Origin of the sequence: Streptomyces sp. NPDC058000 (genome assembly GCF_042886435.1) — a bacterium.
Lineage (GTDB): Bacteria > Actinomycetota > Actinomycetes > Streptomycetales > Streptomycetaceae > Streptomyces.
The window spans coordinates 1-53,556 of record NZ_JBHVQS010000062.1 but is presented as its reverse complement, the minus strand read 5'-3'; the positions used below and the strand labels follow the sequence as shown (position 1 = coordinate 53,556).

The 53,556-nt window shown below is 67.9% G+C and carries 46 protein-coding genes and 8 pseudogenes; 29 read left to right on the top strand and 25 right to left on the bottom strand.

Going from position 1 to position 53,556, the window contains the following annotated elements; genetic code table 11:
• Positions 1-109: 109 nt before the first annotated feature.
• A complete protein-coding gene (locus ACFVT2_RS36390; RefSeq protein WP_390025123.1) occupies positions 110-1,438 on the bottom strand; it encodes an IS701 family transposase in 1,329 nt (442 codons plus the stop codon).
• Positions 1,439-1,613: 175 nt separating this feature from the next.
• Between ACFVT2_RS36390 and ACFVT2_RS36385 the strand changes: the two are divergent.
• Both ACFVT2_RS36385 and ACFVT2_RS36380 read left to right on the top strand, forming a co-directional pair.
• Positions 1,614-2,213: pseudogene (locus ACFVT2_RS36385) on the top strand (transposase); the annotation flags it as partial.
• Positions 2,214-2,287: 74 nt separating this feature from the next.
• A complete protein-coding gene (locus ACFVT2_RS36380) occupies positions 2,288-3,814 on the top strand; it encodes a hypothetical protein (protein WP_390025121.1) in 1,527 nt (508 codons plus the stop codon).
• Between the two features lie 70 nt (positions 3,815-3,884).
• Here ACFVT2_RS36380 and ACFVT2_RS36375 read toward each other — a convergent pair.
• Positions 3,885-4,018, bottom strand: a pseudogene (locus ACFVT2_RS36375) (RNA-directed DNA polymerase); the annotation flags it as partial.
• Positions 4,019-4,020: 2 nt separating this feature from the next.
• On the opposite strand from ACFVT2_RS36375, the pseudogene ACFVT2_RS36370 reads away from it, so the two are divergent.
• Positions 4,021-4,161, top strand: a pseudogene (locus ACFVT2_RS36370) (IS5/IS1182 family transposase); the annotation flags it as partial.
• Between the two features lie 398 nt (positions 4,162-4,559).
• On the opposite strand, the gene ACFVT2_RS36365 reads toward ACFVT2_RS36370, so the two are convergent.
• Positions 4,560-5,918, bottom strand: coding sequence for a serine/threonine-protein kinase (locus tag ACFVT2_RS36365; protein WP_390025119.1), 1,359 nt, complete (start codon positions 5,916-5,918; stop codon positions 4,560-4,562).
• Positions 5,919-7,899: 1,981 nt separating this feature from the next.
• Between ACFVT2_RS36365 and ACFVT2_RS36360 the strand changes: the two genes are divergently transcribed.
• From ACFVT2_RS36360 to ACFVT2_RS36340, 5 genes are all read left to right on the top strand, one after another.
• Positions 7,900-8,556 carry a YeeE/YedE thiosulfate transporter family protein gene (locus ACFVT2_RS36360; protein ID WP_390025133.1) on the top strand — a complete coding sequence of 219 codons (657 nt, stop codon included), beginning with the start codon at positions 7,900-7,902 and terminating at the stop codon, positions 8,554-8,556.
• Positions 8,556-8,972, top strand: coding sequence for a YeeE/YedE thiosulfate transporter family protein (locus ACFVT2_RS36355; RefSeq protein ID WP_390025117.1), 417 nt, complete (start codon positions 8,556-8,558; stop codon positions 8,970-8,972). The genes ACFVT2_RS36360 and ACFVT2_RS36355 overlap by 1 nt, the downstream gene beginning before the upstream one ends.
• 757 nt (positions 8,973-9,729) lie before the next feature.
• The gene (locus tag ACFVT2_RS36350) at positions 9,730-11,571 is read left to right on the top strand and encodes a tyrosine-type recombinase/integrase (RefSeq protein WP_390025115.1); all 1,842 of its coding nucleotides are present in this window, start codon (positions 9,730-9,732) and stop codon (positions 11,569-11,571) included.
• The gene (locus ACFVT2_RS36345; RefSeq protein ID WP_390025113.1) at positions 11,568-12,200 is read left to right on the top strand and encodes a hypothetical protein; all 633 of its coding nucleotides are present in this window, start codon (positions 11,568-11,570) and stop codon (positions 12,198-12,200) included. Before ACFVT2_RS36350 ends, ACFVT2_RS36345 begins: the two co-directional genes overlap by 4 nt.
• Positions 12,201-12,222: 22 nt before the next feature.
• Positions 12,223-12,738 carry a Tn3 family transposase gene (locus ACFVT2_RS36340; RefSeq protein WP_390025131.1) on the top strand — a complete coding sequence of 172 codons (516 nt, stop codon included), beginning with the start codon at positions 12,223-12,225 and terminating at the stop codon, positions 12,736-12,738.
• 24 nt (positions 12,739-12,762) lie between these two features.
• On the opposite strand, the gene ACFVT2_RS36335 is transcribed toward ACFVT2_RS36340, so the two are convergent.
• The 3 genes from ACFVT2_RS36335 to ACFVT2_RS36325 are packed head-to-tail and all read right to left on the bottom strand — an operon-like array spanning position 12,763 to position 15,937.
• Entirely contained in the window at positions 12,763-14,538 is a 1,776-nt protein-coding gene (locus ACFVT2_RS36335) for an FtsX-like permease family protein (RefSeq protein WP_390025111.1), read from the bottom strand.
• A 2-nt stretch (positions 14,539-14,540) separates the two neighbouring features.
• Complete coding sequence (locus ACFVT2_RS36330) at positions 14,541-15,398, bottom strand: ABC transporter ATP-binding protein (RefSeq protein WP_390025109.1); 858 nt, start codon at positions 15,396-15,398, stop codon at positions 14,541-14,543.
• A complete protein-coding gene (locus tag ACFVT2_RS36325; protein ID WP_390025107.1) occupies positions 15,395-15,937 on the bottom strand; it encodes a PadR family transcriptional regulator in 543 nt (180 codons plus the stop codon). The genes ACFVT2_RS36330 and ACFVT2_RS36325 overlap by 4 nt, the downstream gene beginning before the upstream one ends.
• Before the next feature lie 333 nt (positions 15,938-16,270).
• Between ACFVT2_RS36325 and ACFVT2_RS36320 the strand changes: the two genes are divergently transcribed.
• Positions 16,271-16,504 carry a helix-turn-helix domain-containing protein gene (locus ACFVT2_RS36320; RefSeq protein ID WP_390025129.1) on the top strand — a complete coding sequence of 78 codons (234 nt, stop codon included), beginning with the start codon at positions 16,271-16,273 and terminating at the stop codon, positions 16,502-16,504.
• Positions 16,505-16,686: 182 nt separating this feature from the next.
• On the opposite strand, the gene ACFVT2_RS36315 is transcribed toward ACFVT2_RS36320, so the two are convergent.
• From ACFVT2_RS36315 to ACFVT2_RS36305, 3 genes are all read right to left on the bottom strand, one after another.
• Entirely contained in the window at positions 16,687-17,250 is a 564-nt protein-coding gene (locus ACFVT2_RS36315) for a DUF6262 family protein (protein ID WP_390025105.1), read from the bottom strand.
• Between the two features lie 3 nt (positions 17,251-17,253).
• Positions 17,254-18,573, bottom strand: a complete 1,320-nt coding sequence (locus ACFVT2_RS36310) for a tyrosine-type recombinase/integrase (RefSeq protein ID WP_390025127.1) — start codon at positions 18,571-18,573, stop codon at positions 17,254-17,256.
• A 274-nt stretch (positions 18,574-18,847) separates the two neighbouring features.
• On the bottom strand, positions 18,848-19,336 hold the full coding sequence (locus ACFVT2_RS36305; protein WP_390025103.1) for a hypothetical protein: 489 nt from the start codon (positions 19,334-19,336) through the stop codon (positions 18,848-18,850).
• A 315-nt stretch (positions 19,337-19,651) separates the two neighbouring features.
• On the opposite strand from ACFVT2_RS36305, the pseudogene ACFVT2_RS36300 reads away from it, so the two are divergent.
• The 4 genes and pseudogenes from ACFVT2_RS36300 to ACFVT2_RS36285 form a co-directional block, all read left to right on the top strand.
• A pseudogene (locus ACFVT2_RS36300) lies at positions 19,652-19,894 on the top strand (XdhC family protein); the annotation flags it as partial.
• A 55-nt stretch (positions 19,895-19,949) separates the two neighbouring features.
• Positions 19,950-20,774 carry a serine/threonine protein kinase gene (locus ACFVT2_RS36295; protein ID WP_390025102.1) on the top strand — a complete coding sequence of 275 codons (825 nt, stop codon included), beginning with the start codon at positions 19,950-19,952 and terminating at the stop codon, positions 20,772-20,774.
• Positions 20,775-20,919: 145 nt separating this feature from the next.
• A complete protein-coding gene (locus ACFVT2_RS36290; RefSeq protein WP_390025101.1) occupies positions 20,920-21,495 on the top strand; it encodes an ABC-three component system middle component 2 in 576 nt (191 codons plus the stop codon).
• A 5-nt stretch (positions 21,496-21,500) separates the two neighbouring features.
• On the top strand, positions 21,501-23,516 hold the full coding sequence (locus tag ACFVT2_RS36285; RefSeq protein ID WP_390025100.1) for a DNA recombination protein RecN: 2,016 nt from the start codon (positions 21,501-21,503) through the stop codon (positions 23,514-23,516).
• 457 nt (positions 23,517-23,973) lie between these two features.
• On the opposite strand, the gene ACFVT2_RS36280 is transcribed toward ACFVT2_RS36285, so the two are convergent.
• Entirely contained in the window at positions 23,974-24,354 is a 381-nt protein-coding gene (locus tag ACFVT2_RS36280; RefSeq protein ID WP_390025098.1) for a winged helix-turn-helix transcriptional regulator, read from the bottom strand.
• 86 nt (positions 24,355-24,440) lie between these two features.
• On the opposite strand from ACFVT2_RS36280, the gene ACFVT2_RS36275 reads away from it, so the two are divergent.
• The 4 genes and pseudogenes from ACFVT2_RS36275 to ACFVT2_RS36260 all read left to right on the top strand — a co-directional run bounded on the left by ACFVT2_RS36275 (position 24,441) and on the right by ACFVT2_RS36260 (position 26,916).
• Positions 24,441-25,370 (top strand): NADP-dependent oxidoreductase, encoded by a 930-nt coding sequence (locus ACFVT2_RS36275; protein ID WP_390025096.1) that lies wholly within the window; start codon positions 24,441-24,443, stop codon positions 25,368-25,370.
• A 217-nt stretch (positions 25,371-25,587) separates the two neighbouring features.
• A pseudogene (locus tag ACFVT2_RS36270) lies at positions 25,588-25,794 on the top strand (IS701 family transposase); the annotation flags it as partial.
• A gap of 184 nt (positions 25,795-25,978) precedes the next feature.
• Positions 25,979-26,464 (top strand): MarR family winged helix-turn-helix transcriptional regulator, encoded by a 486-nt coding sequence (locus tag ACFVT2_RS36265; protein ID WP_390025094.1) that lies wholly within the window; start codon positions 25,979-25,981, stop codon positions 26,462-26,464.
• Positions 26,461-26,916 carry a MarR family transcriptional regulator gene (locus ACFVT2_RS36260; protein WP_390025092.1) on the top strand — a complete coding sequence of 152 codons (456 nt, stop codon included), beginning with the start codon at positions 26,461-26,463 and terminating at the stop codon, positions 26,914-26,916. Before ACFVT2_RS36265 ends, ACFVT2_RS36260 begins: the two co-directional genes overlap by 4 nt.
• A 30-nt stretch (positions 26,917-26,946) precedes the next feature.
• On the opposite strand, the pseudogene ACFVT2_RS36255 reads toward ACFVT2_RS36260, so the two are convergent.
• Together ACFVT2_RS36255 and ACFVT2_RS36250 are read right to left on the bottom strand one after the other, a co-directional pair.
• Positions 26,947-27,950: pseudogene (locus tag ACFVT2_RS36255) on the bottom strand (IS5 family transposase).
• A 73-nt stretch (positions 27,951-28,023) separates the two neighbouring features.
• Positions 28,024-28,131: a helix-turn-helix domain-containing protein gene (locus tag ACFVT2_RS36250; protein WP_390025090.1), complete on the bottom strand. Its 108-nt coding sequence runs from the start codon at positions 28,129-28,131 to the stop codon at positions 28,024-28,026.
• A 371-nt stretch (positions 28,132-28,502) separates the two neighbouring features.
• Here ACFVT2_RS36250 and ACFVT2_RS36245 point away from each other — a divergent pair, with 371 nt between their 5' ends.
• On the top strand, positions 28,503-29,516 hold the full coding sequence (locus ACFVT2_RS36245; protein WP_390025088.1) for a hypothetical protein: 1,014 nt from the start codon (positions 28,503-28,505) through the stop codon (positions 29,514-29,516).
• A 277-nt stretch (positions 29,517-29,793) separates the two neighbouring features.
• Here the strand turns inward: ACFVT2_RS36245 and ACFVT2_RS36240 are convergent, their stop codons facing one another.
• From ACFVT2_RS36240 to ACFVT2_RS36220, 5 genes and pseudogenes are all read right to left on the bottom strand, one after another.
• Positions 29,794-30,240: an ATP/GTP-binding protein gene (locus ACFVT2_RS36240; protein ID WP_390025086.1), complete on the bottom strand. Its 447-nt coding sequence runs from the start codon at positions 30,238-30,240 to the stop codon at positions 29,794-29,796.
• 155 nt (positions 30,241-30,395) lie between these two features.
• A complete protein-coding gene (locus ACFVT2_RS36235; RefSeq protein ID WP_390025084.1) occupies positions 30,396-30,710 on the bottom strand; it encodes a DUF1330 domain-containing protein in 315 nt (104 codons plus the stop codon).
• Between the two features lie 356 nt (positions 30,711-31,066).
• Positions 31,067-31,422 (bottom strand): annotated as a pseudogene (locus ACFVT2_RS36230) (ASCH domain-containing protein).
• Positions 31,423-31,682: 260 nt separating this feature from the next.
• Positions 31,683-32,267, bottom strand: a complete 585-nt coding sequence (locus tag ACFVT2_RS36225) for an HD family hydrolase (protein ID WP_390025082.1) — start codon at positions 32,265-32,267, stop codon at positions 31,683-31,685.
• Between the two features lie 19 nt (positions 32,268-32,286).
• Complete coding sequence (locus ACFVT2_RS36220) at positions 32,287-33,288, bottom strand: XRE family transcriptional regulator (RefSeq protein ID WP_390025080.1); 1,002 nt, start codon at positions 33,286-33,288, stop codon at positions 32,287-32,289.
• Between the two features lie 338 nt (positions 33,289-33,626).
• Here ACFVT2_RS36220 and ACFVT2_RS36215 point away from each other — a divergent pair, with 338 nt between their 5' ends.
• Positions 33,627-34,043, top strand: a complete 417-nt coding sequence (locus ACFVT2_RS36215; RefSeq protein WP_390025078.1) for an ATP-binding protein — start codon at positions 33,627-33,629, stop codon at positions 34,041-34,043.
• On the opposite strand, the gene ACFVT2_RS36210 is transcribed toward ACFVT2_RS36215, so the two are convergent.
• Complete coding sequence (locus ACFVT2_RS36210) at positions 34,040-34,381, bottom strand: hypothetical protein (RefSeq protein WP_390025076.1); 342 nt, start codon at positions 34,379-34,381, stop codon at positions 34,040-34,042. The genes ACFVT2_RS36215 and ACFVT2_RS36210 overlap by 4 nt on opposite strands.
• 1,004 nt (positions 34,382-35,385) lie before the next feature.
• Between ACFVT2_RS36210 and ACFVT2_RS36205 the strand changes: the two genes are divergently transcribed.
• A complete protein-coding gene (locus tag ACFVT2_RS36205; protein ID WP_390025073.1) occupies positions 35,386-36,288 on the top strand; it encodes a radical SAM protein in 903 nt (300 codons plus the stop codon).
• A 420-nt stretch (positions 36,289-36,708) separates the two neighbouring features.
• On the opposite strand, the gene ACFVT2_RS36200 is transcribed toward ACFVT2_RS36205, so the two are convergent.
• A complete protein-coding gene (locus tag ACFVT2_RS36200) occupies positions 36,709-37,410 on the bottom strand; it encodes a hypothetical protein (RefSeq protein WP_390025071.1) in 702 nt (233 codons plus the stop codon).
• Positions 37,411-38,629: 1,219 nt separating this feature from the next.
• On the opposite strand from ACFVT2_RS36200, the gene cas3 reads away from it, so the two are divergent.
• Genes cas3 through cas2e form a run of 8 tightly spaced genes read left to right on the top strand, consistent with a single transcriptional unit; the run spans position 38,630 to position 47,887 of the window.
• On the top strand, positions 38,630-41,494 hold the full coding sequence (gene cas3 / locus ACFVT2_RS36195; protein WP_390025125.1) for a CRISPR-associated helicase Cas3': 2,865 nt from the start codon (positions 38,630-38,632) through the stop codon (positions 41,492-41,494).
• A 14-nt stretch (positions 41,495-41,508) separates the two neighbouring features.
• Positions 41,509-43,158, top strand: coding sequence for a type I-E CRISPR-associated protein Cse1/CasA (gene casA / locus ACFVT2_RS36190; RefSeq protein ID WP_390025069.1), 1,650 nt, complete (start codon positions 41,509-41,511; stop codon positions 43,156-43,158).
• Positions 43,155-43,877, top strand: coding sequence for a type I-E CRISPR-associated protein Cse2/CasB (casB, locus tag ACFVT2_RS36185; protein WP_390025067.1), 723 nt, complete (start codon positions 43,155-43,157; stop codon positions 43,875-43,877). The genes casA and casB overlap by 4 nt, the downstream gene beginning before the upstream one ends.
• Positions 43,874-45,094, top strand: coding sequence for a type I-E CRISPR-associated protein Cas7/Cse4/CasC (gene cas7e, locus ACFVT2_RS36180; RefSeq protein ID WP_390025065.1), 1,221 nt, complete (start codon positions 43,874-43,876; stop codon positions 45,092-45,094). Before casB ends, cas7e begins: the two co-directional genes overlap by 4 nt.
• A complete protein-coding gene (gene cas5e, locus ACFVT2_RS36175) occupies positions 45,091-45,819 on the top strand; it encodes a type I-E CRISPR-associated protein Cas5/CasD (protein WP_390025063.1) in 729 nt (242 codons plus the stop codon). Before cas7e ends, cas5e begins: the two co-directional genes overlap by 4 nt.
• A 2-nt stretch (positions 45,820-45,821) precedes the next feature.
• Positions 45,822-46,526: a type I-E CRISPR-associated protein Cas6/Cse3/CasE gene (gene cas6e, locus ACFVT2_RS36170; protein WP_390025061.1), complete on the top strand. Its 705-nt coding sequence runs from the start codon at positions 45,822-45,824 to the stop codon at positions 46,524-46,526.
• A gap of 3 nt (positions 46,527-46,529) precedes the next feature.
• On the top strand, positions 46,530-47,540 hold the full coding sequence (gene cas1e / locus ACFVT2_RS36165) for a type I-E CRISPR-associated endonuclease Cas1e (RefSeq protein WP_390025059.1): 1,011 nt from the start codon (positions 46,530-46,532) through the stop codon (positions 47,538-47,540).
• Positions 47,537-47,887, top strand: a complete 351-nt coding sequence (gene cas2e, locus ACFVT2_RS36160; protein ID WP_390025057.1) for a type I-E CRISPR-associated endoribonuclease Cas2e — start codon at positions 47,537-47,539, stop codon at positions 47,885-47,887. The genes cas1e and cas2e overlap by 4 nt, the downstream gene beginning before the upstream one ends.
• Positions 47,888-48,541: 654 nt before the next feature.
• Here the strand turns inward: cas2e and ACFVT2_RS36155 are convergent.
• Both ACFVT2_RS36155 and ACFVT2_RS36150 read right to left on the bottom strand, forming a co-directional pair.
• A complete protein-coding gene (locus ACFVT2_RS36155) occupies positions 48,542-48,916 on the bottom strand; it encodes a toxin Doc (protein ID WP_390025055.1) in 375 nt (124 codons plus the stop codon).
• Entirely contained in the window at positions 48,916-49,155 is a 240-nt protein-coding gene (locus tag ACFVT2_RS36150) for a hypothetical protein (RefSeq protein ID WP_390025053.1), read from the bottom strand. The genes ACFVT2_RS36155 and ACFVT2_RS36150 overlap by 1 nt, the downstream gene beginning before the upstream one ends.
• 228 nt (positions 49,156-49,383) lie before the next feature.
• Between ACFVT2_RS36150 and ACFVT2_RS36145 the strand changes: the two genes are divergently transcribed.
• Positions 49,384-49,707 carry a hypothetical protein gene (locus ACFVT2_RS36145; RefSeq protein ID WP_390025051.1) on the top strand — a complete coding sequence of 108 codons (324 nt, stop codon included), beginning with the start codon at positions 49,384-49,386 and terminating at the stop codon, positions 49,705-49,707.
• A gap of 977 nt (positions 49,708-50,684) precedes the next feature.
• Here ACFVT2_RS36145 and ACFVT2_RS36140 read toward each other — a convergent pair.
• The 4 genes and pseudogenes from ACFVT2_RS36140 to ACFVT2_RS36125 form a co-directional block, all read right to left on the bottom strand.
• Positions 50,685-51,526 (bottom strand): annotated as a pseudogene (locus ACFVT2_RS36140) (helix-turn-helix domain-containing protein).
• A complete protein-coding gene (locus tag ACFVT2_RS36135) occupies positions 51,523-52,059 on the bottom strand; it encodes a DUF6879 family protein (protein ID WP_390025049.1) in 537 nt (178 codons plus the stop codon). Before ACFVT2_RS36135 ends, ACFVT2_RS36140 begins: the two are co-directional and overlap by 4 nt.
• A gap of 5 nt (positions 52,060-52,064) precedes the next feature.
• Complete coding sequence (locus tag ACFVT2_RS36130) at positions 52,065-52,265, bottom strand: hypothetical protein (protein ID WP_390025047.1); 201 nt, start codon at positions 52,263-52,265, stop codon at positions 52,065-52,067.
• On the bottom strand, positions 52,225-52,971 hold the full coding sequence (locus ACFVT2_RS36125; RefSeq protein ID WP_390025045.1) for a transposase family protein: 747 nt from the start codon (positions 52,969-52,971) through the stop codon (positions 52,225-52,227). Before ACFVT2_RS36125 ends, ACFVT2_RS36130 begins: the two co-directional genes overlap by 41 nt.
• Positions 52,972-53,556: the final 585 nt, after the last annotated feature.

The following is a 53,556-nucleotide window of genomic DNA, read 5'->3' as shown; positions in this document are numbered from 1 at the left end:
GTAAGAAGGGCGTCCAGGCTGGTAGTCACACACGAGCCAACGGGCGCCCTTCGTCATGGTCGCGGCCAGCACGAACATCGGACTCATTCATCTAGCGGTGGTTTGTTAATCAGGGCGGTAGAGGTTGATGGGTCTGCCTGTGGTGACTGCGTCGATCAGTGCCTGTAGTTGGTTGGGGGGTGGTTTGTTGGACCATGCCTGCCACCAGCGTCGTAAGGTGATCGACGGGTTCAGCCAGCTGCGGACTTGGCGAATCGCCTTGGGTCAGCTGGGTGGTTGGGGCTGGTGGGAAGGGGGTGGTCCCCCTCTCTGTCCGCTCGTTGCGGCGGTCGGTTGCGTCGGTTGGAGACTCTGGTGGGGGTTGGGGTGGGTCTGGTTGGTCGAACCAGGTGGCCCAGCAGAAGGAGAACGCGCAGTTGACCAGGGTCTGGTGGCGGCGGATCGCGATGTCGGAGCGTACTTGGAAGTCGGCCCAGCCGAGTTCGTCCTTGACTTGTTTGTAGCTTTGCTCGATCCAGTTGCGGACGGCGTAGATGCGGACGACTTCGGCGAGGTCGGCCGGCGGGTGAGGGCTGTCAGCCGCCCGCGGGCCCTGTGGCCGGGGCAGGTCGGTGGCCAGGTACCAGGTGCCGTTGTCCGGCAGTGTGGCTGGGTCGGTGGTGGCCACTACCAGCCGTGTCGTCCCGTTTGGGCCCCACCATCCCAACGTGGCGTCGGCGGCCCACCGGGTAGCGGTGTGTCCGTCGCGGAAAGTGCGGGTGACCGGGCTCCAGTCGCGGGGGTCCTCCAGGCCGTTCCACGCCAGGCTGCGGGCAGCGTCGAGGGGGGTGTATGCCTGGTCGCCGTAGGCCCACACCCCGCGACGGCGTTTGAGGGCCAGGACGAATGGCACTCCTGCCTGGCTCAGTTCGCCGCGGAAGGCGTCCACGTCGCCGTAGGCGCAGTCCGCGACCGCCGCGCGGAACGCGATGCCCGCGGCCTGCGCCCGGCCTGCCAGGGCGGCGGCGATCCGCCGTTTGGTGCGGAAGGCGGGGTCGTTCTTGCCCTTGCGGAAGTGGTGGGCCGGGGTGTAGGGCACCGCGTGCAGTGGGTAGTACAGGCGCTCGTCGGCCCACAGGGTGGTCACGGTGACCACACCGTTGTCGGTCTTGCCGTACCGGCCCAGCCACTGGTGGCCCACGTGTGCGGTCGCTTTCCCGTCCTTGCGGTCGCCGGAGTCGTCGATGACCAGCACACCCTGTTCGTGCGGCGCGGTCGCCGGGTCGTCCAGGAGAAGTTCCAGGCGCCGGTCGTTGACCCGTTCGCAGTCCCATGTCGACTCCGACAGGAAGAACTGCAGACGTTGCACGGCCCGGTGCTGGGCCCCGACGACCGGCTCGGCGCCCGCCAAAGACGTCAGCGTCTTGTTCCGATCCCGCGGTGCGAGCAAGCCCGTCAAGTACTGCCGAAATCCTCCGCGTTGAGCCAGCGTGCCGAACAAGTCGTCGAAGCGAGCGGCATAGCCTTCCAGCGGACCCGGCGCCGGCGGACACGGAACACGAGCGGTCATGACACCACACCCCCTACAAGGAGCAATAGCGCAGACACACTCCGCCGCCAACAAACCACCGCTAGGTGTCTTCGCCCGGCTCAAGCAGATCGCGCTGGACTCCTACGACCGGATCGTCGGCCTCGTCCTCGACCAGATCGCCGTGGATGGCTCCATCACCAAGGCTCCCGGAGGCGGCGAGGTGGCCGGTCGCTCACCGGTCGACCGCGGCAAACAGGGCCTGAAACGCTCGGGCATGACGGACGGGTACGGCATTCCACTGGGTCGTGTCCTGGCCGGTGCCAACCGCCACGACTCCCCGCTGCTCGCCCCGACCCTGGACCGCCTGGACGACCTGGGGCCGTTACCCGATGACATCACCGTGCACCTGGACGCCGGCTATGACTCGGACAAGACCCGCACGCTGCTCAGCGAACGCGGGCTGCACGGACGCATCGCACACAAGGGTAAGAAAGCGCCCATCCAGGCCAGCCAGCGTTGGCATGTCGAACGCACCCACGCCTGGCAGAACGCCTTCTCCCGCCTCGCCCGCTGCTACGAGCGGCGCACCACCGTCATCGACACATTCTTCGACCTCGCCGACACGATCATCACCGTGCGTAGCCTGATCCGGCAGGTATGGACGACTCACCGCTGGGACGAACGCCCGAACCGCCGACCGTGACCGCACCCCTATCCGCACAGCCCGTTACAGAGGCCGCGAGTCCGCTGTCAGTGGACGGTGTTACGTTCTGTGACATGACCGATCACGCGCTACGGCTGCTGCGGCAGGACCGCCGCCTGGCCGAACTGGCAGCCTTCCCCTTCGACTTCGACCTCGACCGCGCCGCCCACGGCCATGTCGAGGAGGTCCGCCTCGCCTCGGGCGGGCCGCTGGAGACGGTCGCCGGGGACGACACCGGCGGTACGTACTTCGTGTGCGCGGACGGCTCGGTGCTCTACGCCGACTCGGAGGGCGCCGCGGGGATCATCGGCTCCAGTGTCGACGAGACCCTGGAGCTCGTGATCGGCCTGCCCGGCTGGCGCGACTACACATGTCTGTCGCCAGACGACGGCGAGGAGAAGATCCTGGCGTGCGTCGCGGAGACCGAGGACGAGATCCGTGAGTACTACGGAATCGACGAGGAGCGTGCCGAGCTCCGTGCGGCGCTGGGCTTCCCGAAACGCTCCCCGGTCGAGCTGGTGGGCAGGCTACGTGCCGCGCTGCTGCGCACCGAGCCGGACTTCGTACTGCTCAACGCGGATGAGGGGTGCGCGTACGACCGGATAGGCCCGGCCGGTCCCCCGCTGTGGGAGCAAGTGCTCGCGGCGGGCCGCGCCGATCTCGCCTCGTTGCGTGAGGGCGATCGCACGGCATGGCGTGAAGTCGCCGAGGACCCGGTGCGGCGCCGGATCACCCTGCGGGCCGCGCAGTTCGACCGCGCAGAGGGCGATCTGGAGCTACTTCGGCATCTGCTGCGGCACGAGACACGGTCATCGATGACCGAAGAACTGCGGCTCGCGGCAGTGCTGGTGGGGCTGCGCGGGGACACCGGAGATCTGCCGCTGCTACTTGAGGTCCGGGAGACGGACTTCGACACGGCGTGCGGCCTGGGCGGTATGCCGGAACCGGGTGCAAGCGCGGACGAGTTGCAGCAGTGGGCGCGGGCGCTCGACGAGTCGACGTTCGGGGCGGACCCGTCGGACGAGCCGGTCTCGACATGGACCGACCTGGCGCGGGACCAGGGGATGACGGACCTCGCGCGGGTGACGCTGATCCGCGAACTCGACAACATCTTCATGGACCAGAGCAGACTCCGCCGCCCCGAGGCGCCCCGCACCCTGGCCACGGCTCCGCTGAGCGGGCTCGCCCGGGACTTCGAGGAACTCGGAGACCTTCCCCAGGCGCTGCGCGCCCAGCGCCTGTACGCAGCCCTTCAGGAGACGGCATGGGACCGGGCCTCGGCCTGGCACACCCTGGCCCGCCTAGAGCGGGAGGCGGGCCGGCTGCCGCAGGCGGCGGACAGCCTGGCCGCCGTGCGCGACGCCCTGGCCACCCCAGGCGACGATTCACTGCGCCACTGGCAGCAGGTCAACCTCGGCCGCTTCATCGCCGAGGAGCACTACCGGCTCACCCACGCCCTGGCCGACGCGGGCCGCCCCGAGGAGACCCGTGCCCTTCTCACGGCCGCCGACGCCATACTCGGCGAGCTCTCGGAGAACACCGCGAACGGCATCCGCGAGCTCGCCGAGCGGACCGCTGCGAGAGTGCGGGAGGTTAACTGAGGACGGGCACGGCGTGCGGGCGGTCCGCCAGGAAGCCGTGGGTGCGGCGAGCCATGTAGTCGGCCTGTCCGGTGGCGTTCCACCGCCAGTCCTCCAAATGCTCGGCCTTGAGCATCCGCGGATCACCCGCAGAAATCGTCCATCGTGGATTCTCTTTTCCAGAACTACGAGCATCACCTCGTGATCCAGGCTGCCGAAGCAGTCTCCTCGTCCGCTGCTACGAGCGGCGCACCACCGTCATCGACACATTCTTCGACCTCGCCGACACGATCATCACCGTGCGTAGTCTGATCCGGCAGGCATGGACGACTCACCGCTGGGACGAACGCCCGAACCACCGACCATGACCGCGTATCCCTATCCGCGCGGCCTCTTAGCCGCGCAAGCCCCGGCGAGCGGCGGTGTGGTGTGCACCGTGGCCGCCGACCGCAGCAGCTCTACAGTGCCCCGGCTCGCTGGCAGGAGAGGTGGGCGCAGCCGCCGACTGCGTCAGCCGCCGACTCGGGCCGGCCGACTGCGCCCTGTCGCCGGTGCCCCTTTCCGAGAAGCCGGCGCCCGGTCGTCCGCAGGTCGCCGGGCTTCGGTTACGCGCCTGTCCGGCGAGCAGGACTCGTGGCCGGCTGTGGGGATCCCAGCCCAGTGACCGACCCGCAGCTGACCGATGATCGGTGTCCGATGACGGCCGGACTGGTCACCGGTCACGCCAGATCCACCTCCACCGGTCACCGTGACCGATCGCCCCGCCTCACCGCGGTGGCGGATGGGCTTGCCCAAGGCCAACCGGGCTTGCCGAGCGTCGCATCCACCGGTCACGAGGGCTTGCCGCATCGGCCAACGAGACCTTGACGGGCCGCGGCATCAGCCCGTCACCTGCACTTTGGCGATCTTGATGGCATGCCTTTGGGCAAGCCTGCCTGAGAAGCGTGCCCGAAGGGGGAGGTGCAGCGGGGCTCGTGCTCGTGGGCGGGTTGGTCTGCGGCCCTTGCGCTGAGCCAGGGCCGGGGCCGGGCGAGAACCACACCATTCCCGCCACCAACGCCAGGGTGAAGAGGCCGGCGCCGCCCAGCACAGCCACCAGCGGGGAACGGCGGAGGAACGGCAGGTGTGCGCGGCGGGTCGCGGCCCGGTGCACGCTCGTCTGCCACTCGGTGTCCGCAACCGGGGCGAAGGCACGGTCGGAGTGGGCGGTGGGAGCGGAGAGGGAGCTTGCGGGGGCGGCGGCCCTTGAGCCGGTGACGTGCGGCCGGTCCGGGCGGCCGTGATGCTGGTGTTCGCTGGGCAGCGGTTCCCGCGCGCCGCGCCAGGCTCCGCGCCCGAACCAGTCCGCCACCTCCTCAGCCGTGGGTCGGCTCTCGGGCTCCTTGGCCAGCAGACCGAGCAGATAGCTCTCGAAGGCGGGCGGTAGATCGGCGCCGAGTTGCCGGGGTGGGACCGGGGCGGCATCGAGGTGCTGATGGAGCACCGCGATCGCACTGTCCGCCTGGAACGGCGGTCGGCCGGTGAGGAGTTGGTAGAGCACGCAGCCCAGGGAGTACACGTCGGATGCCGGGCCGGCGGTGCGGCCCAGGGCCCGCTCGGGCGCGAGGTAAAGGCTGGTGCCGACGATCTGCCCGGCGGCGGTGAGCGCGGCGCCGGGGTCGTCGAGGAAGCGGGCGATGCCGAAGTCGCCGATCTTCAGGGTTCCGTCGGCGCCCAGCAGGAGGTTGGCCGGCTTGATGTCCCGGTGCACGATGCCCTGCCGGTGCGCGGCGGCCAGCCCAAGGGCGGCCTGTGCGGCGATATGAGCCACGTGCTCGGCGGGCAGCGGTCCGGAGACGGTAAGCCGGTCGGCGAGGCTGTCCCCATCGACGAGCTCCATCACCAGGAACAGACGGTCTTCGTGCTCGCCGAAGTCGAGGACGGCGACCACATGCGGGTGGCTGAGGCGTCCGGCGGTCTGCGCCTCCAGCCGGAAGCGGGAGGGCGCGGTGGGGTCGGAGTCGTGAGGGAGCAGGAGTTTCACGGCGACCGGTCTGCCGAGCGTCTCGTCGAAGGCCCGCCAGACCTCCCCCATCGCGCCCCGCCCGATGGTGTCTCGCAGCCGGTATCGGCCCGCTATCAGCACTTGTTCTTCATCCTCATGCCCAAAGACGTCTTGATCGCCGTAAGCCATGACTCACCGTGGGGCGCGGATCAAGGTGCGGGATGCCGCAGCGGCCCCAGCGTACCGGCCCCGCAACCTTGTCTTTCCGGGCGGCGCAGCGCCCGGCTGCTACGGGCAGCCCCGCCGGAGGACAAGGATGCGTGCATGGTTGGCGGCCGAGTCGTGACGGCTTCGAGTCGCTCTCTTCACAAGAGCGCTGGATTGGTGACCATCTCTCGCCACCAGTGACATTCCAGGGGCACAGCACGCAGGAAGGAGTGACCCGATCATGAGGGTCGAGGCGCTCGCTCTCCTGGAGGGGGTACGCGGGCGCCGACCGCAGGAGCGGGCTGGTTCCCCCCGTGCTGGCCCGCTCCTGCGCGCATACGGCAGCCCGGGCGTCCCACGTGGCAGTGGCCCGCGGGCTGTCGTCATCAGTGAATCCCTCAAAGGCCGTCGGGTAACACCGCTGGCATTCTTCGGTGCAGCGGGCCCGCAGAAAGTGGATGAGGCCATCAGAAGAAGCGGATGCTGTCATGCAGAGCGCCGATGGCGTTCGTCGCGGGGCACGGGTGTCGGTGCTGGCTCTGCGCTCGGTGCCACTTGGCGCCCCGGAGTTCTGAAATCCGCGTTCTCGTGGCCCAATAGCCAACACCTTGAACTCAAGGGATCCAAGGCGAGTGCACTCGGATGATTACCTCATGCCGGTCTTTTCAGCCAATCGATGAGGCGAGCCCACCAGCCGCCCCTCGATCGGCCCGGTGGACTCCCGGGGTACCCAGGAGCGCGTGTGCGTCGCGACGCCCCGCCCTGTCGGGCTGGCACCGATTCCGATCGAGTCGTCGCCTCCACTGCGCGTTCACGCTTGCGTTCCGCGGGCTCACACATGCACTGCTGAGCCGTTGGCACACCCATGAGCACTTGGTCCACATGCCTTCCGCAGCCCTCATAGGTCAACTTTCGGCACGACCGACAGACAACACGTTGGCACATGATTACCCTCCCTTAGTTCTTCGTTTGATATCCATGATATTCACGCCATCACCACAAGGAACTCCAGAATTTACACCCCCTCCATAAACAGTTGACTTGTGTCAGTGCGGGCCGCGATCACGCAGTTGAATCACGATTCAGGCAGCCTCGCCGGCGATCGCAGATATCCGGACATGAGAGGCAGGTGTCGCAAATCCGTCGCGGAGAGTATCTCACCAAGTAGTGCCAAGTGACCTGTTTGGGAAAACTCCCTGAGTTGCTCGGAGCACCGAAACAATGGTTGCATCACGGCCGATCAAGGGATGGATGCACAGCGCCTTATTGTCACTGCCCGCCACCGCATTGCTTTTCAGACCGTCGACCGGGCACAGCGAGGGCAGGAATCGAGAACGGCAACCGCTCTCCCCGAACGGGTGGTGCGCCGGTCAGGAAGGAGCACCGTGGGTTGCTCTCACGCCGCAGGATGCCCCCTTTTCCCCCTACTTAAGGCGAGCTTGCAAGGTTGGCGCGAATACTACTGCGACAGCGCGGATCGATGGCTCGGCTGTGCGCGCTACCAGATGTCACTCACCGGCGAGCGCGTGCCGATCAGCCTGCTGCCCAACGGAGCCCGCGCGCGACACCTCGAAGCCCCAGCCGAGGTGGACCGATCCGGCGCCACTGGCCCGACGGCGGTCCCCCGACAGCCCCCGCCGCCACGGCCCGCTCCGGGGTCCCCGGAGCCCGGGTCCCGGCCCCAGCCGGCACCGCCCCGGCCACATGAGCACTCAGGACCTGGAACCGCGATACCGGAGACCATGGCCCAGTTCGGGGCAACACCTACACCAGCGGCTGTCCGGCATGACCAACCGTCACCGTCCCCACAGGTTGCCCGACCTTCGGACCGCCTCGCTGCGCCCGCTGCACCCGCTGCGCCCGGCTCAAAGCGCGGCTGGTGGGCTCGATTTGCCGATTGGATGAGAGGACCCGCATGAGTACCTACTGGCCCTGGTGGGCGGGCGCTATCGGGCTCGCTCTGATCACCATCAACCACACTCTCATCACCGACCGGTCTCTCGGAGTGTCGGCCGCGTGGGATCGCGTGCTGCACTGGCGTCGCGAACGCCAACTCGAGCGGATGGACGAGGAGTTCGCCGACGACCAAGCTCTGGCTGAGGCGCTTGCCGCAGCCACAGCGGAGCACTTCGGCGCCGGCGCCGGCGCGTCTACCGTGCCGCAGGAACCGTACGAGAAGTCGCAGCCGCTCGAAGCCGACGCCGAACCGGCGGCGAGTGAGCGCCCGGCAGCCACGAGCCTGCGCCCGGCCCCGCTGGTCACTCAGGCTGCCCTGCTGATGTCGATCTTCCTCGGTGGGTTCATCGCCGCGGTCACCTCCGGGCGGTTCCACCTCCGCTACGACATGGGCCCGGGTTTTCGGAACCTGGTCACCGCCGATCCGACCACCATGATCGCCGTGCTGTTCGTGGGAGGCGTGCTGGTCGGCTTCGGCACTCGGCTGGCCGGTGGGTGCAGCTCCGGCCACGGACTCAGCGGCTGCGGCCGGCTACGCCCGGTCAGCATCGTCGCGACCGCCGTGTTCTTCGGCACCGCCGTCGCGGTGTCGTTCCTCCTGTGGAAGGTGATCTGATGCGCACCCGGGGCACGATTCTGCTGGCCACCATCATCACCGGACTGGCCCTCGGTTATACCGTCACGAACATCGGCTTCGGCGACTACGCCGAGCTGAACCGCATGTTCACCTTCCAGGACCTGCGCATGTTCCTCTCCTTCGCGGGTGCTGTCGGGATCATCGTGTGCGCGTTCGCTCTGCTGCCGGTACGCCGCACCCCAGGGCGCATCCACGCCGGCGTGATCCCCGGCGCGGTGTTGTTCGGTACGGGCTGGGCGATCTCAGGTGGGTGCCCTGCAATCCCGATCATCCAGGTCGCCAGCGGATACCTGCCTGCCCTGATCACCATCGTCGGCGTCATCGTCGGTATCCGGTTGTGCCGCTGGGCCAACGCCCGATACTTCCACCTCGACCGCGGCTCCTGCGGGCTGTAACCAAGCACGCCCACCGACACGAGCCATGAAGGTTGGGGCTCTTGCTTTGACGATCTCCCCGACGGCCTGCGTCGCCCATGCCCACCTGGGACTGGGCGACGCAGCGCCCGGCTCCCGCGGCGTCACGGACCGCGAAGCGGCCGGGGTGCGAGCGGTTGCGTCGACGGCCGGCCAGAACGCCCCCATCAGCGTCCGGAAGACGGCCTCGTCGTCCTGCGCTGCCAGGTGGGGCAGGTACGGCGTAATGGCCGGATAGCGCTCGGGGGAGATGGTGTGCACCGCTTCTAGGGAACTCCATCGGCCTGCTGGAGAACGGGCGCACGGACGACATGCAGGGATCGGGAAGAACGACGCATGCCTGTCAGAGGCAGCTGTCACGATGGTCAGCATGGCTGCCAAGAGGTGTGACCGCTGTGATCTGTTCATCGGGGAAGGCTGCGACTGCCCATCAGACGGCTCAGCTCCGCGAGCCGAGGTCGCAGCGCCTTCCATGCGGGCCGTGCGACAGCGAATCGCTTCTCCCGACAGGATTCTGATCTCGCCGCACGGGGTGGCACACCGGCTGGGGGCTCCGCTGGGGTTCACGGAAAGATCGCCGGGCGGGTACGGTCCGCTCGTGCCGGTGGAGTTTCTGACTGATGAGTTCTTTCCGCTGTTCATTTCTGTCTCACGGAGCCTGCGGTTCAGTCTCAGTGACGGGTGGGGCATGAGGCAGTTGGGCTGACGGGAGTGCGCCGCGGCCCTGGGAGTGATCAGGGTGGAGCTCGCCTTCGTACAGTCGGGGTTGCTGGGCCGGTACCTGGACAGTGAGGTGGTCTCGGCCGAGGAGGTGGCCGCGCTGCTGAGGCGGCGGGGACTGCTGGACGGCATGCCGGTGTTCCTGGACGACGAGACGATGATGCCGCTGCCCGCTCTGTCCGAGTGGAGCCGGTACCTGGCCACGGGACTGCTCGACGAGACCACGCTGCGGGACTACGGGTGGATGGCGGCCCGGCTGGATGGCTATCTCGCCGGCTTGGGCAGCGATGTCCTGTCCGCGACGGAGTCCGACCTGGTCGCTTACCGCAACTGGCGGCGTCTGTGGCAGAAGAAGCCGGTCGCCGCCAGGACCTGGGGGAAGGAGGCGTCCATGCTGGATGATCTCTACCGCTTCCTCGTCGCGCGTGGCTCACTGCCGGCCCAGCCGGTGCGTCTGGCGGCCCGAGGTCGGAACGCCTTGGCTCCGGGCGTGCGGTCGAACATGGACATCCGGCACCTGACCTTCGAGCAGTACCGGTACTTCCGCGACGTCAGCTTGGGCGGGCAACTGCCGGACGAGCAGGTCAACCGGGGCTACCGGGGCTGGGCTCCGTTGCGTAACCGGGCTGGATCGGACCTGGCCCTGGGCACGGGGGCGCGATGGCGCGAGTGGGCCACAGTGCTGCTGCCCGAGATGGGGCTGTGGCCCGGGATGCAGGGCGGCAGCTCGGAGTTCGAGGTGCAGGCGTGCGCGAAGTACGGCAAGGCCCGCACTCTCTACGTCCCCGAAGACGCTGCCGCGTCCGCTGACCTGTTCTGCGTCCTCGAACGTCCGGAAATCGTCCGCGCTGCCGCCAGGACCCTGGAGCGCAAGGCCCGCGACCTGTTCGTCGTCGCCGGTGTCGACGTCGCCGGCGGCGTGGTACGCGGAACGCTGGATGGTCTCGACCGCGAGTTCCGTATGTCGGCCATGCCCGCCAAACTGCGGCGGATCACCCTCTACGAGGGCGAGTTCGGCCTGGAGGCCCTCACCTTGTTCGTCTGCCGGGGCGGGCTGATGCCCGGGGCGGACGCCTGGAGGGGGTACCGGCACCGGGCCTGGGAGTGGATGACCGCCCTCGCCGACTCCACTACGCCGCACCTGCCAGCACGCAGGTGGAGATGGCACGACCTGAGGCACACCTACGCCCAGATCCGCGCGGACGCCGGAGTGCCGCTGGACGTGCTGCAAGCCCTGATGTCGCACCAGGAGCCGTCCACAACTCAGGCCTACTACCGCGTCTCCCATCCCCGCCGCGTCGACGCCGTTCGCGCCATCGCCGCGAAGTACCGCTTCGACCTTTCCGGCGGCCGGGTGCGCCCGCTTACACCCGAAGCCGACATCGCCGAGCGAATCCGTGCAGGCGTCGGGTCGGTGCCGGTGCCCGCCGGGCAGTGCCACGAGATGAACAACGTCCGCGCTGACGGGCACGGCTGTCCGGTCTACTACCGCTGCTTCTCCTGCAAGTTCTTCACCACCGACTTCACCCAGCTGACCGAGCTGCGGCAACTGCGCGCCTCCAAGACCGAACAGCTCGCCCGCCTGGAAGGCGCCTACGGCAGTGTTCTTGCCCCTGGGCCGCTCACCGCTGCGCAACTCGAACTCCTGCGCCAGGAGATCGCACAGGTCGACGAACTGATCGGCAAGTGCGAGGCGGACCTTGACTCCCTGGGCATGCAGGAGCGGGCGACCGTCGACGCCTGGCACCACAGCAAGGACCGATTCGTCACAGTCATCCCCGTGGCGGCCGTCCTCGCCGGGAGACAACGGATCGAGACACCGACGATCGACCCGATCCTGCTGACGGGACAGACCACATGACCATCGCCATGACCGAATCCGAAGACCACGGTATGTCTGACATCCGGCGAACCCGCACGGTCATCCTGGACGCCGGCCGAGCCGCCGCTGTTCAACAGCGACGATCGGACAGCGAACGTTGCCGCCAACGCGTGCTCGACGTCCTCGCAGAGATGCGCAAGAGCCGGATCTCGCTGTCCGATGCCGAGATCACACGCCGGGCTGGCGTCAACCCCCAGTACCTACAGCGGCACGGCGACCTCAAAGCTGAAGCCATGGCCGTACGCGCCCACCTCGCAGGCGACCTGCCCCGCGCCGCTGCCGCAGCCAGCTCCCGCAGGGAAGCCACGCTCCAACTCGAAAACCGAATGCTGCTCGAACAGAACGCCGCCCTGCGCTTGAGCCTGAGCGAAGTCCAAGCCGAGCTCCGCGCCATCCGGATCGAGCAACTCGGAGCCCGCGCTCGCGACGGCCTGAGCATCCCGCCAACCCGCGATGGGGACCTGGACGAGATGAGGAGGCAGCGAGACACCGCGCTGGCAAGCAGCCGACGAGCCGAGGCCGACCTCGCATCACTGCGAAACGTCAACCAGCGCCTGATGGTGGAGAACAGCCGCCTGCTCCAGGCCACGTCCCAGCACGAGGCCTGAACCTCCCTATGAACATTGCACTCTGCTACCAGTCGAACATGCCATAGACCCACTGGCCATCGAGCATCAACCTGCGGAAACAGAGCTCACCGTTGCGCAAAACGGGCTCATCGACAAGACCATGCACCTGCTCGCCGTCGTCGACCCGGTCGACGACACCTACCGCCGCTTGATGAACCGGCAGCTCACCGTCCAGGAGTCCCGCCACCGGCTGGCCCGCACGATCTGCCACGGCGGCCGCGGCCAGATCCGCCAGGCATACCGCGAGGGCCAAGAGGACCAGCTCGCCGCCCTCGGCCTGGTCCTCAACGCCGTCGTGCTGTGGAACACCCGCTACCTGGGCGCCGCCGTCTCCCAGCTCCGTGCCGAGGGGCACAACATCAAGGACGAGGACGTCGCCCGCCTCTCCCCACTCAAGAACCGACACATCAACTTCCTGGGCCGCTACCTGTTCAACATCAAGGCCAGCGGCCCCGGCCAGGGCCTGCGCCCCTTCCGTGACCCGGACGCCGCCGAGGACGATGAGGACGACGACTGATCGGCGGCCCCAGCAGGGAACCCGTCAGGCGGGTTCAGCGTTGAGGACGTGCCCGGCGGGGCGGCGGGTGTGAACCCACGCGGGCAGGGCGGTCAGCGCTCCGACTGCCAGCAGGATGACGAGTGCGGCGGTGAGCAGCCACGATCCCGGGGGCGTGACCTGTACGCCGAAGAACCAGCACAGGACGAGTCCGGCCGGAATACCCGCCACCAACCCGGGCACAGCCGGTAGGAGTTGCGCAACAGAGAGCGCCGTGACGACCTGGCCGGGTGTGGCGCCGAGGGTACGGGTGGTGGTCAGGGCGCGCCGGGCCTGCACGGCGGTGCTCCAGCTGAGGAGCACGGTGTTGAGCGTGGACAGTGTCACCAGCGCGAGGGTGACGGCGAGCAGCACCTGGCCGATTTGGTCGGTCCGCACTTCGATGGGGCCGAATCGCTTGTAGGCGGGTTCCGCGTCGAGTTCGGCGTGGAAGGTGAGCAGCGCAGTGACCATGAGGGTGGTGGCGGCCGTACCGGCGGAGGCCAGGGCGGCGCGGCCGGGCCGGCGGGCGAGCAGCCGGATGCCGAGCAGCAGCGACGTGGGTAGATACGCCGTCACGGCGTTCAGGTGCGGGTGGTGCGTGAGCATGTGAGCGGGGTCGGCCAGGGCGTTGACGGTACTGGTGCGGGCGCCGCGCAGGGCGGGGCTGAGCGCACCGGTCACGGCGACCACGATGGCGAGGACGACCGCGGCGGCGATGGTGCGGGTGTCCGGAGGGCTGACGGTGTCGAGCAGCCCGGCGCTGGGGTCGACCAGGTGGGGTGCGGCCAGGGTCCCGGCGGTCAGTCCGAGCGCGGTGGCCAGGAGGGTCAGCAGCGGGTATTGCGCCAGCAGGACGGCGGTGACGGTGCCGGGGCCGGCGCCGATGGCCTTGAGTAGTGCGGCACGCCGGTTGTCGCGGGTGGCGCGTACGATGGCGAGCGCGGTGAGGGTGACGATCGCGGCGACGGCGAGCAGCCAGCCGCCGATGATCAGAGTGGGCTGGGTGTCCTTGATCATGTTCGTGTCCGTGTTGAGGACGTCCTGCCAGTAGTGGAAGTTGACCCAGCTGTCGGCGGTGATGGTGTGGACGGCCGGTGAGCGGCCGAACCCGTCGGTTGCAGCAGGGTCGGACAGCTTCAGGTAGATGAGGTGGACAGCCGGGGCGTCGCCTGCCGCCGCGCGAGCGTCGGCCGTGGTGAGCCACGCCATGCCGCCGTAGTCGGACGCCCCGGGCCCCTGCGCCGCGTCGCTCCACGGATACACCTCGATGGCCGCGCTGATCGCGGTCCCGACGACGGGAATGCTGCGCCCGCTGAGGGTGATGCTGTCGCCGACGTGCACACCGAGTGCCTGCGCCAAGCCGCGCTCGACCACTGCGCCGCCGGGACGCACCCAGGTCCCGGAGGTCACCAGCGGCCGGTCCACGGCGGACGGCGAACTGCCGCGCCCCACGACTGCGGAGTGCGCGGTTTGGCCGTGTGCCCGGATGGTGGTGTCGAACGCCAGGAACGGGCCACCGAGCGCGGTGACACCGTGCGCGTGTGCGAGGCGCTCGGCGAGGCCGGATGGGTCCGGGCTCGTCGTCGAGGCCATGATGTCGGGGCCGGCGGTGGCCGCGCGGGTCTTCGCGTACCCGGTGGACACCGCGTTGGTGGTCGCGGCGCCGAGTGTCAGGCTGGCGCTGGCGACGGTGACGACGAGCAGGAACATGACGGCCTCGCCGGGACGGCGGCGCATGTCGTGCAGGATCAGGCGCCATATCAGCAGCAGGTGTCCCATGGTCAGTCCTCCCAGCTCAGCAGTGCGCCGAGCCCTGTGCTGCTGCCGTGGCCGTGCCCTGTGCCGCCGTGGTTGCCGTCCAGGTGGGTGTCGTCGGCCACCGCCCCGTCACGCAGGGAGACGACGCGGTCGGCCGTGGCGGCGACCCGCTCGTCATGGGTGACCATGACGAGGGTCTGGCCGGCGGCGCGCAGCTCGCCGAACAGGCGGAGGATGTCGTGGGTCGCGGCGCTGTCGAGGTTTCCCGTGGGCTCGTCCGCGAGGACGACCAGCGGCTCGTTGACCAGCGCGCGGGCGATGGCGACCCGCTGCCGCTGCCCGCCGGAGAGCTCGGAGGGCAGGTGCCGGGCCCGGTCGGCGAGCCCGACCCGGTCGAGGAGTCCGGCGGCACGGTTGCGGGCGGTGCGCGGTGAGGCGCCGGCGAGCAGCGCGGGCAGCTCGACGTTCTCCGCCGCGGTCAGCTCATCCATCAGGTGGTAGGCCTGGAAGACGAACCCGACGGTGCGACGCCGCAGCCTGGCCAGCGCCCGCTCACCGAGGTCGTCGACGCGCCGCCCACCAAGCCACACCTCGCCCTCGGTAGGCCGGTCAAGACCGCCGAGAAGCTGGAGCAGCGTGGACTTACCGCAGCCGCTGGGCCCGGTCACGGCGAGCGTCTGCCCGGCCGGGACATCGAGGTCGACCCCATCGACGGCCCACACCACGCTCTCGTCCTCCCCGTACACCCGCGTCAGCCCTACCGCCCGCAGCAACGGCCCGGCCGCCTCAACGGGTTGGCGGCCGACCCATCCCGCGCCCGGGCTGTCGTCCGTACCCCTGCGCCGCGACCGGCCCCTGACCCGCTGGCTGTCTCTCGTCATCTGTTTCCTTTGCCTTTCCCACGCGGGGTGCGGGCGGACCAGGTCCGCTCGCACGCCTCCAACCAGCGCAGATCGGCCTGCAACCGGAGCGCGATGCCCTCCAGAAGCAGCCCGGCCTCCGAGCCCGTGTCGTGCGCAAGGGCGGCGTGCTGGGCTTCGGCGAGGCTGCGCATCAGCTCTCGCCGCCGGGCGTCCACGAGCGCGAGCGGATCGGCCAGGCCGGACTCGGCGGCGGCGACGAGCTTCAGGTGGAACTCCGTCACGTCCGCCCTGGGTCCGGCGCTCTCGTCCATCCATGCGGCCACCCGCTCCTGCCCGGCCGCGGTCAGCGCGTACACCTTGCGCCTCGGGCCGCGCACCGGCACGTCCTCACGCTCCTGGACGACCAGCCCCGCCCTTTCGAGCCGGGTGAGCGTCACATAGATCTGCCCCGCGTTCAGCGTCTCCCCCAACGGCCCGAGCGCCGCTACCAACCGCCTGCGCAGGTCGTACCCGTGCGACGGCTCCTTGGCCAGCAGCGCCAGCACCACGTCCTGCACGGACCACCCCTCCTCTACGACGCCTCAATGGATAGCGGTTAACTAAAAGGGCGTCAACCGGGACCCGAGCCCCATCCGCAGTCGGGGGACGTCTCGCCTCCGCGCCGCAGCGCCACATCACACGGTGCCCCTCGGCCCCGAGCCAGGACCGCGGCCCAGTACGACGCACGCGTACCGGCCGCCGCCTGACCGCGCTCCGGCCTTCAAGAAACCATGGTTATTTGAAGATCGGCGGATGCCCTCGACCGTCTCCCCGCTTCGCAGTGCTGGCCCGCACATCACACTGAGTTACTTGTCAGTTGGTTCGACGTTCGTTAACGGCAGGCCGAGTTCATCCGCGAACTCATCGTCCGAGGCACCAACGAGGGCCTGGACGCCGCCCGCGCCCGCGGCGCCCGCGACCTGCTCACCTGGCCCGAGAACACCGTCACCTCGATCGCCAAGCTCCTCGGCGTCAGCCGGAACACGATCTACAAGTACGTGCCCGAGCTGAAAGGCGGACGGATCGCGCTCGCCAACGCCACGGGCACACCAGGACTTCCCGGGCCCGCGCAACCTGCCGAGTAGCCGCATTGCCGCAGGTCAGCCATATCCGTTGTTTTCGCGGCCGATGATCCGGCTACCCCCTCCCCAACCGTCAGTCCTCATTGGCGGGTTCGGTCAACATGCGAGCCAACCAGTCCCAAGTACCGGCGACAGCTTGGCAGCATCCCGACCGAGCCGGATCACCGGCACAGTTCCGATGTTCTTCAACCTCCCGGGCTGTGCTGATTGCCGTCCCGGATCATCTGACGCAGGCTGGTGCGGGCCGCGGCCAGGTCCTGCTGGAGTTCTTGGACGTGATCGGCGAGTGGCCGGAGCTGGGCCAGCTCGCGTTCGAGCTTCCTGTTGGCTTCGGTGAGTTCGTTGATCCGCTCGGTCAGGCTCCGGTTGCTGATCTGGTCGAGCTGATGCCCGAGGTGCTGCCGCATAGCGGATCGAAGCTGATCGCGTTCGGTACGGAGTTCTTTGATCTCCTCGCGGGCCATGGCCAGGTCAGCGTGGAGACTGGTTGGCCTTGCTTGGCGGCCGTGGGCCACTGCGGCGACGGGAGCCTGTTGTTGCCGCTGGATGGCCGCTTGGACGTGCTCACGGACGCCCTCGGCATAGACGAGCCAGGTCGACACTCTTGCGGCGCGGGCGACGGCGGCGAAGGAGATCAGCTCGTCGTCGTCCAGCATCAGCCGGATGGTGTCGAGCACGCGTTGGCGTTTGACGAGGCTTGTCTGCCGCCGGGATTCAGCGAGGACGTCAGCGGGGGTTCGGGCAGTCACTGCTCACTCTCCGTTCTTGGCCACGACGGTCAAGGGGAGAAGCTTGTGGTCGCCGCCGGCCCGGACCCTGCGAAGGACTGCGGCAGCCTCCTCCAGCTCGGTCCGTTCGTCCTTGGGTAGGGCTGCCATCCGTTCGCGCATCTTCGCTGCGACGTCTTCGTAGGAGTTGATCTGGGCGGTGAGGTTGTCGATGACGAAGCTGGCTGCGTCCATTGCCCGAGACTTCTCGCGGTCGGCCCGCAGGCTGTTGGCGTGGTCCTCGATCGCGGGCAGGTAGGACGGGTCAGGACGGTAGAAGCCGCAGCCTGAGCACTGGAAGCGGATCGGGCATGCGTGTCCGCCGGCCTTGACGTTGGTCGGTTCGGTGCAGCCGCCGAACGGAACGGCCACCGACCGCTGTTCGTAGGCGGTCGACGAGCAGTGTGTCGCGGTCCCGTGCCGGTCGGTGACCATCAGGCTCAGGGCCTTGACCGCCTTGCGCTTGCGTTCCAGAGAGACCCGGTAGTAGCCCATGGTCGTTTCTGGATCATCGTGGTCCATGATGTCTCGGAGCACGTCGAGCGGGGTGCCGGCGTCGGCATGCCGCTGGGCGAAGGAGTGCCGGAACGCGTAGGGATAGATCAGGGACCGGTCGAAAGGGATCACGTTGCCCTCGGCGTCGACGGCGTCACTGTCCAGCGATTCCAGGCTGTCCACCCAAGTCCGCATTCCGGCGCTGAAGTTGTTGCTGAGCAGGTGGTCCGATCCTCCGGCGAAGGTGATCGCCGGGAACAGGTAGGGCTCGCTGACGCTCGGGGCGTCCGGCAGTGCGTCGCGAAGGGTCTGCCATTTCTCCATCGCCGCGACAGTGGATGAGGTGATGGGCAGGCGCCGCCGCATGCGGCGCCCTTTGTGGTTGTTCCAGATCAAGGACACGCCGTCGGGTTCGCGTTCGAGGCAGTTGCGGAGCAAGGAGACGACTTCCAGCGGGCGGCGACCGGAGTCTCGTAGGACCACGTAGGCGGTCTGGAACATGGCCTTCACGTGAGCAGGATCCGTCCCCCCGTAGGTGACGCCGGTGCCGAGCGAGGCGAGCTGGGCATCGAGCTGGCGGATGACATGCTTGGGAATTGCTTTGCCGATCTCGTCCTCGTTGGTGTCCTCATCCGGGATGCGCTGGGAGGGGCGGCGGTTGAACGAGCCCGGGGCGTCCAGCAGGTCGGCCAGACGCCCAAAGTCGATCGTCTGGTTGAAGGCGGTCCAAAGATCGGTGCGATATCCGGCGCCGTAGGGATGTCCGTCTTCGTCGACGGCGGCGGCGATCTCGTCGAACGCCGCCTGCATGTGCGCGAAGTCCAGGGCGGCGATGTCGATGCCTCCGCCAGGAAGCCGATTCATGCCTTGGCCTGCGAGAACGCAGGACTTCAGCCACCTTCTGAACGCCGGGCCGGTGGGCTTTTCGGCCTCGGCCCGGCGCCGGAGGATCCGGCGGAGCCATGGCTGTGGGACGACGGCCAGATCGATGCTGTCGAACTGCTTGCGCCGACCTGAGCGGGTGGTGCCCTTCAGCCCTGCTGTCCGTAGATCGAAGTGGTCCTGGCCTCGGAAATCATGACCACTAAAGGCGACGTATCCCTGGTGGACCGACCAGATCAGCTGGCGCAGAACCGACTTCTCGTTGGCGGTCCGCATCCGGCCCTTCAGCGTGTCGTCGGCCAGCAGCAGGCTGGTCTTGGCCGGCAAGGGCTCGGACAGTCTGGCGGCGCTCGCGCAGCGCCCTCACCAGCGATCCGGTGATCTGGCTGACGGTCGCGCCCACCATGCCAGGTAGTTCCAGGGCGCTGACGACGTCGCTGATGGTGGCCTGCAGGTGTTCGGGCAGCGCTTGGGCGAACCGGCCGGTCAGCCCGGTGCGCCGCAGGTACTCCTCCAGTGGCTCGCCGGGGTGGTTGTGGTCCCAGTACCGGCGCAGTGCGAGGTCGAAGGCCGGCAGTGGGCGACCGACGGCGCCGGCGAGGGCGAGCCGGACGGTGAGCAGGACGCCCTCGAAGTCGGTACCGGCTGCGCGGGAGAGGTCGATGCGGATACTGCCGCCCGTCGTAGGCACTGGCAAAAGCGCTGGCACGGGGGCATGAGTGTGGTCATGACCGCGCCGTTGCCGGTGGGGCCGCCGACCGCACGACCGACTCCCAAACTCATCGACATCGACATCCTGGAGTGGCAGGTGCCTCCCGCAGCTGTCCTCGGTCATCCAATCGAGTCGTTTGCCATCGAACCCAGTCGTTTCGGCTTCCCTGACAGTGAATCTAGTCGTGAGGGGTGAGCGGGGGGTGCCTGGCCGTCCCTGCTGGGGCGGACGGGGCCGTGCCGTACGTCGAGGTGTCGTGCAGGCAGGGCGTAGGCGGGCGTCAGCAGCGTCCGTGTCGCCTGGCCCAACCACCACCTGGAACGCACGACGGCCGGTGCCCGTACAGCCATCTGCGTCCTCACCCACGACGCCAAGTTCGACATCCCTCTCCTGCGCCGGGCGCTCACGCTGCCCGTCGGCTACGTCGGCGCGATGGGCTCCCGCTGCACACACGCTGACGGCCGTTACTGTGTGTGGCGCAGGGTGAACAGCCCGCTGAACGCGGTTCGTTCGGCTTGCCTGCGGGATGCGGGGGTGCAGGTTGGACAACTCCATGCCGGTGGCAGCTGGTGTTCCGCCCATCCATTTTGGAGTGCACGAACTGCGGACCGGAAGCGCGGACGGGGCACGGGCCGACTTCGAGAAGATGCTCGCGCAGCTCGCCAGTGCGACCAATCCGAACGTCCGGATGATCGCCGCGAATCCGGGCGACTGGGGAATCGACGCTTTCGCCGGTGACCTCGGGGGCGCCATCACGGTCTGGCAGTCCAAGTACTTCATGCCGAAGACCACAACCAGCCAGTCGCAGCAGATTCGCGAGTCTCTCGCGAACGGGCTGAAAGCCGCGGCGGCCAACGGTCACACCATCACGCTCTGGATCCTGTGCATCCCCTCCAGCATGGACGGGCCGGCAGCCCAATGGTGGGACGGCTGGAAGAAGCGGCAGGAGAAGGCTCATGGCCTCGTCATCGAACTGTGGGACGAGACCAAGCTCGTGAAAAAGCTGCTGAGCCCCGAAGGTGACCAGGTACGCCGCGCCTATTACGAACCCTTCACGGCGCCCGCCGACCCCTCCCAGGAGCAGATACGCCTCGTGCTGGACGTGGAGGAGGACAAGGCGGCGGCGCTCGACTCGGCTCTGTTCGTGCGCCAGATGACCGAGGCCGGCCACGTCGAACTGGACTCGGCGAAACGGCAGTTCTTCAACGCCGACCTGGTGGCACGCGAAGTCGCGCACAAGGGCGTGCCAGCTGAGGTTGCCGCACTGAGCTCTGCTGACGCCACCCTTCACGGGGTGTGGGAGATGCAGTTCAACGAGTGCTCAGCCGAGGGCACCCTCGCTGCTCTGAACGGCCGGGTATGGCGCGAGGTGCGCGGCGAGCACGACAAACTGCCAAGGTGCTGCGTCTGGAGGTGACGCACAGCTGGGGTCTGGTCCACCGGCTGGTCGACAACCGTCGGGCAGGGTGGGTCACGCACTGGCGGCAGATCGCGAGCGGTCATGCCGACGACTGAGGGTTCGCATCCGTCCGTACCGCTCGACCACTGATGAGGAGCATGCCGTGCAAGCAGACCGGCCGGTTGTGATGCCCGAGGACGAGGTACCTTTCCGTCTCGCTCAACTGCTGCTGCTCCTTGACGCCGTCGCCGCGCAGGACGCAAACGGGGCGACCCTGGAACGCATCGGGTACTACGACTTCCTGTCCGCGAACCCCTTCCTCGTGATTCCCTCCGAGGGCCGGGACGCGAGCCTCCTCCGGCTGGCCGGATTCGACCCGCAGGTCCTTGCCTACGCGTCCTCTTCACAGCGATTCACGAGCCGGCGAGAACGGATCCAGCACGACTTGGCGCTCCTGGTGGCCTATGGGTGCTGCCGGGTCCGAAATAGCAACGGCTCCCTCACCTACTCGGTCACAGAGGCCGGTCAGCACCTCGGCGGGCAGTTCACCGCCACCTACGCCACCTCCTTTGCTACCGCCGCCGACATCGTCGTCCGCCAGCTCCGCAAACTCAGCGACAAAAGGCTGCGCGAGCAGACCGCACGGTGGCTCAGGCCGGACGGACCCGGCGGACCCGCGGCTGCCCTCATGAGCGTCCTGGGGCCAGGACCGTTGCTGGAAACGTCCTGGGAGGGATGATCACCATGGAGCCGCTTCCCGGCATCCGGATCCGCCGTCTACGCCTGGTCGGCATGGAGCGGTCCTACGACGTCGATTTCACCGCCGAACAGCGGGTACGGAACCTCTCCGTCATCGCCGGGGCATTCAGCTCCGGCAAAACAGCGGTCCTGGAATTCATCGCCTACGGGCTCGGCGGGAAACGGCACCCCCGCCACCAGGAGGTGCTGCGAAGGGTCCGTTCATGCCTCCTGGAGGTCGAGCTCTCCGGCAAGCAGCACGTGATCGAGCGGTCGGTCGGAGAGCCCTCGAAGGTCGCCTTCGTACGCCGCGGAACGCTCGACAGCAGGCCCACCTCCAGGGCCGAGAGCAGGCCCATCGACCCGCCCGGGGCACCGGAGAGCCTGTCCTCCCTCCTCCTGAGTCACTGCAAGCTCGAAGGCGTCCAGCTACGCGAAGCGCCCACCAACAGCGAATCCCGCACGGACCCGCTCAGCTTCCGCGACTTGATGTGGCTCGCCTTCCTGCCCAACGAACGCGTCGCGGACAAGAACTTCCTGTTCGAGAACGACTACATGCGCAAGCACAAACTGCGGCAGGTCGTTGACGTCGCCTTCGGGGTCCATGACGACCGCGCCGTCGAACTCGGCCAGCGCATCCAGGAACTCGGCGGCCGGCTCAACCGCGCCAAAGCCGAACTCGCAGCAGCCCGTACCTTCGTCGTGGAGCAGGCTCCCACCGCACTGGACGGTGAACCCACACCTGCCGTCCACGAACAGGAGCTGGCTGACATCACGAGCCAGCTCACGGAGTTGGACCACCGGGCGCAGGCGGGAACGGAATTCGCGGCCCAGCTGCGCCACCAGCACAAAGAGGCGGCCCAGACTTCTCACCGGGCGACAGCGGTCCTGCGGGACTGCGAAACACAGCTTCAACGCCTGATGCCTCTCCGCGCACAGTACGCCGACGATCTCCTCAAGCTCGGCATGCTCGGCGAGGCACAGCAGATCTTCGACCCCCTGAGCGTCACCACCTGCCCCGCCTGCCTGAACCGGCTGTCGGCTCCCCCCACCGCCGACAACGGACGCTGCAGCCTCTGCCGCCACGAACTGACAGCAGCGGAAAGGACGTTGGTCCTGGGCGCTGCCGACACCGGCAGCCCGGCCGGGGACAACCGGGTGGACGTCGCGGCCGAGACCCGGTCCACCAAGGCCCGCCTCAAGGAGATCACCACCTACATCGATGAGCTCGGCGCCTCGCTCGCCGCACTCAAACTCCGGGCGGAAGAGGCGGCCGTCCGGGAAGAGGAAGCCGCCGCCGCGCTGGACGCCGCGACGTCGCCCTCCGTCTCACCGTTCCTCGCCGCCCGCGACGACCTCCACCGAAGGCGCGAACAGGTCCTGCGCCAACTCGAACAGGCCGAGAGCGCGGTCAAACTCCGCGAAGGACTTGCCAAACGGGCCGACGCCGTGGAACGCCACGAAGCCCAGATCGCCCGTCTCCGCGAGGAACTCGCACGACTCGGAGACGCCTCCCACGACCGCGATCGGGTCATCGCCAAGATCAGCGGCCGATACGGCGAGCTCCTGCGAGCCTGGCGCTACCCCAAGGTCAGTACGCCCTTCATTAAGACCGACCTCACCCCCTTCGTACGCGGTGAGCCGTACCAGGAAGCCTCCTCCGGCGCCCGCACCCTGCTCACCCTGGCCTGGCAGCTGGCCGTCTTCGAAATCGCCGTCGAAGCAGGGGCCGCACACCCGGGATTCCTCATGATCGACAGCCCCCAGAAGAACCTCGGCCACGGCGGCACCCTCGATGCTGTGATCGCGGACGCCGTCGCGATCGACGACTTCTACCACCACCTCTCCCTCTGGCTCGCAGAGCGCGGTAGCCGAGCACAGCTCATCGTCGCCGACAACAGCCCGCCACCGCTGGTGGAAAGCAGCGTGGTGGTGCGCTACAGCCGCAACGAGGACCGTCCGCCGTACGGGCTGATCGAGGACGAAACTAGTGCGGACGAAGAGGCAGAAGCCGACGCGTGAAACACCCTCCCAAACACGGGCCTTTCCTCGGTAGCAGGCTGCCCCCAAAGGCGCAGCGTTGCCGATCACTCACTCAGCAGTTGAAGCGCGGGCTCGACTCTGACGTCAGGCTGGCAGCCGCGTGTCGGTCAGCATCAGTGGCTGCCAGGGCTCGGACGGGTAGGGGGACCATGGCGCGGTGGGGGCGGCGGAGGCGAGAAGCGATGTCAGCTCCCAGATACACCACCACTGGTTGACATCCAACCTAGTCGACCCAGGTCAACTGGCTGCACACGACTAACTTCGCTGTCAAAGGACAGCAGCCGTTGTCCCGCCTCACTCAATCGAGTCGTTTCTCAACGAACCGAGTCGTTCGTCCTTCTGTCTCAGCGAACCTAGTCGCGCGGCTGAGTGCGCTAGGGGGCTGGATGGCTGTACCGGCTGGGGTGGATTTGGAGGGGCCGTCCCGAGCGGAGCCTCAGTCGCTATGGGCGACCGGCTCGGGGTCGGCGTCGAGCGCTTCGAGCACTGCGTCGCCGTTCGCCCTCGCCCACTCGGTCAGCATGTGGATCGGATCGATCAGCGTCATTCCGAGCGGGGTGAGCTCGTACTCGACGCGGGGCGGTACCTCGGCGTAGGCGTGGCGACGGATGAGTCCGTGTGCCTCGAGCCGTCGGAGCGTCTGGGTGAGCATCTTGCGGGAGATGCCGCCGATCAGCTCGACCAACTCGCCATGGCGCACCGGGCCCTTGCTGAGGCCGTAGAGGACGACCACGGTCCACTTGTCGGCGATGAGCTCGACCGCCAGACGCGCCGGACAGTCGGCGAGAAAGGGATCACCGGGAACGAAACCGCTCATGGCGTCAAAGGTACCTGCGCCTATGGCACCTGCTGGTTCCTATCAGGTTCATAGCCTGGGTTTTCCCCTTCCTAAGCAGGAGAGTCATGCGAGTCATCACTCAGCAGGCGCTCGGCGGTCCCGAGGTGCTCACCATCGTGGACGCGCCCGAGCCTGAGCCCCTTCCGACCGAGGTTCTCGTCCGCGTCAAGGCAATCGGGCTGAACCCGCTGGAGGCGCGCCTGCGCGCCGGTGAGTTCCCGCTGATCGGCCGGCCGCCGTTCATCCTCGGCTGGGACATCAGCGGCGTGGTCGATCAGGCGCCGCAGACGTGGCGGTTCAGGCCCGGCGACGAGGTGTTCGGGATGCCGCTGTTCCCGCGGGCGGCGAGTGCGTACGCCGAGGTCGTGTCGGCTCCGGCGCTGCACCTGGCACGCAAGCCGGCGTCGCTCTCACACGTCGAGGCGTCGGCGCTGCCGGTCGTGGGGCTGACGGCGTGGCAGGGCCTCGTCGACCTCGGCGACGTGACCGAGGGCGACCGCGTCCTGGTCCACGGTGGTGGTGGCGGGGTCGGCCATGTCGCGATCCAGATTGCGAAGGCGCTCGGCGCGCACGTGATCACGACCGCCAGCGGGAGCAAGCGGAAGTTCGTCGAGGGATGTGGCGCCGATGAGGTGATCGACTACACGGCGGTCGACTTCACCGAGGCGGTCCGCGACATCGACGTCGTGCTCGACACGATCGGCGGCGATACCGTCGAGCGCTCCCTCGAAGTGCTCCGCCCGGGTGGTCACCTGGTGACGGCGGTCGCCGCGGACGATGCGGAACTCGCCGCCAACTACCAGGCGGCTGGCATGCGTTTCAGCGGCATCGCGGTCGATCCCGATCCGGTCGCCCTGCGAGGTCTCGTCGAACTCGTCGAACAGGGCAAGCTCCGGGTCCACGTGCAGGAGACGTTCCCATTCGAGCGCGTAGCCGACGCGCACCGGATGCTCGACGGCGGCCACCTTCAAGGCAAGCTCGTCCTCACCATCTGATCCCTCGGCGGGGCCTCGCGTGAGCCAGTCCCCACTGAGATTTCCTCTGAGTCCCGTGGGTCGGTTCCGGCCCTTTCGTCTCAACGAACCGAGTCGACCTGTCTCATCCAACTCAGTCCACGCAGGTCACCGTCATGCGGAGGACTAGCTTCGTTGAGACAGGACAGCCGTCAACAACCGCTGTCGTGAGTCGTCGATAAAGCCAGTCCGGTCCGACGAGATCGCCTGCTACCTCGCCCACGCCTCCGCCAGCACTATGCTGACCGAGCTGGTCCAGGTCGCCGGAAGCCGGTCGGCCATCGAGTCCTGTTTCCAGGGCGCGAAGAACCAGTGTGGCCTGGACCAGTAAGTCGTCCGTCGCTATCCCGCCTGGTATCGGCACATCACGCTGGCCATGCTCGCCCACGCCTTCAACAGGCCCTGACCAGTAGGAATAGCGAACTGCAACTGGAGTACTAGGGGCTGTCTTCAGTCTTGATCATGTGACGGGGCGAAGGCGGTCCCGCTGGAGGCGTTCCGTCGGTCCGTTGCTGCGCCGAGCTGGGTGCGCCATCACACCCACCGGAAAATAGTAGCCATGGACATAGTAGCCATGTAATCTATTCGGCATGAGCAAGGTTTCACCGGGCCCCACGCCCGGCTTCCTGGTGTGGCGGCTCGCCAACAAGTGGCGCGTCGCGGTCGATCGCGCGGTGGCTCCGCTGGGCCTCACGCACGCGCAGTACTCGCTGGTCGCATCGCTGCATGGCATGCAGCGTGCCGGCGAGCGGCCCAGTCAGCGCCGCCTCGCCGACCACACCGGCCTGGAGGCGCTGTACGTCTCGAAGCTGGCGCGCGCCCTGGAGTCGGCCGGCCTGATCGAGCGCACCCGCGATCCCCGCGACCCGCGCGCCGTACAGCTCGCCCTCACCGAGCAGGGCCAGGCCGTCACGCGGCAGGCCATCGACGTGGTCCAGGAACTGCACCAGCAGTTGCTGGAGCCGCTCGGCGGACTCGGCGCCCCGCGGACGCGCGCCTTCACCGACGAGCTGACGACCCTGCTCGACGCACCTCTCACTCCATCCCTGCCGAACGACCAAAGGAGAACACCATGACCGCCACCGCATCCACCACTGCACCCGTCGCCGACGCTCGCGCCCTCGGTCTGGCTCACTACGCCGCCCGCGGCGTACTGGAACACGTCCTGGCCCGGCACGGCGCCACGTTCCAGCAGCAGGTCGCCCTGCGCGCCGCCATCACCACCGACGCCCCACGGACGCCGGACGATCTCATCGCCCAGGTCCAGGGCTCCCTCAAGGCCGACCCGGCCGACATCCGTGCCACCCTCGACGAGCTGCTGGCCAAGCAGCTGCTCATCACGGACGGCACGCACCTTCGCCCCACGGACGCGGGGCGCGAGCTGCTCGCCGCCGCCGGCGCGGAGACCGCCCCCATCACCGCCCGAATCTGGGGCGGGATACCCGCCGAGGACCTGGCCGCCGCCGGTCGCGTCCTCGCCCTGGTCGCCGAGCGCGCCAACGCTGAGCTTGCGGAGCTGACCGCCTGACCTCCCGACCGGTCCTGTAACTGACTGTGATCACAGGGTGGTTCGCGTGAGGTCCTTGATCCAGATCATGGAGGCGCGGAGATGCAGGCCGGCGAGGTAGCTTTCGGGTCTCTTGTCGTAGCGGGTGGCGATGCCGCGCCAGGCTTTCAGTTTGTTGATCAGGCGCTCGACGGTGTTCCTCGCCTTGTAGAGCTCGGCGTCGTGGCTGACCGGCCGGCCGCCCCTGCGGCCCTTGGTCTTCCGGTTGGCGGCCTGGTCCTTCTTCTCCGGGATGGCGGCCTTGATCTGGCGTTTGCGCAGGTAGGCGCGGTTGGCGCGGAAGGAGTACGCCTTGTCTCCGACGCCCGCATCGGGCCGGGTGCGGGGCCGGCCGACCGGACCGCGGACCCGGATCTTCTTGAGCACGGGGATGAACTGGGGGCTGTCGGCAGCCTGTCCCGCGGTCAGGATGAGCGCGAGCGGGCGGCACTTTCGGTCGGCGGCGAGGTGGACCTTGCTGGTCTGCCCGCCCCGCGAGCGGCCGAGCAGGGCGGCCTTCAGCCGCACTCTGTGTCGGCGCCGGATGCGTCTTCGCTCTTCACGTGTGGGGTCGTCGCCGTCGTCCTGTCCGGCTTGTCCTTCCGGGCTGCCCCCTTTTGCCGGGCCTTCTCCTCCTCGGCGGCGGCCTTCTCCAAGGCGGTCAGGACCTCGTCGTCCACGTGCATCCCGGCGGCGTCGTGGTGGGCCCGTGCGGTGGTGGAGTCCACGCTGACCAGCGAGAGGTCCACCTTGTCCCGCTTCGCGGCTTCGGCGATCAGGCCCTCAAGCAGGGCCTCGAAGACACCGGCGTCCCGCCACTGCCTAAAGCGGTTGTGGACGGTGGGCCAGGCGCCGAACTCGGCTGGCATCTCCCGCCACTGCCCGCCCGTCCTGAACCGCCAGATCACGCCCTCGAACTGCTGCCGCAGCCGCTCGGGATACGGGCCGTATGCGCCGATCGGCAGGTACGGCTCGATGAACTCCCACTCCGCATCCGTCAGTTGCTCCCGCGTCATGGAAGACGACCTACCAGAACACGTCATGCGACACGGGAAAGTCCCACAGATCGATCACGACTCGATACGCGCCCTAGTTGAAGGCGAGCCGGGCGTTGCCGCACCAGCGCAGCAGCTTCTGCTCCTGAGCGGGGGAGGGGGCCAGCGTGAAGCGGTAGGCACGCAGCACCTCGGTCTTCATCCGGTCCTCCTCTCAGCATCGGTCACACCGTAGCGGCGACCACTGACAACGCGTTGGCCTCCGTCCTCGGAGCCGGCAACGAGGTGGCCCGGCGTGCAGGTCACGGCCCCGGCAACACGACATGGCCGATCTGGCTGACGATCGCTCGCAGCGTGTTGTCAGCCGTGGCGAGGCCGGGTAGAGCTAGGCTGCTGTGCAGCGGCAGGACGCGCACGCCGCACGCCACGGTCGACCGGCACCCACGCTGCCGAGCCGACGGCCAAGGCCCCCCGGGACTTCTCTCGGTGTGGGCCCGTAGAAATTTGAGCCTGTCCGCCCTCATGTCCGTAAGCTCGGGTGGGGAATGCGTGGGTCCCCGCGATGGAGCTGGCATGACCAAGAGCGGAGCCAACGGCCCGAAGTCCCGTGCCCGCGCACGGCAGCAACGCGACCAAACCCACTACACCACCGCCCTACACAACCGGGATGCGCTCCAATCGCGCGGCCAGGTCGTTCAGTTCGTGGCGCGCTGTCTCAGTGATCACTTCTCTGCCATTTCAGGTATCGGCGCAGCCTGGGCGCGGCTGGGACTGCGGGTACTCCTCCTGGATGAACGGAAGTACCAGGTCCACAGCCCAACCGCGCGTCGTGTGAAGGGCAGGTTTGTTTTCGACGCGCCGCCCGAGCCTCCTGGACCGTTCTCCGTGCTCCTGTGGGAAGCCGCCTCGGGCGCAGGGCGCCTTGTCCGGCTGGACATGGACTGGTACGCCCAAGATCCGGCGCTCTCCTCGCGTGACGACAGCCCACTTCAGGACGCAATTCGCCATGCCTGCACGGCCTTCGACATCACCGTCCTCCTGCCTGACTTCTGTCTTGACCTATGGCGCCCCTACCCGGTCGCCGACCACTTCGTCGCAGTCGCGGGCGTCGGCGACCTGCCACGCCACGAGACTCGGCTCCGGATGGCCGGTCTCGACAAGGTCCTGGAGAAGTCTGCGCTCACTCCGCAGCAGAGCGCCGCCGTCCTCCGCGACCGCCATCTGGGATTCCTCAACGGCAGGGGCGCCGCCATCCACGGCCTGGTCTGCCGTGGCAGTGCAGAAGCCCGCGACGCCGACCCGGCCTTCTACGACGCGGTTGTGCAGGACATGGTGGACAGTGGCATCCCCCTGCTCGGCTGGATCGCCGAACACACAGGAAAGCTGCGGCCGTCCGGAGCTGTCCCCTCGAAGGAGCACCTGGGCGACGACGAGTTCGTAGAGCCGTACATGGCCACCGCGCTCCACCTCCTCACCGTGCTGCCCGGTATCCGGACCCGAGCGCGTAGGCAGGGAGCGCCAGCTCCCTCGGTGCCACCGGTCTCAAAGGCCACAGCGGTGGAGTGCGCCGCCCCCGCACGATCCTGAGCCCAGCGACCGAACGGCCCGCAGGACCGCTGGTGACTAGGAGGATTTCCCTGCCAGCCAGAGCCTTGCGGTTACTTCGGTCTCGCACTTGCTGCCCGGGCACGGTGGCTGTGGCACGGCGGTCTGTAGGGCGCGGCAGGGCCGGCTCGACATCGGTCGGCTCTGGAGTAGAAGCCGGTGCCGGGGGCAGGGCTGACCGGACCAGCCCGCTTCACTCGTCTGCTTCCGGCCTTCGACCTCCGGCGCTCCCGGGCCGCGCGTACTCAGAGCCCTGCCGTCAGTTGAGGACTTGGACCTCGCCGACGTTGATGTCGACGGCGCTGTCGCGAGTCTCGGTCAGCTGCCCGCTCTGCCCGCCGCCGTTCCAGTCGACCGTCCACGTCGAGGTGGCGGTCACGTGGTACGTGCCCGCCGGCTGGCTGGTGGAGGGCTGGCTGTAGCGGTAGCCACAGTCCGGCGACGGCGCCTTGCCGAACGATGCCTCGTAGGGCGTGCCGGCCGTGGTGCACGTGACGCTGTTGCCGTCACCCATGTTCCACACGATCTGGGTCACCCGCGCCGTCGCGGTCACGGTGACCGCGCCCGCGCTGGCAGAGGCCGTGTTCGGGCCGTACGTCTCGGCGCTCTTGCGCGTCCACATGTAGACGGGCATGCCGACCACGCCGCGGCCGCCGGGCTTCGGGGTGATGCCGATGTCCGGGCCGGACAGCCGCATTCGGTCCATCACTTGCTGGACCAGGACCGAGTCGTCCCTACATGCGCAGGGTTAGGCCCCGCCCGGTCGATCTTGGCGAACCAGCCCTGGGCATCCGGTGCGCCGTGTCGGACGCCGCGCTCCTTTCCCGGCAACCCTCTTTGGTCACCGCATCAACAGCACAGTTAGGCCGGGAGGGAGAAGCCCTCGGGCGGCGCGCCCTCGACGAACAGCATCCCCACCCGAGCTTTGCCCTCTCGTATCTTTCGGGCCTGCTGGTACTCGGGGGAGTCGTACCACTCCCGGATCCGGTCCATGTCGGGAAACTCGATGACCACGATCCGGGAGGAGTCCCAGGTGCCTTCGACGGGCTCGGGCGTGGAGCCCGCGACCCGGTAACGGCCGCCGTAGCTGAGGATGGATTTCTGGGCTACAGATGCGTAGGCCAGGCCAGCCTCCTCGTCGAGGACATCGACGTTGACGATGACGTAAGCGGGCATGGGATTCCCCGTTCCGTTGAACACGGCGTGTGCTGATGTCACGGTAGAGACTATTGACCACCGCCATCGGCGTCGTCCTCGGCGGCATGGTGGTGTCGTCCCCGCGCCTGCGGGGGTAGTTCGTCCCGACCCACCTCCCAGGTCACCATTCCGTGGTCGTCCCCGCGCCCGCGGGGGTAGTCGCCGTGATCTCCGAACGCCTGCGGCACCGCCAACGGCGACGCCCCCGTCCTCGCCCTTGGGGGCAGTGACGGGGGCGTCGCGCACCGGGTAGTGCTCGGGGAGGTGTCAGCCCTGCTCGGCTTCCGGTGTGCCGCCGAGGGGCTCGGCGAGGCGGGCGGGGAGGGGCGGACGCCTCACGACCCGACGAGTTCGATACCGATGGCGAGCGCGCCGAGTGCCTCTTTCTCCGGGGGTAGATGCTCCGGATGTTGGCGAGCTGCTGCTCACGGCTGGCCGTGGGGTTGATGTTCGCTGGCCCCTCGCCGTCGAGTAGTGCCTCGAAGTCGTCGTATCGGGCGACTCGCGTCACGCGCACTTCGCATGTCTCCTCGGTGCCCTTGGTCCGGAAGCGGATCAGGTGGCCCGCCGCGAGGTCTTCGAGGTGCGGGTACCGGACCCGCACCTCGATGCTCTTCCGGCCAGCGGTGACGAGGGTGAAGTAGCGCCGGAACAGGTTCAGTTCGTGGACGCGGTTCGTGGTGTCGGTTATGTGCGGGGATGCTCCTTGTCGTAGGCGCGGTCATGAGGCGGCCGAGTTCGCTGGCCGAGGCCAGAGCCTGTGTCTCTTCCCCAGGGCGTTTGGCAGATCAAGCGGCCTGTCGCATAACTGCGATCCCCGAACGCCTGCGGCACCGCCAACGGCGACGCCCCCGTCCTCGTCCCGGAGCGGGCAGGAACGGGGGTGTCGAGGTGGAGAATGGCCAGCACCTACGCGGGCCTGGGCAAAGTACGACCGTAGGTGTTCCTCCGTCACCGTGGCAGGTACGTCTTCTGCCATTCGATCGACGACATGTTCAACGCGGCCTCGGCAAGAGCCTGCGCGGAGGCCGTCTTCAGCTTCGCCACGCTGCTGTCGATCCAGGGCTGAACGTTCGCGTAGCCCTGCTCACGGTATTCGACGGCCTGGAGCAGGCACTCCACCTTGTCCGCGTCGTGCGCGCAGATCACTTCGAGCGAGTCACCGTTCTCGTACTCCTCCACGATCCGCTGTGCCCCGGCCTTCACCGACGGATGCGCGGCGGATACCTGGTCTGCGGTGACCGCCTCGTTGCTGGCGGCTTGGAGGTAGCGCCGGCCGATGTGCGGGATGTCGCTGACCCGGGTCTCCTGTGTGTCGTGCCAGAGGCCGAGGAGCGCTGTCTTCGCTGGGTCGGCGCCTTCCATCATGGCGAGTACGGAACCGATGAGGGCGACCCTGAAGCTGTGCTCTGCGATCGTCTCGGGATCCTTGACCCCCGCGATCCACCAACCGGACCTCTTGGCCCGCTTCAGCATCCCCATCTCCAGCAGGAAGCCTGCCGTGCCCTTCGCCTGCTCCTGCTCTGCGTCCGCCATGAGATGCGCCTCCGGTATGTCACGTGCGGTTCTCGCGTAGAACGTAATGCACTGCGCTGAGTTCCCGCGTTGATCGCGGCGAGATTGCGTTGTCGTCCAGAAGCTGGGTGGTACGGGCGCTCAGGCGGTCTGCCAACTCCGAGTCCGCGAGGGGAAGCCACGGATGTGCCGTCAGCAGTGCCCAGAGCGAGTGCGTGTAGAGATCCACGTACCCGGGTGCCTGGTGAAGACCGTTTACGAGCCCCCGCATCAGGCGGACGGGCTCCCAGTCGGTGGGCTTGTTCTGCATGAAGCCGTCGTTGGCCTGCGGCTCCCGTAAGGCTCCTAACCAGTAAGCCCAGTAGTTCAAGTTCGCGGTCTCCGCGGCGTCGTCGTCCGCCATCGCCCGGTCGATGAAGTCAAGCAGTGGCTGGGTGTCCCCAAGTCGCACGAGTGCGGTCGCCGTTGATCGTGCTGCGGCCCAGTGGGGTGTCCACCCTCGCGCTGCGATGAGGTCACGTCGCGCATGCAGCGCGTGTCCCATCCATCGGGTTGCGTCCGGTGTCCGGTCGTACGAGCAGAGGTAGAGAGCTTGCCGGTGAAGCAACACTCCGCCTTCACCTGCGCGGAGAGCCGAATCTGCGGTCTCTCGCAGACGCGAGAAGAAGTCGCTGCGGTCCTGCGCAGGCAGTAGTGGTGCAGCTGCCGCGGGGCTCCTGCGGCGCGAATAGGTCGGGCGGCTGGCGAGAGCAGATGGCACGGTGCCGTTCAGCGCCCAGGCGATCAGGTGGGCTGTTTCGCGGGTGTGCACCCAATCCGCAAGAGGGTGGCGCCTGACCTCGTCGGGGTTCACCGTGGCGCTGATAATGCGATCGGCGTCGAGGGCTGCGTCGAGGAGGCCAAGGGCGACCGGATCCGCGCCGTGCCCGAGCAGGCGTCGGCGGAGATCGAGCAGTGCTCCTGCCTTCATGTTGGCGAGCGGTCGACGCCCTGACTCCCACCCTTGCCAGGTAGCGAGGTCGACTCCCATGGCGTCGGCCATGCCAGCTTGGGTGTTCTGAGCATGCTGAACACTCTCCCGTGCCATGCGAAGCACAAACCCGGCGACAGTGCCCGTGGTTACGCGCCTCCGTGCAGAGCCTTCCGCGGCCATGCCGCCCCCTGTGCCGTCTGTTCCCTAACCCGTACCCGCAGTCAGTCCTACTCCATCGGTGACGACCGTAGGTTCAAGGAGCGCAATCGGCCAGAGCCCTTTCGGGGGTTCTGAGTTGACTCTGTAGCTGTCGGCCCCGCCCGCCCGCCTTGCCGTCGACAGCTTGGCGGAGAGCTGCCCGCCTCGCGCTTAGTCAGGTTGGACGGCTCAACCGGAGGGATGACCCCGTGATCACCAAATCCGCAAGGCCCACCGGGACTGGTGCTCCGGGCTATGCCCAAACCTTGCCCCGCACGCCTGCGGCGGCAGGCCGGGCCCGGTTGCTCGTCTCCACTGCGCTCAGCGCCTGGGGCAAAGAGGAACTGGGCTACGCCGGCTCTCAGATCGTCTCGGAACTCATCAACAACGCCGTTACCCACACCCGCTCTTCGGCCATCCAGGTGGTGATTTCGCGAGACCTCAACAGGGTTCGTATCGGCGTGGTCGACAGGAATCAAGACACCCCAACGATTCGCTACCCGGACGAGAACGCCGAGTCGGGACGCGGCCTGCTCCTTGTCGCCGCGCTGTCCGCGGCTTGGGGGTACGAGAGGAAACCGTGGGGAAAGGTCGTTTGGGCTGAGCTGGCTGGTGAGGGTAATTAGTGGATGCCGCATCGATCGTCCGTGAACTGCACAGGTATTCGCGGAACAGTGCAGTTGAACGGCCGCAACTCCACCTGCTTTTCAACGCACTTCGCAGTCACCGCCTTGAGGGATGCTGCATCCATGAAGATAGTTGCCCCCAAATCATGGTCGGTGCGGTCGTCATGAACGAGCGTGGCAACCTGCTCTGCGCCTGGCATGGCGATCGATGGGCCTTCATCGAAGGCAGTCTGATCGCTGACGACCAGTCCCTCCTGGCCGCATCCGTTCGCGTTCTCATGGAAACGACGGGTTGGTTTGAAGTCTGGGCAGAGGACGAGGATCTGGGCCCGCTGCACATCGATGTGAATGAGTCACCGGCAGGGGGACTCGTGTTTGGATTTCGATACCTGGTTCGCGCCAATAGTGATGACGTCAAGATTAGACCCAATGGGGTTGCCTATAGCTGGCGTCCGGTCTCTTCCATCGGGAATCCCGACCTTCGGGACACCCTTGGTCGCTGTCACCGGGCTCCCGACTCGACTTCTCGCCTCGCGGGGTCAAGTTAGGAGTGGTCGCTCCCCGGCCTATGAAGGCTGGCGCCGCGATTCCTCTGTCGGACCATTCGACCGATCTACACAAACTACCTTCTGCGTACGGGAATTTTCGGTGCACCAGCAACCCCACTTCCGCTTCGACTGCTCCGGATGTCGCGAGCTTGAAAGGGAACTGTCTAAAGCCCGCAAGTCGAAAAACTGGAACGAAGTCAACGAACTCGAAGTGAAGCGCAGGGGCCACATTCGGAGTGTTCAGCCCGACCCAGAACACTCCAAACGGAAGGTAATTCGCATGTACCGCGAAGGTGCTTCCCTGCGGGATCTCGGAAAACGATTTGGCACCACCCCGGAAGCGATGGGGGACCTTTTTCGAGAATGGGGAGAGCCCACTCGTCGCGGGGGACCAGGAAGGGAGAGGGTGCAGTACTCTTCCGACGCCAAAGTGAAAATGATCTCCGATTACTTATCGGGGGTATCCGTTGAGGCCATTGGCCAGAGGTACGGCGGGAGCCCCCCTACGGTCCGCAAGAACCTGCGCGAGTGGGGTATCCCGCTACGCACTCGTTCCGAGGCTGGAATGGCGAGATGACAGCGAAAGCGTTAGGTCGTTGCCCTCTAACTGCCCATATGACTCCCACTTTGGTGATGCCCTGACAGGTGAGGGCGGTCGCACACCGAAGTGGGTTAAGGGGCCGCCCGAGCACAGTCGTACTGCGTCCGGGCGGCCTTTCGCCGGCTGGCGAAGTGGCCGCTTCGCAGCCAGCAGTTCACCCAAGGTCTCCCATCGCGCCTAGCAGGAGGTAATCATGGGCACCAGTAGCTTACGTTTCGTGTGGCTGGAGGTCACAGGACCCTGCAACGAGTTCTGCGATCACTGCTACGCCGACTCCAGCCCGCACGGCACACACGGCACGATGACCGTGGCGGACTGGACGAACACCATCGACGAGTTCGCGGCCATGGGCGGCCAGGACGTGCAGTTCATCGGCGGGGAACCGACCCTGTACCCCCACCTCCCCAAGCTGATCGAGCACGCGGCCCGGTGCGACCTCGGCATCGAGGTCTTCTCCAACATGACCCACATCTGGCCCGAACTGTGGGAAGCATTCCGTGCGTTCGGGGCCAAGCTGGCCACGAGCTACTACTCCGACACCGCAGAGGAGCACGATGCCGTCACCCGTCTCCGCGGTGCACACAAGCGAACCCGAGCGAACATCCAAAAGGCTCTGGAACTGGGCATTCCGGTGCGTGGTGGAGTCGTAGCCACCCGAGCCGAGCAGCGTGTTCAGGAAGCTGCGAAAGACCTCTTCGACCTCGGTGTTCAGCAGGTCGGCGGCGACCGTACCCGCGCATTCGGGCGGGCCAGCAAGGGTGCAGCGCCGACCATCGCTGACCTGTGCGGACACTGCGCCCACGAAAAGTGCGCCATCGGTCCGAACGGCGATGTGTGGCCGTGTGTCCTGGGACGGTTCCTGACCATCGGCAACGTGCTGGAGACCCCGTTGTCCACCATCTGGGGGAGTCAGCGGATGGTGGAGGTGACGCGCGACATCGCAGCCGTCCACGGCCCAGGCAAAGCCCGTTGCGGCCCCCCGCAGTTCCTACCGATGTGCGGACCATGCGGCCCGTGCGTCCCCTCCGTCGGGCACTGCGACCCGAAGGAGGCTGGTGCGGCGCCGGACACGGCTACCATCGCCGCACCCGCGTAACTCCAGATCCGTAGGGGCGCACTGTGGACGACCATGGCGACGACTTCGGCAAGTGGCTTCAAGAGGGGCAGGGGGGTGTTCAGCGGTCCGACGAGCAGTGGCACATGATCGCCGGCTATGTGCGGCACGCAACCCTCAAGCTCCTTGGCCCTGAACAGATGCCTCTGTGCCTGCCGGGTGAGCCCCATGAATGCGGGCGGACAGCCCAACAGCACGTGCTGGCGTGGGCTGCACAACTCAAAGCTGTCTCTCAGCACCTCATCGAGGAAGCGGCCCCGTCGGAAGCACGGGCGGCACACGTCGCAGGGCCTCTGTACGAACGGCGACTTGCGGAACTGCGAGGCAGCGACAGTCCAGGACGGCCGACGAGCTGAAGACCAGGGCGTCCGCCCGCTGAACATCAGCGGGCGGACGCCTTAGTTACGAGCAGCCGCTTTGGCGCGGCGTCGGTCGGGAGCGAGGACGGCCAGCTGCGATGTTGACGAGCCGGGGTCCGGCGACGTCGCCGATCTTCCTGATGACCTCAGCCGGCAGGTGGTTGCTTCGTGTCCAGTGCGTGTCGTTGCGCTGCGCATAGTCAGATCGGTCCGTATGCCAGGCCGGGATGATGCCGTTCTTTGCTGCTTTCGACGCTCGTGCGCGCACGCTGCGGGGCCCGTGGACGCCGGCTGAGGACAGTTGCACCTCCCAGCCGATGCGTCGCCCGTCGGCTCCTTCCACGAGAGTGTCGGTCTGGATCCAACTGCGACCGATGCGGGTGCGCACCTCGCTGTCACCGTTGAACCCTGCGGACTCAGCTGCCCGCAGGATGCGTTCTTGGTAGGCCTTGTGCTCGTCGCTCATCGGGACGATATGGCGCGCTTCGTCTTCTGACTTCTCATGGACAGCCTCGCGGCGCCCGTTGGCCCGGAGCCGCAGGTGCATCCACGCGCCCACTCCGGCGCCTCGGCAGATTCCCCCGCACTGCAGTCCTCGCTCGGCCACCGGCACGTTGCGGGAGGCGTACAGCCGATCAGTTGCATAGATCGTTTCCCAGAGCTTCGGCAGCTCCGGATGGCCGAGATCATCGCGCGTGAGGTCGAGGTGGATCCGCAACTTCTCATGCCTGACCACGTTGGCCACGTAGTTCTCCTCCCGAGAAGACCCGTGATTCCACGTTAAGGAGGGGCTCTGACAACGGAACTTCCAGAGTCTGCACATACTGGCTCGCAGCGCATGCAATTCGCCATAAGAACGATTCGAATCCTTATTCGTAGCCGTGTGTCGATGCAGTTCAACGTGTTTTCGTAGGTCCGGGAGGGCCTAGACAAAGCGCATTGCGACAATTTGCAGCCAACGTGGCGCCCTAAGACCCATGCAGGAAGGAACCTTGTCCCTTCCGACCCAGCGACCCCAGTAGCAGGCTGCTTTGGCGTCGTGTTCGGCTCATACGCCGCGCGCTGGTGCTCCACCCGGCGAAGGCGTGTAGCAATAGATCCTCAAGGCGGCGAGGTGGTGCTTCGCCTCCGCCAGTTGCCGGCGCAGCTCGCCGAGGACGAAGTCGACGATCGCCCGATTCTGGACTGACAACCAACTCGACTGTCAGGGGTGAGGTTGGCCGATCCGGCCCGCAGTCTGGCCGTGCCCGCCAGGATGGGTTGGGTGACCACCCCGACCGCAGACCTCTGGCACGACTACGGACGTGCCCGGCACGCTACCGACCGGGCTGTCCCTGACACCTTTCGCTGGGGCTGGAGCCCGGGCAGCGGCCCCGGCCCGGACGTCTTCACAGATCTGGCTGGGCTGCATGTCAGTGACCTTGGCGCCGGAGCAGTCCTGCACGCCGCTTACCTGGCCCTGCACCACGGGCCCGCCGTATCGATGCCGCCGACGCCTCCCCCGCCCAGCACGCCATGGCCACCGATCTGTACGGCATCTCGCGCCGCGCCCGCGCGTCGAGCAGGCCGACGTGGTCAGCCACCTGCGCGCGGCAGCCAACACTTACAACGTGCTGTACAGCGTCTTCGGCGCGGTCGACTTCACAGAGCCGCGCGAGCTGCTGCCGTCGGTCGCTTCGTTCCAGGGTTGATCGCTCGTCCTTGCCGTCGCCATCTCGTTGGGGTGTCGCTCTGCCCTTCGTGAAACCGCCTTGCCGGTATGGCGTTTTTTGATCACGAGTGAAGAGAATTGATCGAACCTGTCGTCTGGGGCGTAGCGACCTTCAGGTCCCTGTTGAATAACCGCCGTGCCTAACCAAGGGAACCCGCCCGCAAACCTCGGCGACCGTTTGGCCGGCGCGGTTCGTACCGTGTGGGCCAAGCACGACCGGGTGACGGAGAAGTGGCTGCCGCTGTGGCGGCACATGGCGGACAGTGCTGCCGTCGCCGGGCTTCTGTGGGATCACTGGCTGCCGCGCAACGTGAAGGAGTTGATCGCGGAGCCGCTTCCCGAGAGGGAAGCCGATGGGCGGCGGTTGTGCGTGTGGCTGGCGGGGACGCATGACATCGGGAAGGCGACGCCCGCGTTCGCGTGCCAGGTGGATGATCTGGCTGATGTGATGAGCGCCGCCGGCCTCGGCATGCGTACGCGTAAGCAATTCGGCGACGATCGCCGGATGGCACCGCATGGGCTGGCCGGGCAGATGCTGCTGCAGGAGTGGCTCGAAGAACGGCGTGGGTGGACCCGCAGGGCTTCCGCGCAGTTCGCCGTGATAGCAGGGGGACACCACGGCGTACCACCGGACCACATGCAGATCCACAACCTCGACGCGCATCCCGAACTGTTGCGGACGCCGGGGCCGGCGGAGGCGATCTGGCAGCGGGTGCAGAACGAACTGCTGGATGCCTCTGCCGACGTCTTCGAGGTGGACGACCGGCTTGCCCACTGGCGAGGGGTGAAACTCCCGCAGCCGGTGCAGGTGTTGCTGAGCGCGATTGTCATCGTGTGCGACTGGATCGCCAGCAATCCGGATCTCTTCCCGTACTTTCCCGAGGAGCGCCCCCGGAGCGAAAGCGAGCGGGTGGCCGCGGCGTGGCGAGGGCTTCGATTACCCGCACCATGGTCGCCGGCCGAGCCACGCGAGCAGGCGGCGGACCTGTTCGCCGCGCGCTTCGCCCTGCCGCCCGGTGCTGTGGTGCGGCCGGTGCAGGAGCAGGCGCTCGCCATGGCCCGGGGCATGGAACAGCCCGGGATGCTGATCATCGAGGCGCCCATGGGGGAGGGGAAGACCGAGGCAGCCCTCGCGGCGGCGGAGGTGTTCGCGGCTCGTTCCGGTGCGGGCGGGTGCTACCTGGCTCTGCCGACGATGGCGACCAGCAACGCCATGTTCCCGCGGCTTCTGGACTGGCTCGACCGTCTCCCAGCCTTCGCGTCGGCGACGGCAGGGGAATCCTCGCCGGAACAGCGTTCGGTCCTGCTGGCACACGCGAAGGCAGCGCTCCAGGAGGACTACGCCGCCCTGATGCGCGAAAGCCACCGCACTGTCGCTGCTGTGGACGCATACGCCGAGGACGAACGTCCCGAGGGTGGTGAGAAGTCCGCCTCCGCCGACCTCATCGCGCACCAGTGGCTACGGGGACGGAAGAAGGGCCTGCTCGCCTCGTTCGCCGTCGGGACGATCGACCAGTTGCTGATGACCGGTCTCAAGAGCAGGCACCTGGCCCTTCGGCACCTGGCGATGGTTGGCAAGGTCGTCGTCATCGACGAAGTACATGCCTATGACGCCTACATGAACACTTATCTCGACCGGGTGCTGTCGTGGCTGGGGGCATATCGCGTTCCCGTTGTGGTGCTGTCGGCGACGCTTCCGGCTGGTCGGCGGCGGGAGTTGGCGGAGGCGTACACCGGGGGGAGTGCCGATGTGCTCGGCGACGCCACTGGCTACCCGCTTCTGACTGCTGTCGCCCCCGGAGCGGAGCCGGCTACAGCATCGCCCGCGGCCTCCGGCCGCCGGAACGACGTGGTGTTGGAGCGCCTGGCGGACGACGAGAGCGCACTGGCGGATCGTCTGGCAGCGGAACTGGCCGATGGCGGGTGCGCTCTGGTCGTCCGCAACACGGTCGACCGGGTGACGGACACGGCTGCCGCACTCAGAGCGAGGTTCGGTGCCGAGCACGTCACTGTCGCGCACGCGCGCTTCATCGATGTCGACCGGGCGCGCAAGGACGCCTCGCTGCTGGTCCGGTTCGGACCACCGGACCACAATGGCACGTCACCGCTCCGTCCACAAAAGGCGCACATCGTCGTCGCGAGCCAAGTGGCAGAGCAGTCGCTGGACGTGGACTTCGACCTGCTGGTGACCGACCTGTGCCCTGTTGACCTGCTGCTTCAGCGAATGGGAAGGCTGCACCGCCATCCCCGCGGTGAGCTGCAGAGCGAACGGCCTCCGCGCCTGCGGCAGCCGCGCTGCCTGGTGACCGGCGTTGACTGGCGGACGGATCCGGCGCCCACGCCCGTCAAAGGCTCGTGCACGGTCTACGGTGCGTATCCGCTGCTTCGGTCGCTAGCCGTACTCGCCCCACACCTTGGAGTGCCCGGGCAGCGCGGACGGCCGGTGCGGCTGCCGGAGGACATCAGCCCTCTCGTCCAGCGGGCGTACGGCGCCGACGAACCCTGCCCGCCGCACTGGCAGGAGACCATCGATCCTGCGCGGGCCCAGCACCGCGAAGCCCGTGCCGAGCAGCAGCGGAAGGCGGAGGTCTTCCGCTTGGACGAGGTACGAAAGGCCGGGCGGCCCCTCATCGGCTGGATCGGCGCGGGCGTCGGTGATGCGGATGACAGCAGGGCCGGACGAGCGCAGGTCCGCGACAGCCGGGAGAGCCTGGAGGTCCTGGTCGTCATGCGCCGGGGCGACGGCGCCCTGTGCACCCTGCCCTGGTTGGACAAGGGCCGCGGTGGACTCGAACTGCCCACCGACGCCGTACCGTCCGCGCGCGCCGCGCGCGCCGCCGCTGCGAGCGGCTTGCGGCTGCCCTATCACTTCTCCTTCCCTGACAAGGAGGCCCAGGCCCTCACCGAACTGGAAGAGCTATACGTCCCCGCCTGGCAGGAGAAGGAGAGCCACTGGCTCGCCGGAGAGCTGATCCTCGCGCTCGACGAGGACTGCCAGGCCCGGCTGGCGGGATGGAACGTGGCCTACGACCCCGACGAGGGCCTGTTGGTGACCCGCGAGGAACCGAGCAAGGAAGGGAAGCGACGTCGATGCCCGCAGTGCCATCCTTCAACCTGACCCATCGACCCTGGTTGCCCGTTCAGCTTGCCGACGGTACCGAGCGCGAGCTGTCCTTGTCGGAGGTGTTCGACCAAGCGCGCAACATCCATAGGCTCGTCGGAGATCTACCGACTCAGGACTTCGCCCTCATCCGACTGCTACTGGCAATCCTCCACGACGCCCTCGGCGGGCCCGGAAAAGGCGCGGCGCCCGCCGACAGCGACGAGTGGGAGGAACTGTGGCTGTCCCAGACGCCATACGCCGATCGTGTCGCCGACTACCTGCACCAGCACCGCGACCGCTTCGACCTGCTGCACCCCGAGCGTCCGTTCTTCCAGGTCGCCGGGTTGCGGACAGCCAAGGACGAGGTTTTCTCCCTCAACCGCATCGTCGCCGACGTGCCCAACGGGGAACCGTTCTTCAGCATGCGCATGCCGGGGGTCGCCCGGCTCGGCTGGGCAGAGGCAGCCCGATGGCTGGTGCACGCCCAGGCGTTCGACCCCTCGGGCATCAAGTCCGGTGCGGTGGGCGACCCCCGGGTGAAGGCAGGCAAGGGCTACCCCCAGGGCGTCGCATGGGCGGGCAACCTCGGCGGCGTCCTCGTCGAGGGGGACGACCTCCACGAGACGCTGCTTCTCAACTTGATGGCCGCGGACTCCACAGGGCTGCACACGGACCAAGCCGACCGTCCGGCATGGCGGGCCGATCCGTGCGGACCGGACGAGGCCCGCGACCTCGCGCACCGTCCCTACGGATTACGAGACCTCTACACCTGGCAGTCACGCCGTATCCGGCTACACCATGACGCCGACGGTGTCCACGGCGTCGTGCTGGCGTACGGAGACCGCCTCGAACCACACAACAAACAGCCGTACGAGCCGATGACAGGCTGGCGTCGCAGCCCGGCACAGGAGAAGAAACGCCAGGAAGCACTCGTCTACCTGCCACAGGACCACGATCCCTCGCGGATGGCCTGGCGAGGGATGGAAGGCCTCCTCACCGGCCGCGAGACAGCGACAGAGCAGAGCCGAGACGGCGCCCAGCGCCTACGGCCCGGCATCGTGGAGTGGATCGCCCGGCTGGCCACCGAAGGGTTCCTTCCGCGCGGCCACCTGATCCGCACCCGCGTCATCGGCGCGCGGTACGGCACCCAACAGTCGGTGATCGATGAAGTGGTCGACGACGGCGTCCTGATGCCCGTCGTGCTGCTCCACCGTGAGGACCGGCGCTACGGGCAAAAAGCCGTGGACGCCCTGAACGACGCGGAAAGAGCCGTCGGCACCCTCGCCGACCTCGCCACCGATCTCGCTCTGGCATCCGGGGCCAACCCCGAACCGCACAAAGACGCCGCCCAAGACCAGGGATTCGGCACCCTCAACACCCATTACCGCCGGTGGCTGCGGGACCTGGGCGCCGCCACCGACCCGGAAGAACACCGCGACTGCTGGAAGCGGGAGGTACACCGGATCGTCGGCGCCCTAGGGACCAGCCTGCTCGACGACGCCGGACTGTCCGCCTGGGAAGGACGCATCGTGGAGACCCCGGGCGGACCCCGATGGTTGAACGACGCCGCAGCAGAGCTCCGCTTCCGCAAACGCCTCGACGGACTCCTGGCCACCAATGACGACGGCCCGCCGGACCCACCGGCCACCCAACCTGCTCCCATGGAGTCGCCGGAATGACCACCAGCCATCCCGCCCCTGTCACGTCCAGTACGCGACAGGCACCCCTCGGCCCGGTCGGCGCCGCCGTCCATCAGCGCATCACGTGGCTGCAGCGGGGCTATCTGGACAACCGAAGCGACGCCGTCGGCACACTGGCCCGGCTACGACGCGGCATCGGCCGACCCGCCGGCGAGACCGCCGACCTGTGGGGCCTCATCGGCACCGAACCTCTATACGAGCAGTACGAGCGCCGCGAATTGACCGAGGACGCCATGCGGCAGGCCGAAGAGGCGGCACACGCTGCCGTCACCTTGTGGTCACTCCATCAGCAGTCCCATCACACCGTTCCCATGCACCGCAAGCCCGGCCCCGAACTCGGCACCGCCGTACGCCGCCTGGCCCCCGGCCCCGAGATCGACGAACCGACGCGCAAGCGCTTCGTCCGAGTGGGCACGGCCGCCACACCCGTGGTGCTCGCCGGGCGACTGCGCGACCTCATTCTCCTGCTACGCCGCGAGGCAATTCCGCTCGACTACGGCTTGCTGGCCGACCAACTCCACACGTGGCAGCGCCCCGGCGGCCCCCAGTCGGTGCGCCGCTCCTGGGGCCGCTCCTACCTCGCCGTCCCCCGACCCGCCTCCGGCAACGGCGAAGCGACAGCCGGGCCGAACGTGGCGGGCAGCAGCGACGGCCCGCAGGACCCCGACACGACCACCTCGGAGGACGACACCCCGTGAACCGCACCATCATCGACGTGCACGTGCTGCAGACCGTGCCGCCGAGCAACCTCAACCGCGACGACACCGGTACCCCCAAAACCGCGGTCTACGGCGGCGTCCGCCGAGCCCGCGTCTCCAGCCAGGCATGGAAAAGGGCGACCCGGCGAGCGTTCCAGGACCTTCTCGACCCGGACGAACTAGGCGTTCGTACCCGCCGAGTGGCCGAGCTGCTGGCCGAGCAGATCACCGCCGTGGAACCCTCGCTGGACGGCACCACGGCGATGGCACTGGCCGCCGAAACGCTCTATGCCGCGACGGGTTCGAAGATCGAGGTGCCGCGCCGGAAAGCCGAGAGCGCGAAGAAGAAGGGCGAGCCGGAGCCGCCGCCAGAGTCCTCGTACCTGATGTTCCTCAGCGCGCGCCAGATCGACGGCCTGGCTCGCCTCGCAGTCCAGGGAGCCGATGACATCAAGGCATACCTGAAGGCCAAGGAGAACAAGAACCAGGCCCGCGAGATCGCCGACACCCGGCACTCGGTGGACATCGCACTGTTCGGACGGATGGTCGCCGACTCCGCCGACATCAACGTCGACGCCGCAGCCCAAGTCGCGCACGCCATCAGCGTCCACCAAGTCGAAAACGAATCCGACTATTTCACCGCAGTGGACGACCAGAACGAGAAAGCGGAAGAGGCCGGTGCCGGCATGATCGGCACGGTTGACTTCAACTCGGCGACGCTCTACCGCTACGCCGCTCTCGACGTTGACCGGCTGCGCGACAACCTAGGAGCCGGCCGGCGCCCGGATCAACCGCTGGACGAGCCGGTACGCAGGGCGGTGCGGGCCTTCCTGCACGGCTTCGTGGCCTCCATGCCCACCGGCAAGATCAACACCTTCGGAAACCACACACTCCCCGAAGCCGTCCTCGTCAGCCTCCGCTCGGCCAGGCCCATCAGTTTCGTCTCCGCCTTCGAGGAGCCCGTTCTTGCTCCTCAGGGCTCCGGCGGCCATCTGCGCGGCGCATGCACCCAACTGCTCGCGCACGTCTCCGACATCGAGAAGGCCTACGAGGTCACCGGCGACAAGAGCTGGGTACTCAGGGCAGGCGCGGCAACCGAGCCGCTGGCAGCACTCGGTACCGCGGTCACCATCAGCAGTCTGCTCGACGAAGTGAGCAACGCGGTATCCGAACGGCTGGCGGGACAAACACCCCAGGGCCAGGACCATCCCGCATGAGCGAACGCACCGGCGTCCTGACGCTGCGCCTCGCGGGCCCACTCCAGTCCTGGGGCGCATCGTCACGCTTCGCACGACGTACGACGGAACGCGCACCGACCAAGAGCGGAGTGCTCGGCCTGCTCGCCGCGGCTCAGGGCCGTGATCGCGGCGCCGACCTCTCCGACCTTGCCGCGCTCACGTTTGCCGTCAGACTCGACCAGCCGGGCACCCGTCTACGCGACTACCAGACCGCGCACCACGGCGACACCGATAAGTCCATGCCGGTCTCCGAACGCTTCTACCTCTCCGACGCGGTCTTTGTCGCAGCCGTCGAAGGCGACGAAACCTTGATCGACGACCTGTACACGGCGGTGCGAACCCCGACGTTCCTGCCGTTCCTCGGGCGCCGCTCCTGCCCGCCGTCCCGCCCGATCGACCTCGGCGTCCATCGCGGCGGCCTTTGGCGGGCGTTGCGGACCGAGCCCTGGCAGGCTGCTGCCTGGTTCCAGCGCCGCCGTGCCCACGAGCGACGCATCGAACTCGAAGTGATCGCCGACCTCGCCGACGGCGACAGCCCCGGTGACGCACTACGGGACCAGCCGCTCAGCTTCGACCCACGTCACCGCAGGTACAAACTGCGCGAAGTCCGCTCAAGCGCCGTCACCGTTGCCAATCCACTGGGCGCGGCCCGCCGGACTTCCCCACCGCCGAAACACGACCCGATGGCGCTACTGGAAGACTGACCATGTTCCTGACCCGATTCCGCCTCAACACCGCGCGCATGGGTGCCCGTCGGCTGATCACCTCGCCGCAGAGCACGCACGCGGCAGTCATGGCGTCCTTCGCGCAGAAGCCCGACCACCAGGGTGCCGGCCCCCGGGTGCTGTGGCGCCTGGACCAGCAGTCCCGCAGCGAAGTGCTGCTCTACGTCGTCAGCCCCGACCGGCCCGACCTCACCCATCTCGTGGAACAGGCCGGCTGGCCGACAACGGGCGGTTGGCAGACCAAGCCGTACGGTCCCTTCCTCGCCCGCCTCGCCGCAGACGACACCTGGGCCTTCCGGCTCACCGCGAACCCCGTGCACAGCATCCGGCGGCACGACGCCGAGCCGACCAAGCGCACCGCACACCTCACCCCACACCATCAACTGGACTGGTTGCTCAAACGGCAGGGGGAGGCCGGCTTCGAGGTCGTGGAAAAGGCAGAGCGCCGACCGGATGGCCTCGACAGCCTCTGGCACGAGGTCGTCGTCCACAACCGCAGCGACCTCGCCTTCCGCAAGAGGAACGAGTCCGAAGCCCGCGCGCACAACGTGACACTGACCCGCGTCACCTTCGATGGACGCCTCCGCGTCCTCGATCCCGATGCGTTCCGCCGCACCCTCACCTTCGGCCTCGGCAAGGCCAAGGCGTACGGCTGCGGGCTCATGACCCTGGCCCCCGCGGAGTAGCCGATGACCACGATCAGCAGGCGCCCTGCCTCCAGCCCGCGGCAACTCACCCGCGTCGGTGACCGTCTGTCCTTCGTCTATCTCGAACGCTGTGTAGTGCACCGCGACGCCAATGCCATCACCGCCGAGGACGCAGAGGGAGTCCGTCACATCCCGTCGGCGACGATCGGCACACTGCTCCTCGGCCCAGGCACCCGGATCACCCACCAGGCCATGGCGGTTCTCGGCGAGAGCGGCGCCGTGGTGGTATGGGTGGGCGAGAACGGCGTACGTTTCTACGCCGGCGGCCGGGCCCTGAGCCGCTCCTCCGCTCTCGTGGAAGCCCAGGCCACGGCCTGGGCGAACCAGCGGACCCGGCTCGATGTCGCCAGGGCCATGTATCGCCTCCGCTTCCCCGACGAAGATCAGGCTGGGTGCACCCGCCGCCAGCTCCTCGGCCGTGAGGGCGATCGAGTCAGACGTTGTTACGCGGAGCAGGCCGCCCGCACCGGTGTCACCTGGCGCGGCCGCCGGTTCACCCCCGGCGACTTCAACTCCGGGGACGCCCCCAACCAGGCCATCACCGCTGCCGCGCAGTGCATGTACGGCATCGCCCAAACCGTGATCGCGGCGTTGGGTTGCAGCCCAGGCCTCGGCTTCGTCCACTCGGGCCACGAACTGTCCTTCGTCCTCGACGTAGCCGACCTCTACAAGACGGACATCGGCATTCCCGTCGCCTTCGAGGTTGCCGCAGAGGGCACGGAAGACATCGGTTCCCGAACTCGGCGTGCGCTGCGTGACCGCATCAACAGTGCCGGGTTGCTGGACCGGTGCGTGCGTGACATCCAGGGACTGCTCGCGCCCGCGGGAGTCGATCTCCCGGACGACGGTGACCACGTCACGCTTCTGTCCGACCGAGGTACCGAAGTGGCCGCCGGCCGCAACTATGGCGATCACGGAGACAGCCGGGGCGGCACCTTGGCTCAGGAGGTCGGTACACAGGATGCCCTTGCGCGGGATGGCGTCATCTGGTGACGGTCATCGTCCTCACGCACTGCCCGGTCGGTCTGCGTGGCTTCCTCACCCGCTGGCTCCTGGAAATCTCTCCGGGTGTCTTCCTGGGCAGTCCGTCCGCCCGCATTCGCGAAGTCCTGTGGGACGAGGTTCGCCAGTACGCCGGCAACGGCCGCGCCTTGCTCGCCTACTCCACTAACTCCGAACAGGGATACGCCTTCCGTACCCACGACCACAAATGGCATCCCGTCGGCCATGAGGGCCTCACCCTCATCTTCCGCCCTTCCAGCCACCCGTCTCGCTCATCACCTTCCTCAGGCTGGAGCAAGGCGTCCAAGCGCCGTCGTTTCGGAAACCGGGCGCCGTAGCTTTGCCGTCAACGGGTCGGCCCTCCGGGCATGTTTGCGCGGGGTGCCCGTACCGACTGCCCGGCACTGTAGGAGGGGGAGCCGGGCCTCGACGGGGGTGTCTTTGGGGCCTTGGCGGTTTCCCCGAGGGGCCTCGGCGTAGGGCATAGCCTGTGGCGTGGAGGTATCTCTGACCGAACGGGTTCCCGTTTGTCCCGTATGCCCTTTTCTCTCATCCTTGCTGAAACAAGCGTCGCCCCTTGATAAAAGTACAGCTCACGAAGTCCCGCTCCCCGCGCCCGCGGGGATGAGCCCCATGTGCGGGAACGGTGTGTACCGGCTTGGTGACCCGCTCCCCGCGCCTGCGGGGATGAGCCCGGAAGGACTCCCATGACACAGCAAGCCCCTCTCCGCTCCCCGCGCCCGCGGGGATGAGCCCGAGGCGAAGGACGCGAGGATCAGGTCACCGGCCCGCTCCCCGCGCCCATGGGGATGAGCCCGCCGGGGCGGACGGCTGCGAGCGTCACGCCGCCCGCTCCCCGCGCCCTGCGGGGGTAGTCCTCGGGACCGCGCAGCGGAATCCGTGGGGGCGTCCCGGTGTCGTTCCACACAGCGATGTCATCGGCGGCCGCCGTGCATCGGTCGCGTCTCGCGTCCGGGGCTGGCTGTCGCCGTTCAGATCCGCCAGGTCCGGAGGCGCCTCGCCGTCTGGTAGACGGTGGTCTTGCTGGCCTGGATGTCGCGGACGAGGTCGACCAAGGCCCCGTAGGGCGGGTCGACGCCTTCACCGCAGGCGTGCATGTAGGCGACGGCGACCTGGCAGGCGAACAGCGCGTTGCGGTGGGGCAGGGGCTCCAACCGCACCAGGGTGTCCAGCAACGCCGCGGCGCGCCATGCGGCGTCGGGTTCGGTGGCGTTGGGGCGGGGGATGCGGGTCTTGTGGCGGGCGACGGCGGCCACGAGGGCGGAGTAGTCGGCGACCGAGACGTCCTCGGGGACGGCCTGCTCTTGGACGTCGAGGAGCCAGGGGACGTCGATGTGCAGGATCATCAGGCGGCGCGGCCCTCTCCGCGGCGCGTGGCCGGGGGGACCTCGTCGGGGAACGCCTCATCGAACTCGGCTTGGTGGTCTGCGCCCCAGGTGACGGCGTGGCGGACGAACTGCAGGCGGTGCTTCTCCCGCAGGGGCAGGTCGTGGAGGTACTGCTTGAGGGATTTGCCTTCGGCCGCGGCAGCCGCACGGACCTCGTGCATCTCATCGTCGGTGAACGTCACATTCAGCGAGGGCATACCGAGAAGGTACCTGATTGGTACCTTGCGGGTCCATCACGGCCAGAGCCAGCTCGGCTTGCCCGCGCCCTGGCTCTGGATTCGCAGGAAGAGTTCCTCAGCGGCAAAACCGTGCCGTGAATGCGCACTGCCTCGCCACCGTTGTTCGGGGGGACCCGGTATGAGCGGGACCAGATGGTCGAGCGTCCCGACATCCCGACACCGTCGTGGCATAGGGTCTGGTGCGCCATGATCGACGACCACACCTACGGCACCAGTACCCACACCGCCAGCGAACTGGTCCGGCTCGTCAGTGCCCGCCTCGGGTTGAACTTCACCGAGCGCGACAGCAATTACCGCGGCACCTACCACCTCGCGAGCAGCCCCGAGGTACGGATCGAGATTCAGCCGAACCTGATCCCCGGCGACGACGGCGAAGACGACCTCTACGCACCAGAACACCCTGCGGCCCATGTGCTGCTGTTCACCACCACACCGGCCCCGGCCCCCGCCCTACAGGCTCGCCTGAGCTCCATCGACGGACTCCTCCACCTGAAACACGAGACGGAGTGAGCCCTCCGCCGTGGGGAGTGGAATCGAGGCGAACCGCCTGGCGGGCATGCGGTTTCACGCCCGGCACTGTAGGAGGGGGAGCCGGGCCTCGACGGGGGTGTCTTTGGGGCCTTGGCGGTTTCCCCGAGGGGCCTCGGCGTAGGGCATAGCCTGTGGCGTGGAGGTATCTCTGACCGAACGGGTTCCCGTTTGTCCCGTATGCCCTTTTCTCTCATCCTTGCTGAAACAAGCGTCGCCCCTTGATAAAAGTACAGCTCACGAAGTCCGCTCCCCGCGCCCGCGGGGATGAGCCCTCCGCAGGATCCTGCGCCGCGCCCACAAGGCCCCGCTCCCCGCGCCCGCGGGGATGAGCCCTGCAAAGCGGCCCTCCGGGTGGTCTGTCGCTGTCGGTGGCGGCGGTCTCCGGTGGTGTCGGCTTCGTCATGGTTCTCCGTGGCAGGGTCGGCTCAGTAAGCAGGTCGTCCGGCGGGGCTGAAGAGGGCGCCCAGCGCGAGGGGGGCGGTGAGGCGGTTGGAGCCGTCGGGTCTTTCCAGCCAGTACCGGCCGCCGAAGTGCCGGTCCACGGGCGGGCAGTACAGGGTCCAGCCGGGGGGATGGTCAGGATCGGTATGTCGGCGAGGTGCTCTTGCGCGCCGTCGGGAGCAACCACCAGGCCGCGTCGGCGGCGGGGTCCACCAGGACGGGGCCCAGCAGTCCAGCGCGCTGGAGTGGGCGGATGGCCTAGGGAGCGCAGGCACTGGCCCTGGGCGACACACCAAGCGGTCGCGGACACGGGGGCGCAGCGGTCGTGGCGCCACAGCCGGCGGGCTTCGGCGGGGGCCGGGCTGTGCGAGAGCAGCCATGCGTTGCCGGGCGCCACGCTCAGGTCCGCTGAAGGGGCCGAGGCGGTCATGCGCTGACCGTAGGGGACGTGTGCGCTGGTCAGCGGGGTGATTGCGTCGGATTGCTGCGGCAGTTGGGGTGTTGCGGGCGATTGCTCAGGTGAGGCTGAGGTGGGCGCGTGCGCGGGCGATGAGGCGTTGTGCCGGATGTCCGTGGACGGCGGACTCGTGCAGCCAGGTCCAGGCCCGGGTGTAGAGGCTGATGCTGTCGGCGTCGTCGAGCCAGAGTTCGGCGTTGATCGTCTCGACGGTCACCAGCCGCTCGTCGTAGATCCAAAACCCGTGCGCAGGGGTGCGTTGCAGTGGAGCGGTGAAGGGGACGATGCCGAGTTCGACGGTGTCCATGCCGATCAGGCCGCACAGTCGGTCCAGTTGCGCGGCCATCACCTCCGGCGGGCAGACCTGCGCGTACAGGGCGGCCTCCCACACGACGAAGCGGAAGGACCGGCTCGCCTCGTACAGGGCCTCTTGGCGCTGCATGCGGGCCCGGACGGCGGGCTCGGTGTCGCGTGGGGTGTTGCGGAAGGCGGCGTTGGCGGTGAACAGGTGCCGGGCGTAGTCGGCGGTCTGGAACAGCCCCGGGATCCGGGCGACTTCGACACCGCGGATGTCGCGGGTGCGGGCCGTTTCGGCGACGGCCAGTTCCTGGCGGGAGCGGTGTCCGTTGGCCAGCTGCCGGCGCCAGGTCCGGTACTGCGTCTCCAGCCCTTGCAGCCGCCCCTGCAACTCGGCGGCGGCCTCCGGCTTCCCAGCGGCCGTCGCCCAGTTGGCCAGGTCCGTCTGGGACGGCGTCTGCTTGCCGTTCTCCAGCCGGGAGATCTTCGACGGCTGCAACACAGCCGTGCGGCCATCTCCTTGCCGTTCAGCCCGGCCTCGGTGCGCAGCTCACGTAGCCGCGCGCCGAGGGAGATGCGGGCCGTCTGGAAGTCGGTGCTCACATGGGTGAAAGTACCCGGGTCTGAAACTCCGCGGTGCGGATCGCGTGATGCCAGGCCGCGTCCCGCACCTGGCAGCCGCGCAGGACCTCGGCGGGCTCCTGGGTGACCTCCACGCCCAGCGTGGCGCCGTCGGCATCGTGGTGGAAGCGGACCAGGACGCGGGAGTCGAACAGCCAGAAGTCGAAGTCCGGCAGGCCGTGGCGCTGTGCCTGGCCGCGGTTGAGGTTGCGGATGTCCTCCCCTGCTTCGACGTTGCCCAGGCCGCTCGCCAGCAGGAACCGCTGGTCCTGGGTGGGCGGGTCATCGACGATCCGCACCCGCTCGAACTGCTTGCCGGCCTCGGTCTGCCGGCGGACGTTGGCGTGCCAGGGATGCTCCGGGTCGAAGCCGAGATGCTCGCCGAGCAGGTAGCGCTGTCGCTTCGCGCTCGTGCGGTCGCTGGTGTAGCCGCGCTGGACTTCCAAGCGCCAGGCCGTGTGCGCGAAGGTCTCAAACAGGTGCGTGACCTCGGCGAACGGGCGGAGTTCCGGCACCCGGCTCACGTCCTGGGGGCGAAGCGGGTCAGCAGCTCCCGCGGGACGACAACGAACGTCTCGCTCGCTTTGACGTCCCGCAGCTGTGCGAGCGCCTCGGGGTCGGTGAGGCGGTCGCCCTGGACGACGATGTCGCCGGTCTCCGTCTCGTAGAGGGTCGGGCAATCACCGTCGTCGGACGTGGTGCCGAGGAAACGCAGCTGCATGTGACGGGCCTTTCGTTGAGCCTAGCCAGAGCTTCAGGATCCTGCGGACAGCGAGCGGGTGCACACCGATTGCGGGATATTGCAGGGTTGACCCTGCCGCTGCCGATTGCGCGCAATTCCTCACCGCCGTGGTCGCGAGCCTCCTGTCGCTCGTCGCGGGCGGCGGGGCCGCTTCCGCTGTGACGGTGACTCCGGTCAGGTCGTAGGGCTCCAGCAGTGCGGTGAAGCAGGTGATTTCGTTGGTCTTGCCGGGAACCCGCAGCTGGGTGACGGTCTGGCCGTCACCGGTCATCGCGGCCAGGAGGTGGGCGGCGGGCGTCTGGCCGTGCCGGGATCCGCGGGTGACCTTGCCGTCTACGGCCAGCGACTTCGTGCCGCCGGGATCAGCGCCAGTCAGGTCAGCCAGGCCACCAGGGCAGACCAGGCCGATGACCCGTCGGACAGTGGCCGCACTCGGCGCGACGCGCACTCCCAGCACGCCTGCCACGCGGGCACCCAGCCGGGCCAGGGCATGCTGCGGAGCAGCCGCGGACCACTGGCCGATCGCCGCGTAGGAGCGGGCTCCGGCGACCACTGCCGAGGCGGCAACCAGCAGCACCGCCACGAACGGGTGACGCACACCGCGCCGCCGGCGCGGATCGGGCAACATCCGCAACCGCTCCACCAGCGAGAGCCCGGCCACGCCCTCCAGAGCGGGCGGCTTCACGAGGCATACGGTGGCAGACTGACCGCACATCGAAACTCCGGTGGTTCAGGGTGACTTGGGAAGGTCACCCGATGAACCGGAATTTCGTTGGGTTCGTGACGGGCCGACTCAGGCTCCCGCACCGCTATGGCCTGCACGCCCACGTGATCACCAGGACTTTGAAACCAATGCCGGGAAGATAGGGCCGTGAGCAGGCTGTCAAGCCGTTGGGGAGAGTTGATGCAGGGCGGCGGGTCTTGGCGTACGACGGGAGTTGACCAAGATGCCGGACCTGCGGGAGCTGTGTTGCCCACTCAGTCCGACGTGCCCGCCTGCGCTGATTCCGGGCGAGGCGCGTTCGCGGCCGGGCATCTTGGCGAGCTGACGCAGATCATCACGCCGGCTGTGGCCGACGAGGTGTTGAGCGCGACGCGTTCAGAAGACTGAAGCACCGGGTGCCGGAGTAGCCTTGCCTCCCGAGTCAAGAGAGGCAAGGCCCGCGTGTCGTCACTTAGGCAGTGTCTGATGGCTCTTGCTCGGGGCGGTGGATCTAATGCCGTTGCGGGCAGGAGTCCGTCATGGTGCGTCGGCATGAACTGACGAACG

Coding starts and splice junctions, on each gene's coding strand:
- cas5e (WP_390025063.1), top strand. CDS start 45,091: ATGAGCGAACGCACCGGCGTCCTGACGCTGCGCCTCGCGGGCCCACTC.
- ACFVT2_RS36285 (WP_390025100.1), top strand. CDS start 21,501: ATGGAGCCGCTTCCCGGCATCCGGATCCGCCGTCTACGCCTGGTCGGC.
- ACFVT2_RS36130 (WP_390025047.1), bottom strand. CDS start 52,265: ATGCAGCTGCGTTTCCTCGGCACCACGTCCGACGACGGTGATTGCCCG.
- ACFVT2_RS36155 (WP_390025055.1), bottom strand. CDS start 48,916: ATGATCCTGCACATCGACGTCCCCTGGCTCCTCGACGTCCAAGAGCAG.
- cas6e (WP_390025061.1), top strand. CDS start 45,822: ATGTTCCTGACCCGATTCCGCCTCAACACCGCGCGCATGGGTGCCCGT.
- ACFVT2_RS36145 (WP_390025051.1), top strand. CDS start 49,384: ATGATCGACGACCACACCTACGGCACCAGTACCCACACCGCCAGCGAA.
- casB (WP_390025067.1), top strand. CDS start 43,155: ATGACCACCAGCCATCCCGCCCCTGTCACGTCCAGTACGCGACAGGCA.
- cas3 (WP_390025125.1), top strand. CDS start 38,630: ATGGCGGACAGTGCTGCCGTCGCCGGGCTTCTGTGGGATCACTGGCTG.
- ACFVT2_RS36360 (WP_390025133.1), top strand. CDS start 7,900: ATGAGTACCTACTGGCCCTGGTGGGCGGGCGCTATCGGGCTCGCTCTG.
- ACFVT2_RS36220 (WP_390025080.1), bottom strand. CDS start 33,288: ATGGCCGACGCCATGGGAGTCGACCTCGCTACCTGGCAAGGGTGGGAG.
- ACFVT2_RS36345 (WP_390025113.1), top strand. CDS start 11,568: ATGACCATCGCCATGACCGAATCCGAAGACCACGGTATGTCTGACATC.
- ACFVT2_RS36310 (WP_390025127.1), bottom strand. CDS start 18,573: ATGCAGGCGGCGTTCGACGAGATCGCCGCCGCCGTCGACGAAGACGGA.
- ACFVT2_RS36235 (WP_390025084.1), bottom strand. CDS start 30,710: ATGCCCGCTTACGTCATCGTCAACGTCGATGTCCTCGACGAGGAGGCT.
- ACFVT2_RS36150 (WP_390025053.1), bottom strand. CDS start 49,155: ATGCCCTCGCTGAATGTGACGTTCACCGACGATGAGATGCACGAGGTC.
- ACFVT2_RS36355 (WP_390025117.1), top strand. CDS start 8,556: ATGCGCACCCGGGGCACGATTCTGCTGGCCACCATCATCACCGGACTG.
- ACFVT2_RS36225 (WP_390025082.1), bottom strand. CDS start 32,267: ATGGCGGACGCAGAGCAGGAGCAGGCGAAGGGCACGGCAGGCTTCCTG.
- ACFVT2_RS36250 (WP_390025090.1), bottom strand. CDS start 28,131: ATGAAGACCGAGGTGCTGCGTGCCTACCGCTTCACGCTGGCCCCCTCC.
- ACFVT2_RS36380 (WP_390025121.1), top strand. CDS start 2,288: ATGACCGATCACGCGCTACGGCTGCTGCGGCAGGACCGCCGCCTGGCC.
- ACFVT2_RS36335 (WP_390025111.1), bottom strand. CDS start 14,538: ATGGGACACCTGCTGCTGATATGGCGCCTGATCCTGCACGACATGCGC.
- ACFVT2_RS36260 (WP_390025092.1), top strand. CDS start 26,461: ATGACCGCCACCGCATCCACCACTGCACCCGTCGCCGACGCTCGCGCC.
- ACFVT2_RS36275 (WP_390025096.1), top strand. CDS start 24,441: ATGCGAGTCATCACTCAGCAGGCGCTCGGCGGTCCCGAGGTGCTCACC.
- ACFVT2_RS36330 (WP_390025109.1), bottom strand. CDS start 15,398: ATGACGAGAGACAGCCAGCGGGTCAGGGGCCGGTCGCGGCGCAGGGGT.
- ACFVT2_RS36265 (WP_390025094.1), top strand. CDS start 25,979: ATGAGCAAGGTTTCACCGGGCCCCACGCCCGGCTTCCTGGTGTGGCGG.
- ACFVT2_RS36240 (WP_390025086.1), bottom strand. CDS start 30,240: ATGGACCGAATGCGGCTGTCCGGCCCGGACATCGGCATCACCCCGAAG.
- ACFVT2_RS36205 (WP_390025073.1), top strand. CDS start 35,386: ATGGGCACCAGTAGCTTACGTTTCGTGTGGCTGGAGGTCACAGGACCC.
- cas1e (WP_390025059.1), top strand. CDS start 46,530: ATGACCACGATCAGCAGGCGCCCTGCCTCCAGCCCGCGGCAACTCACC.
- ACFVT2_RS36245 (WP_390025088.1), top strand. CDS start 28,503: ATGACCAAGAGCGGAGCCAACGGCCCGAAGTCCCGTGCCCGCGCACGG.
- ACFVT2_RS36280 (WP_390025098.1), bottom strand. CDS start 24,354: ATGAGCGGTTTCGTTCCCGGTGATCCCTTTCTCGCCGACTGTCCGGCG.